49 protein-coding genes, 1 tRNA gene, 1 pseudogene and 1 CRISPR repeat array (2 of these 52 only partly in view) are annotated in these 57,671 nt (G+C 69.9%); of the genes and pseudogenes, 15 read left to right on the forward strand and 36 right to left on the reverse strand.

Features of this window, described 5'->3' with window-relative positions; translation table 11 throughout:
• The 4 genes in view from IF46_RS0109670 to IF46_RS0109685 are tightly spaced (at most 16 nt apart) and all read right to left on the reverse strand, a layout consistent with a single transcriptional unit that may run on beyond the window.
• Positions 1 to 271, reverse strand: partial view of a ParA family protein gene (locus IF46_RS0109670; RefSeq protein ID WP_232233991.1) — the 5' portion only. 521 nt of this gene lie to the left of the window's left edge; the window shows 271 of its 792 coding nt (coding positions 1–271); its start codon is at positions 269 to 271; its stop codon lies beyond the left edge, outside the window.
• 16 nt (positions 272 to 287) lie between these two features.
• Positions 288 to 968, reverse strand: a complete 681-nt coding sequence (locus IF46_RS0109675; RefSeq protein ID WP_051723798.1) for an SAF domain-containing protein — start codon at positions 966 to 968, stop codon at positions 288 to 290.
• Positions 965 to 1,849 carry a hypothetical protein gene (locus IF46_RS0109680; RefSeq protein WP_030487961.1) on the reverse strand — a complete coding sequence of 295 codons (885 nt, stop codon included), beginning with the start codon at positions 1,847 to 1,849 and terminating at the stop codon, positions 965 to 967. Before IF46_RS0109680 ends, IF46_RS0109675 begins: the two co-directional genes overlap by 4 nt.
• The gene (locus IF46_RS0109685; protein WP_157562838.1) at positions 1,843 to 2,394 is read right to left on the reverse strand and encodes a hypothetical protein; all 552 of its coding nucleotides are present in this window, start codon (positions 2,392 to 2,394) and stop codon (positions 1,843 to 1,845) included. The genes IF46_RS0109680 and IF46_RS0109685 overlap by 7 nt, the downstream gene beginning before the upstream one ends.
• Before the next feature lie 457 nt (positions 2,395 to 2,851).
• On the opposite strand from IF46_RS0109685, the gene IF46_RS0109690 reads away from it, so the two are divergent.
• The 5 genes and pseudogenes from IF46_RS0109690 (at position 2,852) to IF46_RS33725 (ending at position 7,990) form a co-directional block, all read left to right on the forward strand.
• Positions 2,852 to 3,379, forward strand: coding sequence for a hypothetical protein (locus tag IF46_RS0109690; protein WP_051723800.1), 528 nt, complete (start codon positions 2,852 to 2,854; stop codon positions 3,377 to 3,379).
• Positions 3,380 to 3,381: 2 nt separating this feature from the next.
• Entirely contained in the window at positions 3,382 to 3,954 is a 573-nt protein-coding gene (locus tag IF46_RS32420; RefSeq protein ID WP_232233992.1) for an ImmA/IrrE family metallo-endopeptidase, read from the forward strand.
• Positions 3,955 to 3,962: 8 nt separating this feature from the next.
• A complete protein-coding gene (locus tag IF46_RS0109700) occupies positions 3,963 to 5,174 on the forward strand; it encodes an MAB_1171c family putative transporter (protein ID WP_030487965.1) in 1,212 nt (403 codons plus the stop codon).
• A gap of 36 nt (positions 5,175 to 5,210) precedes the next feature.
• A pseudogene (locus IF46_RS34340) lies at positions 5,211 to 5,405 on the forward strand (DUF2236 domain-containing protein); the annotation flags it as partial.
• A gap of 275 nt (positions 5,406 to 5,680) precedes the next feature.
• Positions 5,681 to 7,990, forward strand: coding sequence for a restriction endonuclease (locus tag IF46_RS33725; protein WP_157562841.1), 2,310 nt, complete (start codon positions 5,681 to 5,683; stop codon positions 7,988 to 7,990).
• Between the two features lie 269 nt (positions 7,991 to 8,259).
• Here IF46_RS33725 and IF46_RS0109720 read toward each other — a convergent pair whose 3' ends face one another.
• A complete protein-coding gene (locus tag IF46_RS0109720; protein ID WP_051723801.1) occupies positions 8,260 to 9,276 on the reverse strand; it encodes a C40 family peptidase in 1,017 nt (338 codons plus the stop codon).
• 38 nt (positions 9,277 to 9,314) lie between these two features.
• The gene (locus IF46_RS0109725) at positions 9,315 to 9,893 is read right to left on the reverse strand and encodes a hypothetical protein (protein ID WP_157562844.1); all 579 of its coding nucleotides are present in this window, start codon (positions 9,891 to 9,893) and stop codon (positions 9,315 to 9,317) included.
• 277 nt (positions 9,894 to 10,170) lie between these two features.
• Here IF46_RS0109725 and IF46_RS35140 point away from each other — a divergent pair, with 277 nt between their 5' ends.
• The 7 genes from IF46_RS35140 to IF46_RS33730 are packed head-to-tail and all read left to right on the forward strand — an operon-like array spanning position 10,171 to position 18,500.
• A complete protein-coding gene (locus IF46_RS35140; RefSeq protein WP_232233993.1) occupies positions 10,171 to 10,356 on the forward strand; it encodes a hypothetical protein in 186 nt (61 codons plus the stop codon).
• Positions 10,357 to 10,359: 3 nt separating this feature from the next.
• Entirely contained in the window at positions 10,360 to 11,106 is a 747-nt protein-coding gene (locus tag IF46_RS0109735; RefSeq protein WP_157562847.1) for a hypothetical protein, read from the forward strand.
• Positions 11,107 to 11,110: 4 nt separating this feature from the next.
• On the forward strand, positions 11,111 to 12,550 hold the full coding sequence (locus IF46_RS0109740) for a hypothetical protein (protein WP_157562849.1): 1,440 nt from the start codon (positions 11,111 to 11,113) through the stop codon (positions 12,548 to 12,550).
• A complete protein-coding gene (locus IF46_RS0109745) occupies positions 12,547 to 14,037 on the forward strand; it encodes an SCO6880 family protein (RefSeq protein WP_030487971.1) in 1,491 nt (496 codons plus the stop codon). Before IF46_RS0109740 ends, IF46_RS0109745 begins: the two co-directional genes overlap by 4 nt.
• 21 nt (positions 14,038 to 14,058) lie before the next feature.
• The gene (locus IF46_RS0109750) at positions 14,059 to 15,504 is read left to right on the forward strand and encodes a hypothetical protein (protein WP_030487972.1); all 1,446 of its coding nucleotides are present in this window, start codon (positions 14,059 to 14,061) and stop codon (positions 15,502 to 15,504) included.
• On the forward strand, positions 15,501 to 17,336 hold the full coding sequence (locus IF46_RS0109755; RefSeq protein ID WP_084597850.1) for a type IV secretory system conjugative DNA transfer family protein: 1,836 nt from the start codon (positions 15,501 to 15,503) through the stop codon (positions 17,334 to 17,336). Before IF46_RS0109750 ends, IF46_RS0109755 begins: the two co-directional genes overlap by 4 nt.
• Positions 17,337 to 17,363: 27 nt before the next feature.
• A complete protein-coding gene (locus IF46_RS33730) occupies positions 17,364 to 18,500 on the forward strand; it encodes a toprim domain-containing protein (RefSeq protein WP_030487974.1) in 1,137 nt (378 codons plus the stop codon).
• A gap of 53 nt (positions 18,501 to 18,553) precedes the next feature.
• Here IF46_RS33730 and IF46_RS33735 read toward each other — a convergent pair whose 3' ends face one another.
• The 16 genes from IF46_RS33735 to ald form a co-directional block, all read right to left on the reverse strand.
• Positions 18,554 to 19,627 (reverse strand): GIY-YIG nuclease family protein, encoded by a 1,074-nt coding sequence (locus IF46_RS33735; protein ID WP_198041409.1) that lies wholly within the window; start codon positions 19,625 to 19,627, stop codon positions 18,554 to 18,556.
• Between the two features lie 567 nt (positions 19,628 to 20,194).
• Entirely contained in the window at positions 20,195 to 20,704 is a 510-nt protein-coding gene (locus IF46_RS0109770; protein WP_030487976.1) for a DUF4913 domain-containing protein, read from the reverse strand.
• Entirely contained in the window at positions 20,701 to 21,846 is a 1,146-nt protein-coding gene (locus IF46_RS0109775; protein ID WP_157562852.1) for a hypothetical protein, read from the reverse strand. Before IF46_RS0109775 ends, IF46_RS0109770 begins: the two co-directional genes overlap by 4 nt.
• A gap of 19 nt (positions 21,847 to 21,865) precedes the next feature.
• Positions 21,866 to 23,305, reverse strand: coding sequence for a mobilization relaxase component (locus tag IF46_RS0109780; RefSeq protein ID WP_030487978.1), 1,440 nt, complete (start codon positions 23,303 to 23,305; stop codon positions 21,866 to 21,868).
• Positions 23,302 to 23,718: a hypothetical protein gene (locus tag IF46_RS0109785; RefSeq protein ID WP_157562854.1), complete on the reverse strand. Its 417-nt coding sequence runs from the start codon at positions 23,716 to 23,718 to the stop codon at positions 23,302 to 23,304. The genes IF46_RS0109780 and IF46_RS0109785 overlap by 4 nt, the downstream gene beginning before the upstream one ends.
• Before the next feature lie 577 nt (positions 23,719 to 24,295).
• A CRISPR array of direct repeats spans positions 24,296 to 25,603; the repeat unit is 28 nt; unit sequence GTGCTCCCCGCGCACGCGGGGGTGATCC.
• A gap of 392 nt (positions 25,604 to 25,995) precedes the next feature.
• Positions 25,996 to 26,241, reverse strand: coding sequence for a helix-turn-helix domain-containing protein (locus IF46_RS0109790; RefSeq protein ID WP_051723808.1), 246 nt, complete (start codon positions 26,239 to 26,241; stop codon positions 25,996 to 25,998).
• A 241-nt stretch (positions 26,242 to 26,482) separates the two neighbouring features.
• Complete coding sequence (locus tag IF46_RS0109795) at positions 26,483 to 27,628, reverse strand: tyrosine-type recombinase/integrase (protein WP_030487981.1); 1,146 nt, start codon at positions 27,626 to 27,628, stop codon at positions 26,483 to 26,485.
• Between the two features lie 119 nt (positions 27,629 to 27,747).
• Positions 27,748 to 27,821 (reverse strand) — tRNA-Pro (locus tag IF46_RS0109800).
• 217 nt (positions 27,822 to 28,038) lie between these two features.
• Positions 28,039 to 29,445 carry a ribosome biogenesis GTPase Der gene (gene der / locus IF46_RS0109805; RefSeq protein ID WP_030487982.1) on the reverse strand — a complete coding sequence of 469 codons (1,407 nt, stop codon included), beginning with the start codon at positions 29,443 to 29,445 and terminating at the stop codon, positions 28,039 to 28,041.
• A 49-nt stretch (positions 29,446 to 29,494) separates the two neighbouring features.
• Positions 29,495 to 30,175: a (d)CMP kinase gene (gene cmk, locus IF46_RS0109810; protein WP_030487983.1), complete on the reverse strand. Its 681-nt coding sequence runs from the start codon at positions 30,173 to 30,175 to the stop codon at positions 29,495 to 29,497.
• Positions 30,176 to 30,370: 195 nt separating this feature from the next.
• Complete coding sequence (locus IF46_RS0109815; protein ID WP_030487984.1) at positions 30,371 to 31,141, reverse strand: pseudouridine synthase; 771 nt, start codon at positions 31,139 to 31,141, stop codon at positions 30,371 to 30,373.
• Positions 31,128 to 32,078, reverse strand: coding sequence for an SMC-Scp complex subunit ScpB (gene scpB / locus IF46_RS0109820; RefSeq protein ID WP_030487985.1), 951 nt, complete (start codon positions 32,076 to 32,078; stop codon positions 31,128 to 31,130). Before scpB ends, IF46_RS0109815 begins: the two co-directional genes overlap by 14 nt.
• Positions 32,071 to 32,952 carry a segregation and condensation protein A gene (locus IF46_RS0109825; RefSeq protein ID WP_036391631.1) on the reverse strand — a complete coding sequence of 294 codons (882 nt, stop codon included), beginning with the start codon at positions 32,950 to 32,952 and terminating at the stop codon, positions 32,071 to 32,073. Before IF46_RS0109825 ends, scpB begins: the two co-directional genes overlap by 8 nt.
• A gap of 41 nt (positions 32,953 to 32,993) precedes the next feature.
• On the reverse strand, positions 32,994 to 33,917 hold the full coding sequence (locus IF46_RS0109830) for a ParA family protein (protein WP_030487987.1): 924 nt from the start codon (positions 33,915 to 33,917) through the stop codon (positions 32,994 to 32,996).
• Between the two features lie 179 nt (positions 33,918 to 34,096).
• The gene (locus IF46_RS0109835) at positions 34,097 to 35,062 is read right to left on the reverse strand and encodes a site-specific tyrosine recombinase XerD (protein ID WP_030487988.1); all 966 of its coding nucleotides are present in this window, start codon (positions 35,060 to 35,062) and stop codon (positions 34,097 to 34,099) included.
• Positions 35,063 to 35,100: 38 nt separating this feature from the next.
• Positions 35,101 to 36,216: an alanine dehydrogenase gene (gene ald, locus IF46_RS0109840; protein WP_030487989.1), complete on the reverse strand. Its 1,116-nt coding sequence runs from the start codon at positions 36,214 to 36,216 to the stop codon at positions 35,101 to 35,103.
• A gap of 228 nt (positions 36,217 to 36,444) precedes the next feature.
• On the opposite strand from ald, the gene IF46_RS0109845 reads away from it, so the two are divergent.
• The gene (locus IF46_RS0109845; protein ID WP_030487990.1) at positions 36,445 to 36,786 is read left to right on the forward strand and encodes a TM2 domain-containing protein; all 342 of its coding nucleotides are present in this window, start codon (positions 36,445 to 36,447) and stop codon (positions 36,784 to 36,786) included.
• Positions 36,787 to 36,872: 86 nt separating this feature from the next.
• Here the strand turns inward: IF46_RS0109845 and IF46_RS0109850 are convergent, their stop codons facing one another.
• From IF46_RS0109850 to recN, 9 genes are all read right to left on the reverse strand, one after another.
• Positions 36,873 to 37,478 carry an NUDIX domain-containing protein gene (locus IF46_RS0109850; RefSeq protein WP_030487991.1) on the reverse strand — a complete coding sequence of 202 codons (606 nt, stop codon included), beginning with the start codon at positions 37,476 to 37,478 and terminating at the stop codon, positions 36,873 to 36,875.
• A 67-nt stretch (positions 37,479 to 37,545) separates the two neighbouring features.
• On the reverse strand, positions 37,546 to 39,297 hold the full coding sequence (locus tag IF46_RS0109855) for a CTP synthase (RefSeq protein ID WP_030487992.1): 1,752 nt from the start codon (positions 39,295 to 39,297) through the stop codon (positions 37,546 to 37,548).
• A gap of 163 nt (positions 39,298 to 39,460) precedes the next feature.
• Positions 39,461 to 41,878: a hypothetical protein gene (locus IF46_RS0109860; RefSeq protein WP_232233994.1), complete on the reverse strand. Its 2,418-nt coding sequence runs from the start codon at positions 41,876 to 41,878 to the stop codon at positions 39,461 to 39,463.
• Complete coding sequence (locus IF46_RS0109865; RefSeq protein ID WP_030487994.1) at positions 41,878 to 43,020, reverse strand: glycosyltransferase family 4 protein; 1,143 nt, start codon at positions 43,018 to 43,020, stop codon at positions 41,878 to 41,880. Before IF46_RS0109865 ends, IF46_RS0109860 begins: the two co-directional genes overlap by 1 nt.
• Positions 43,017 to 44,702: a murein biosynthesis integral membrane protein MurJ gene (gene murJ, locus IF46_RS0109870; RefSeq protein WP_030487995.1), complete on the reverse strand. Its 1,686-nt coding sequence runs from the start codon at positions 44,700 to 44,702 to the stop codon at positions 43,017 to 43,019. The genes IF46_RS0109865 and murJ overlap by 4 nt, the downstream gene beginning before the upstream one ends.
• Position 44,703: 1 nt before the next feature.
• Positions 44,704 to 45,570 (reverse strand): hypothetical protein, encoded by an 867-nt coding sequence (locus IF46_RS0109875; protein WP_030487996.1) that lies wholly within the window; start codon positions 45,568 to 45,570, stop codon positions 44,704 to 44,706.
• A gap of 82 nt (positions 45,571 to 45,652) precedes the next feature.
• Entirely contained in the window at positions 45,653 to 46,594 is a 942-nt protein-coding gene (locus tag IF46_RS0109880; RefSeq protein ID WP_030487997.1) for a copper transporter, read from the reverse strand.
• A gap of 27 nt (positions 46,595 to 46,621) precedes the next feature.
• Positions 46,622 to 47,800 carry a putative cytokinetic ring protein SteA gene (steA, locus tag IF46_RS0109885; protein ID WP_030487998.1) on the reverse strand — a complete coding sequence of 393 codons (1,179 nt, stop codon included), beginning with the start codon at positions 47,798 to 47,800 and terminating at the stop codon, positions 46,622 to 46,624.
• Between the two features lie 119 nt (positions 47,801 to 47,919).
• Positions 47,920 to 49,677, reverse strand: coding sequence for a DNA repair protein RecN (gene recN / locus IF46_RS0109890; RefSeq protein WP_030487999.1), 1,758 nt, complete (start codon positions 49,675 to 49,677; stop codon positions 47,920 to 47,922).
• Between the two features lie 89 nt (positions 49,678 to 49,766).
• On the opposite strand from recN, the gene IF46_RS0109895 reads away from it, so the two are divergent.
• Entirely contained in the window at positions 49,767 to 50,786 is a 1,020-nt protein-coding gene (locus tag IF46_RS0109895; RefSeq protein ID WP_030488000.1) for a helix-turn-helix domain-containing protein, read from the forward strand.
• Positions 50,787 to 50,865: 79 nt separating this feature from the next.
• Here IF46_RS0109895 and IF46_RS0109900 read toward each other — a convergent pair whose 3' ends face one another.
• From IF46_RS0109900 to IF46_RS0109920, 5 genes are all read right to left on the reverse strand, one after another.
• Positions 50,866 to 54,591 (reverse strand): S8 family serine peptidase, encoded by a 3,726-nt coding sequence (locus tag IF46_RS0109900; protein WP_030488001.1) that lies wholly within the window; start codon positions 54,589 to 54,591, stop codon positions 50,866 to 50,868.
• A 158-nt stretch (positions 54,592 to 54,749) separates the two neighbouring features.
• Positions 54,750 to 55,634 carry an NAD kinase gene (locus IF46_RS0109905; RefSeq protein ID WP_030488002.1) on the reverse strand — a complete coding sequence of 295 codons (885 nt, stop codon included), beginning with the start codon at positions 55,632 to 55,634 and terminating at the stop codon, positions 54,750 to 54,752.
• 109 nt (positions 55,635 to 55,743) lie between these two features.
• A complete protein-coding gene (locus IF46_RS0109910; protein ID WP_030488003.1) occupies positions 55,744 to 56,604 on the reverse strand; it encodes a TlyA family RNA methyltransferase in 861 nt (286 codons plus the stop codon).
• A gap of 38 nt (positions 56,605 to 56,642) precedes the next feature.
• Positions 56,643 to 56,921 carry a hypothetical protein gene (locus tag IF46_RS0109915; RefSeq protein ID WP_051723810.1) on the reverse strand — a complete coding sequence of 93 codons (279 nt, stop codon included), beginning with the start codon at positions 56,919 to 56,921 and terminating at the stop codon, positions 56,643 to 56,645.
• Positions 56,918 to 57,493: a phasin family protein gene (locus IF46_RS0109920; RefSeq protein ID WP_030488005.1), complete on the reverse strand. Its 576-nt coding sequence runs from the start codon at positions 57,491 to 57,493 to the stop codon at positions 56,918 to 56,920. The genes IF46_RS0109915 and IF46_RS0109920 overlap by 4 nt, the downstream gene beginning before the upstream one ends.
• A 111-nt stretch (positions 57,494 to 57,604) precedes the next feature.
• On the opposite strand from IF46_RS0109920, the gene IF46_RS0109925 reads away from it, so the two are divergent.
• Positions 57,605 to 57,671, forward strand: partial view of an SCP2 sterol-binding domain-containing protein gene (locus IF46_RS0109925; RefSeq protein ID WP_030488006.1) — the beginning only. 272 nt of this gene lie beyond the right edge of the window; the window shows 67 of its 339 coding nt (coding positions 1–67); the start codon lies at positions 57,605 to 57,607; its stop codon lies beyond the right edge, outside the window.

The following is a 57,671-nucleotide window of genomic DNA, read 5'->3' on the forward strand; positions in this document are numbered from 1 at the left end:
CGTTGATGCCCGGCAGGACGAGACGCTGACCCGGATCCTTGGCGTCGAGATCGACGAGCTGGTGGGGGAAGGTATCGGCGAGCTGGTCGCGGAGGGCCGCTGCGGCCAGCTGCAAGAGACCGATGGGTGGGATCTCGAGTCTGGACAGGTAGCCGCTCAGGACGCTGCCGCCAGCCGGATCGCACTCGGCCAACACGGTGCGTCCATGCCAGGACAGGGCGCACGCCAATGCGCTGGTGGTGACGCCGGGCGAGCCCTTCGCTGAAACCATCGCGATGATGGCCACATCAGCTCCCCGTGGTCAGTGCGACGACGATACGGCCGGCGGCCGCACGGGAAGCGATAAGTGGTCCATCTCGATCGGGGACAGCGACGTTGAGGAGCGTGGTTCCTTCCTTGACCCCGGCACGCACGTCCACCACGGTGGCCTCGATGCTGATCGGCGCAGCCGTCGTCTGCTGCTGGTTTGAGACCGGACCGTCGTCCGTGGTGACGACGAGCAGCACCCGAGCGCCGGGCTTGACCCTCTCGGCGGGCATGCGCTCCTGGGGCAGGCTGAGTCCCACCAACTGCTCACCCTGACCTGGTACGGCCGTCTCGGTGAGCTGTGCCCTGGTCAGCAGGGTGCCGGGTACCAGCCCAACCGCCGCGAACTTGCCGATGACCTCGTCAGCGGCACCGGCCCTGATCGGCTTGAGGGCCGGGTCGACGGTGATGCGTACCGTGCTGAGATCCGACCGATCGATGGTTGAGCCAACCTCGACCGTGCTGCTCACCGCCAGGTACTCGGCGGTGGTGCCGACCTTGCGCAGAACGGCAGCGGCGATCAGCCCACCGGCAGCGACAAGCGCTACGGCCAACCAGACGAGTGCCGGCCGCCAGCGGCGTTGCGGTGCGACGCGGGGAACGGCGTAGGGAGCAGCAACCGGCGAGGCAGTGCGGGCGGCTTTCATCGGTGCGCTGGTCATGACGTGATCACCTGCAGTTCGTCGATGTCGATCGTGGTGGTGGAGGACAGATCGACGGTCTGGGAGCCGGTGGTACCGCCCGCACCGCTCCACGTGACCAGCCACGATGTGGTGGCCGTGACGGTGTATCGGCCTCCGGCCTGAGTGCTGCTCGGCTGGGAGTAGCCGTGATATCCACAGTCCGGCGACTTCTTGTTGCCGTATGAGGGCCGATAGGGGGTGCCCGGCGTGGTGCAGATGACCGAGTTGCCGTCGCCCATGCTCCAGACGATCTTCTGTGCCCTGGCGGTGGCGGTGACCGACCGTCCCGGCACTGCCGCTGTCCGCGTGATTGGGCCCCAGGTGCTGGGACTCACCGTGTTCCAGAGCCAGATGGGCAGTCCGACCAGGCCGGCACCGTTGGTCTGCGGGGCGATTCCAATGTTCGGACCGTCGAGGTTCATCTGAGCGATGGCTCGTTGAGCGAGCTCCTGGTACGAAGGCAGAATTCCAGCGGGCGGATCCGCCGACCAGGTCGCCGGCGTCTGCGAGGCGACGCCCCCAAAGACGCCGCACGTACGGATGCTCCAGTAGCCGTCCGTCCGGCCGCCCGGCGGTGGAGGGACTCGGCTGACGTAGCACGACCCGTCCCACACCCCGAGTCCATCGACCACGCACGGCACGGTCTGGCCCTCGTAGGTGCAGCCTTGGCCGGCGCCACCACCGCCATCGTTGTCCCCGCCGCCGTTTCCGCCGCCCCCGGTGCCGGGGTTCTCGACGACCCAGTAGCAGTTGCCCAACGCATCGCAGTGCTCGTAGTCGGCGTACGCCACGCGCGGTGCCATGAGACTGCCGCCGCCGATCGCCAGGATCGCAGCCACAAGTGCTCTGCGGATCAACATGGCCTCTCCCTCTGGGCGCTGACCTCTCGGATACGCCACTGGCCGTCGTCGAACAGCTCCGCCTTCGCGATCACCACGTACCTCGTCGCCTGACCCGTAGTACGCACGGATTTGCCAGTCTTCTTGGAGACCACATCCCACTTGCCGGTGTCAAAGCAGTCCTCGACCTCGGCGGTGAAGGGCCGCTGAGCAGCGTCGACCTTGTTCAATGTCGGGGCGGAGATCGGCTGCCCTCTGGTGACAAGTCCCTGCTGAAACTTGATCAGCAGGTCTTGGCGCACTGTCAGCAACGCGGGGTCTGCTACGAACTTGTCGAGCTTGGCGTTGTAGTCGCCCTTGTTAGAGGCGGCCACGTAGGTCCGCACGTAGTTCTGGTAGGCCGCCAACGCGCCCACTCCAGCTTCGGCATTCTCGCCGTTCGCTCCTGAGGATGTTTGCGCCGAGGACGGCGTCGACGTGGGGCTGGGCCGGACCGGATCTTCGCCCTCCCCGCAGCCGGTCAATCCGACGATGAGGGCCGCCGTGACCGCGATATGGCGACTCACTTCTACCCCTCGGGCACTGCTAGCGATTGCGATCAAGGTGATGCCTCCTCCGACTAATGTGGCGAGTACAGCCGTTCGCCACTGTCGCTGCACCGCTAGTAGATAGCGGTTCCCCGCCGGAAGCGTCCCAGCGTTTCCCTCGGATCAGTGACGGCCGGCAGAGGTGCTCACCTCCGCAAACGACCCAACGCACCAGCCGATGCCGCAGGAGGGATCCCCCCCGTTGTGCTCCTTCCGGAGCTGATTCCTTCCACTGCCGCCTCCCCCCGGTTCGGGTGGTCGGACCTCAATCCCGTCCGCCACGCAACAGGTGTTGAGCGGATCGCGTTCCCACTCAACGCACGTTGCTCCAAACAGGAGCGAGGATACGCTCACGTTCCGTACGCGTGTCAACACCTGTTTCGTAGGCCCATTCACATGCGACACTGTTGTTTAGGTCGCTGGAGGGTGAAGAATCATGGCTGATGATCGGCACGCAGAGCAGGAGCTGCCGCCCCTCGACACGCTTGCAGCAAGGCTGGAGCATCTGTTCGACAAGATCCGCCCCACCCCCGACGAGCTCGGTGAATCCGACGAGCCAGGGCGCAAATACACCAACAAGGAGATCGCAGACAAGATCAACGAAGCAGCGGCCGACACGGGCGTGACGATCAGCGCCGCCTACATCGGAGAGTTGCGCCGCGGTGTGGCCAGCGATCCCCGCACCTCCCACGTCCGCGCCCTGGCTGCCGCCTTCGGAGTGAACTCGGGCTACTTCGTCGACGACGCGGCAGCACGACGAATAGCGGACCAGCTCACGCTGCTCGACGAGCTGCGCCGGATGGATGTCAAGCAGGTGGCGCTGCGCCAGGTGCTCGCCGACAACGGGCTCTCCGCAACAGACACGCAGCTCATCGAGCAGATGGTGGCCCGATTGCGAGCCGTCGCGGAGGACGCCGGCGCTGGCGCTGTCGCGACCAGCCCTGCACCTGAAGATCGCAGGTAGTCGTGCAGATCCTGCGATGGCAGTACACCGACGAGCGGGGGAACGCTGACGTGAAGTTGTACCGACTACGCAAGCGCTGCGAGCGGATCGTTGCCGAGCTTGAGGTGCCGGAGCCCTTCGACATCCGGAAGCTGTGCGACGCCCTCGGCAAGCGGCGCGGTCGGCCCATCCACCTGGTGCCGATCAAGCTGCCGGCACACACCGTCTGCGGGATGTGCGTGCCGACCGGCGACTTCGACGCCATCTTCTTCGAGCAGGACACCTCACCGCTGCACCAGATGCTGATCATCGGCCACGAATTGGGCCACCTGCTCGCCGGCCACCAGGCGACCGAAGTCCTCGACGCGGACGCCTCCCGGCTGCTGCTACCGGATCTCGACCCGCAGCTTGTCCAGCGCAGTCTCGGTCGCAGCAACTACGCCGCAGCCGAAGAACGCGAAGCCGAAATGATCGGCTCGCTACTGCTCCGGAAGCTCCGTGGAGGGCACAGCGACGCGGACGAAGAACCGCTGGAAGGTCAGGACGCGGAGCTGTATGACCGGCTGCGGCGCTCGCTCGAACACCCTCACTGGTAGCGGCGACGATGGACACAGCCCTCTACGCCTTCTGCGCGATCGCAGGTTGGATCGCGCTCGGATACGTGGTGCGACTCCAGCGCCAGCACCCCAGCCACGCCCGCCGGGCCATCTGCATCGGTCTCGGAGCGTTCGCCGCCGGGATCACGGTCGCCATCCCACCCATCGCGACCGCGATCGACCAGGCGTCGGGGCTACCCAACCTGGCAAAGGTCCTAGCCCACGCCGGTGCCCTGACCATCTACGCAAACGCCGAAATCATGCTCCTCCACTTCGCGCTCCCGCCGGCGGCAGCCACCGCCCGGGCCCGCAAGTGGATCTGGGTCACCGCGTGCGCGTTCCTCGTCATGGTCGGCCTGTTCGCCTACACCCTCACCTACGACGACCCGGTGCTCCTGACGGTCGAGTACGCCACCGACCCCGTCGTCGTCGCCTACCTGCTGATCTTCCTGCTGCTCGGCCTCTTCGCCTACTGCATCGACATCACCCGGCTGTGCTGGAGCTACGCGAAAATCTGCGGGCGACCCTGGCTGCGCCGTGGCCTGCGCATCACCGCAGTCGGCGCCGCCTTCGCGCTGCTCTACAGCACCAACAAGATCGGGTATCTCGTCGCCTACTGGGCCGGCTACCAACCCGCCGGCGAGCGACAGATCGCGGCGGTCCTGGTGACCATCGCCGCTCTACTGATGACCATCGGCCTCACCATGCCGGCATGGGGCCCCACCCTCAAGATCAGCCGACGATGGGAGGACTACCACTCCTATCGACACCTCGAACCACTCTGGTGGGACCTCGTCGCAGCCTTCCCCGAACTCGAACTCGACCCCACCCTGCGCCGACCACTGACGGCCGCCCGCGACACCGACTACGCGCTGACCCGCCGAGTGGCCGAGATCCGCGACGGCCGCCTGGCTCTTCGCCCCTACATGGATGCCAGTGTGACGGCGCTAGCCAAGCAGTTCGCCGAGCAGGGTGGACTAACCGCCGAGGATCGACAAGCAGTTGTCGAGGCTGCACAACTGACCTGCGCGCTGCGGCGACATAGCGCCGGCCTGGTGGCCCTGGACCCGCAACCCGCCGATGAGCTGCATCGCCCTGAGGGCGGCTACGCAGGTGAGGTCGCGTGGCTGACGCTCGTCACCGACGCCTACGCCGGTTCACCGGTGGTGGCTGAGACAGCCGCCGCGACTCGAGCGCTCACCGCTGAGGGTGCTCCGTAGCACGCGCCACGAGGATGCGCAGCGATAAGAGGCGGCCACCGAACGATGCGGCGCTACGAGTTTCCGTGGGACCTGAAGCTCGAGCTCAACCTCGCCTTCAACCGATCCTTCTCCATCCCCGCCACCGCCCGGGTGCACACCGCCACGGGCGAGCTGACCGAACGCACCTAGAAGCGGATCGACGACACCGGCCTGCTGATGAACGAGATGGTGGTCAACGGCTTCGAACAGTCTCCTGCCGTCGTCGCCTCAACCGCGCCGCGCGCGTCTCCCGCCGCGGGGCGACGCGTCAGGCGGTCGCGGTGGATGACTGGCCCGCAACCAGCGAGAATTGACATAAGGCGTTGAGGCGTCAATACCTGGTGGCAGCCGAGGGGTACAGCAGCTCGTAGAGTGCGCTCGCGCCTGCGACCGCACCGATCGCAGCAGCAGAGGATGCCGCTACTTAGGGCACAACCGCTAGTCTTGCTCAACCACATCAGCAGTGCGAATGCAGGGGGTTGTTCTTGGACTCGTTCGATATGAGCAGGATCACTGACGCAGACTTTGAGGCGCTGTGCCGGGATCTATTCGGCGAGATCCTTGGAGTCACTTTTGAGATTTTTGCCCGAGGAAAAGACCAAGGCGTCGACCTCCGCTACATCACCCCTTCGAATGAGACTTGGATAGTGCAGTGCAAGCACTGGGATCAGACCAAACGATCAAATTTGGTTAACTACATGAAACGGCACGAGCGCCCAAAAGTCGATCTCCTCAGCCCTGATCGCTACATCTTGGCTACGTCCGTAGACCTCAACCCGAAAGCCAAGAGTGATCTGTTTGACGCCCTGTCTCCGCACATAGGCACAACGGGAGATATTTGGGGCGCTCGCGAGATCGAGGCAGAACTTCGTCAACGCGAACACATTGTACGCCGACACATTCGTTTATGGCTCAACAGCACTGCCGTTTTGAATGCAATGCTGACAAACAGCATTGTCACCAGATCGCGAATGCTGCTCGAAGACACTAAAACAACTCTGCTGACATACGTTCCGAACCTAAGCCTCTCTCGAGCTGCCGAGATTCTCGACAGCGAGCACGTATGTGTTATTGCGGGCGCACCGGGAGTCGGAAAAACAACCCTGGCTCAAGTCATTGCAGCAGCGCACGTAGGCGACGGATACGAGCTGATCGAGATTTCCGAGGACGTCGAGGAGGCATTTGCGGCCTGGCGCGATGGCGACGCGCAGATCTTTTACTACGACGACTTTCTTGGTGCCACAGCCCTTGATGACAAGCTTCGCAAAAACGAGGATATTCGGCTGACCAGCCTTATGCGGCAGATCAAAAAGGATCCAACAAAAAGGCTCGTACTTACCAGCCGTGAGTACATTCTTGCGCAGGCTGAGCAACGGTACGAGGTGCTGGCCAGGGAAGACTTCAACTTATTGACATGCGTGCTCGATCTCACGGATTACCAGCTCGAAACACGCGCCCAACTTCTGTACAACCATGTCTATTTTGCGCCCGTGTCCGACCTCGCGAAAGCGGCGTTCGCTGACCCGTTAATACATCTACCATTGCTTAATCACCCAAACTTCAATCCTCGCCTAATCTCTATTGCGCTCACTCTTGCGGCTGGGAGGATGGCAGCGGAAGACGTCCCGACCCAAGTCCTGAATACGTTGAATAGGCCAGAACAGCTCTGGCGGCATATCGTCGAGAACCAGCTGAACGCGGCGCAAGTAGCCGTCATCGAGGCCCTCTTCTCACTCCCGACGGCTAATCGTGAGTCGCTGCGAATCGCTTGGCGTGCGTTGCAAAGTTATCGGGGGATTCAACAACGGGACGATGAACTGAGACGAGCGTTGCAGATTCTGGATGGCACCCTAATCCGAATTGACGACAGCCCTTTCGGCGCCCGGATATCGTTCGCAAACCCCTCGATCCGGGATTTCATGGTCGAATATCTGACCGAGCGGCCCGATTCATTGCTTGAATTGCTGCAAAGCATAAGTTATCACGAGCAGGTCGAAGTTCTATGGGCATCCGTGCCGTGCCTGCGTGATGCGGGAGCCGTGCCGGGTGAGGTGCGAACTGTGCTCGAGGAATCCCTGCCTGGCTACTGGCTTTCGAGACCGCTAAATGGAACGCTAACGGAAGCGTATCCACGCCGACTGCTAGCCTCAATTGAGATAGCCGAGGCAATTTCAAGCGAGGAACTATCGGCGCAGATTGCGCACGCCCTTAAATACGAAGTGTACGATCTGGTCCATGAAACTGCCGACCTCGACGTCGTCGTTGCCATAGCCGAGCGAGTACGCCACTCTGGACATGAACTGCTGTCCGACCTCGAGGTCGATTTCGCTGGCGCAATCACTGAGCGAATCATGGGGAGCCTTGTAGATTGGGACGCAGCTCGGCAGGCAAGGCGCATCGCCGAGTCACTCGACCTTGACCTCGACGCAAATGATGTTGACCGCATTGACCGAGCCATCAAGGAAGGAGCCATTCAGCTGGTCGAACGCTGGCACGCGGGCGACAGCTCGCTAGCATTACGCGACGACCTCACAGAAGTTCTGGAGATCGCGGACGTTCAGTACGAGGAGTCACCAGCAGACCGGGACGACTTTCCCAGCTGGCTGAATCCGGCGCAGGCTATGCAAAACTTCATCCATCTAGCCGGGGAGCACTCCGTTTACTGGAATCGCGATGTTGGTCCCGAGCGCTCCGACGCTGATGCGAATAGAGCGGTGGCTCGCATCTTCGCCGGACTAGCAGCCTTCGCGACAACCGAAGAGCAAGACGAAGAGCCTAAGGAGCCAAGAGGCTAAGTGGCTTGTCGATGGATACTCCCCGAGCGTGCACAGAATCTGAGAGTGACTCAGACAACACCATCTGTTCTCAGACTATACAGTTGACGAATACCGCTCAGCGGGAATGGTGCTGGCACGCGTCATCGAACTCTGCGACTCGCCGTCCCAGGGGCAGGCCGGATCGGTGCAGTGTTTTTTAGTCGGCTTGCCAGGCCCCAGGTTTGCGTGGAGTCGGCATCGACGGTGTCATATTGATCATGCGCCACCATGATTCGAACCCAGAGATGTCATGACGGCAGTGGCCTACGAATAGCGGCAACCTGCCGGCTCCAGTTGCTGACCAGGACGACCTGTACGACGTCGCCCGTTCTGGGCGCCTGAACGAGGTACTGGCGGCCGTCGCCGTCGGTACCGATGTACATGCCGACGTGGCGGGGCCGAGACATCGTGCCGTCGGAGCCAGGGATGAAGATCAGGTCGCCCGGCCGCATCGCCGCTAGCGAGGGGACGACGACGCCGGTGTGGACCTGGTCGGCGGTCACCCGAGGGATTCGCACACCGCCTTCGGCCCAGGCGGCCATCATCAGCCCGGAACAGTCGTAGCTGTCCGGTCCTTCGGCACCCCAGACGTAGGGCTTGCCCAGTTGCGCGAGGGCGAAAGAGACGACTGCCCGTAGCTGCGGGTCAGACGGCAGAACGAATCCGTCGGGCAGTCCAGCGTCGTCCAGGGAGGGCAGTCCGTCCCCGCCGTCGCTGGTGCAGACGATGTTCATGCCATCGCTGATCAGAGCGACCAGCTGCTGGGCCTCGGGCTGCCACTTTGCGTACGCGTCGGGGAACGCCGACCGCTGCACGGCCTGCGCGGCCTGGGTGAGCGGCATGGTCTGCCAGCCATCCACCTTGACCAGGCGCTCGTAGAACTTCCGGGCGGCATAGCGAGGGTCGAGGATCTGTTCGGGGGTACCCCAGCCTTGACTGGGTCGCTGCTGGAACAGTCCGAGCGAGTCATGGTCGTTGTCCTCGCCGAGGTGACCGAGGTTGCGTAGTGTGGACTCCTGCATGGCTGTAGCCACGGCGATTTCCCAGCCGTAGCGCGGCATGTGCAGCTCGGCGCCGACGGTGACGATGGTGGCCGCGTTGCTGACTTGCTCGGAGCTCCAGGAGCCCTGATCGGGCCAGTCCGTAGGTGCGGCTGTAGTGCCGGGCGAGACGCTGGACGGGCTTATGGTGCAGCCCATCGCCGGGCTCGCTCCGAGCAGCGCGAGGGCAACGAACACGATCAGCGCAAGCGGCGCGAGGACCACGACAGCAAGCCCGCCTGAAAGTACCGGCCACGGCCTGCTCATCGCAGACCTGTCTGGCGGATCTCGTACTCGGTAACTCGCCAGCCGGATCCGTCAGGGCCTCCGCGGCGCAGGGTGCAGTCGACCAGGCTGCGCTCAGTCCAGCCGCGCCAGCCGTCTTCACCGAGGGGCGTCGCGGTCACCCGGACCGCGCGCCGGGCGGCGATCGCCGTATCAAATGGCTGAAGCCCGTCGACGAAGGGCTCCACGGCGGCGTCGACGTACGCCCGGTGTTCGGCCCAGGTCGCCCAGCGGCCGTCCCGCCTCGCCGCAGGGCTCTGTCCCGCCAGTGTTCCGCTGGCGTAGCGGATGGCGCGGTCGTAGGCATCGCCCGGTCCGGCGTCCCGCCGGGTATCGGCGCTGTAAAGAGCCGCGGCGAATCGGCTGCACACCTCGCCGGGGTCGGCGTACGCGAACCCGGCCTGCGATGGCGGCGGCACCGGGGCAGCGACGTCAGCCGGGGCGGACAGGGCCCTGGTTGTGCTCGGCGCGGCCGGCGCCGGCTGCCTGCCGACGGCGCAACCGGTAACGGACAAAGCCAGGGTGAGTACCGCCGCTGTTCGAGTTCGCGCGTTCATGGCCACGACGGTGCCGACGCGCCAACGCCGTTACCGCTGCCAGTCGCGGCTGGCAGCGGCGGTAACGACGGCAGCAAGGCCAGCGTCAACTCTGCCGTCAGCCCTACCCAGCGAAGGTCCAGGGCAGATGCCCAACCGAGGGCATCGTGACCTCCGGGAGACTGCAGTGTTTGCTCACTACCTCGCTGGGGCTTTGCTCGATGCCCTGGCCGCCCCGACTCCCCTACCGACGCCCCCACCGGGCCTCGATGTCGCAGGGGACCTATTCATCGGTTGGATGAAGTGGATCCTCATCGTCGCCGGTGTCGGCGGCCTGCTCGTCTGCGGGATCATGATGGCCGTTGGGCGCCGGAACCGGTCGGCGTTCGCTGCGGACGGCGCGGCTGGCATCCCATGGGTGCTGGCCGGGCTCACATGCGGCGCGGTCGCGGCCGTGGTCGTCGGCGCAGTCTTGCCGGGCTGAGTCATGACTTACGACGTCATCACTCGCGCCCGCCGCACCACGCGCCGTCGGCTAACCGCCCTCTGTTTGATCGCTGCAGCAATGCTCAGTGCCACGGCCGTAGCAGTGGTGTTTGACGCAGGCGCGGATCGCCCCGCCCCCTCAACGGTGGGTCCGGTACTGGTTCGCCCCGAGAACACCGGTGATGGGCAGGCGAACCTGCCAGATGACTTGGATTGGGTTGACGTCGCGGGAGTTTCGGTGCCCGTGTCGGAACGGTCCGGTCCCCGGATCTCCAGCGAGGGGCAGGCTCGCGGGTTTACACGCGACCGTGGCGGTGCCGTGCTGGCCGCTGTGCACATCGTCGTGCGCGTCAACCCGCAGGTTGGGCCGGATGTGTTCGACCCGACGTTGCGTACTCAGGTCGTCGGTGCTGACGCGCTCGCGATGCGGGCCCAAGTCGCGCAGGCGTACGACGAGTTGCGCGGCCAGACGGGCGTAGCGGACGGGCAGCCCGTCGGACGCCTGAACGCCACCCTGCTCGGCTACAGGATCCTCAGCTACACCGACGACGAGGTCGCCCTGCGCCTGCTTACCGAGGCACCGAGCGGCTCGGGTAGCTCGCTGATGGTCAGCACCGAGGTACGCGTTCGCTGGACGGGTTCGGACTGGGCACTGCTGGCGCCCGCCGGCGGGACGTTCGACCAGGCCGTGACCGTCGTTCTGGATCCGTACACCGCCATGTTCCTTCCCTTCAGCGCAGGTGGGTGACCTCATGCCTTTCTGCAACCCCTTCATGCCCGCGAGCTGCACCGGGGCCATTGTCGGTGGAATCAATACCGGCGTCGAGGCCCGCGACTCAATGGTCACCGCGCTCCTCGACGGGCTGGCCAATGCAACGAAGGACGCCATCCAGTGGGTCGCCGGCCTGCTGACCAGTTGGACGCTCATCCCGTCGAACAGCCTGTGCCCGACCAGCGGGTCTGACCCGGGTCAGTGGGCAACCGACTGGGTGGCCCAATGCAACGAGGCCGTCGGGCCCGCACAGCAGCTGCGTGGGTTCATGCTGCCGATCACGATCCTGGTCCTGGTCGGTGGGTTGGTGTGGCAGGGCATCACCATCGTCATCAGCCGCAAGGGTGCGCCGCTTCTGCAGGCGGTCCGCGGAGTCTGGAACACCGCTCTCTGGGGCAGCGTCGGCGTTGCCGGCACCCACCTGGTCCTTAAGGCCGGGGACAGCTACTCGATGTGGCTGCTGAACGAGGCGATCTTCAAGGAGTCCAACAAACCACCCAACAAGGCCATGAGCGCTGCGCTCGGGGCGCTGCTGCTTCCCAGCACCGAGGTGGCCCCGTTCGTGATGATCCTGGTCGGCGTCGTCGTCATCCTCGCGGCCGTGGTGCAGACCATCCTGATGGTCTTCCGTGAAGGCGCCGTGGTCATCCTGGCCGGACTGCTGCACCTGGCGGCGGCCGGCTCCATCACCCGAGGCACCAGCCAGTGGCTACACAAGACCCTCGGCTGGTCCCTCGCACTCGCGCTGTACAAGCCAGCAGCGGTGACGGTGTACGCCACCTCGTTCGTCATGATGCGCGGCAACGGACGGGACTGGCTGATGGGCCTTGGCATGCTGGCCCTGTCCGTGATCGCCCTACCCGCGCTGATGAAGTTCTTCACCGTCTTCACCGGCGGCGTCGCCTCCGGGGGTGCAGGCCTCGGCATGGCCGGCGCCGGAGCGGCAGCAGGCCTGCACGCCGCGTCCTCGATACGCGGAGCGGCCGGCGGTCACAGTGCTGGCGACCACGCCCGCTACATGGACTCGCGGGGACCTGGTAACGACGGCGGCAAGGGCCCCACCGGGGCCATGCCGGCTCCGTCCGCGCCCTCGCCCACGAGCGGATCCGGTGGAGGCACGGCCGGTAGCGCACCGACGGTGATCAGCGGTAACGCCACCGCTGGCGGCATGCCGGGTCCGGTAACACCCACGACCACCGTGCCCGCCGGTAGTGGCGCTACCGCGTCCGCCGGTGGTAGCGCCGCGGCCTCGGGTGGCGCGGCTGCTGGGGGTGGCATGGCAGCAGCCGGAGCCGCGACCGGGCCGGCAGCACCGGTTGTCATCGGCACCGTCCTGGCCGCGCAGGCCGGGGCCACGGCAGCGAAGGCAGGCGCGAACACGGCCAGCTCCACGATGCGGGACGGGAGTACGCCGTCATGAGCAGCGACCAGGCGCAGGTCCGTACCTACGGCGGCTGGCGGCGGGCGCGGGGCATGGGCTTGTTCGGCCTCGGACCGACGCAGACCTTCGTCGTCCTCGCGGCGATCACTGTGCTGATCGTCTCCGGATCGATGGGACTGCGGGCGCTGGCCGTAGCCGCAGGTCCCTGTGTGCTGCTCGTGGTGCTACTGGTGCTGCGGTGGGACGGGGTGCCGCTGTCAGCCGGAATCGCACAGCGAGTGCGATGGCTGATCGGCACCAGCCGCGGCTACACCTCGTACCGCTCCGGGCTGATGGTCGCCGGTGAGCACGCCTGGCAGCTCCCGGGTGTGCTCGCCCCGACCACCCTGCTGACCGTCGAGGACGAGGGCAGCGGCGGGTATGGAGTGGTCTTCAACCGCCGGTCGGGCACCATGACGGTGACGCTGCGCTGCGCGGCCACCTCGACCTGGCTGGCCGATCCGGACGCGAGCGCGGCGTGGGTGGCCAACTGGGGTGGCTGGTTGGCGAACCTGGGCTACCTGCCGATCGTCGACCACGTCACTGTCACCGTGGACACCGCCCCGGATCCCGGATCCCGGTTGGCCGACCACGTCAGCCGACGGATCGTCTCGCACGGGCCGGCTTCGGCCCGACGGGTCCTGCAACGGCTGGTGGAGGTGTCCCCCGCAGCCGCCGCCGACGTGGAGACCCGGGTGTCTGTGACCTTCAAGCCCGGTGCCTCCCCAAGCAAGCCTAAGAGCGAAGACGAGGCGCTGGAGGAGATCAGCCGGACCTTGCCGGGTCTGCAGGACTCGCTGGGCAGCTGCGGACTGACCGTCCTCGGCCGAGCCAGCGCGGAGGCGATCTCGGCCATCGTGCGGACGGCGTTCGATCCAGCTAGCCGTGGTGACGTGGCCCGGCTGGCGGCGACTCCCGGCCTGGATCTGACCCGGTGGTTGGACTGGGACACCGCCGGGCCGGTGATGGCCGAGGAGCACCTCGACCGGTACGTGCACGACTCCGGCACATCGGTGTCCTGGGCATGGCATGAGGCACCACGCCAACACGTGCACTCCGATGTGCTCGCCCGGCTGCTGGCACCCGGCCCGTACCCGAAGCGGGTTTCGCTGCTCTACCGGCCCTTCCCCGCCGGTGAAGCCGCGCGGATCGTGGAGAGCGAGGTCAATGCCGCGGCGTTCCGGGCGGCCTACAACCGGGCACAGAAACGCGACGAGTCCGCCCGCGACCACGCCGACCGGGAACGGGCCCTACAGACCGCGCGGGAAGAAGCGACCGGGTCCGGGGTGGGCCTGATGTCGCTGTTCGTCACCACCACTGTCGTCTGCCCCGACGACCTCGGCCGGGCCATCGCCGACGTCGAGTCCCGCGCCGACGTAGCCAAGATCCGGCTACGGCAGCTGCGCGCCAGCCAAGCCGCCGGCTTCGCCACCACCCTGCCCTGCGGCGTATGCCCGCCGCAGCTGGCCCGCCACTGGCCCCGCTGACTTCAGAAGCAGGAGCAATCAATGACGAGCACCACCGCCGCAGACGCGGTCGCGCCGGCGCCAGCATGGGGTGTACGCACACCCGGCGCCGGCCGAGCCAGCCACGTCTCCCCCGGAATGGAGTACCAGGGCACCACCGTCCAGCTGTGCGGGCTGTTCCCCTTCGTCGCCGGATCCGGGGCACCCACGATCGGCGTGCCGATCGGAAGGCACATGCTCTGGGGTGAGGTCGTCTGCCTCGACCCCCTCGAATGGCTCCGCGAAGGCCTCATCACCAACCCCGGCGTGTTCGTCCTCGGCCAACCCGGCGTCGGCAAGTCCACCGTGGTCAAGCGGCTCATCACCGGCATGACCGGGTTCGGCACCAGCGCCCTGATCCTCGGCGACACCAAGCCCGACTACACCCGACTCGTCGAGCATCTCGGCGGGCAGGTCATCCGCGTGGGCCGCGGCCTCGACCGGCTCAACCCACTGGACTCCGGCCCGCTAGGCAGTGCACTCGCCCGAATGGGCACAGCCGACGCTCGGCAGCTGCGGCTGGAGATCCGGGGCCGGCGCATGTCGCTGCTGCTGGCGCTGTGCGCCCTCGTACGAGGGCAGGCGCTGAACAACACCGAGGAGATCATCCTCGGACGGGCGATCGACGTACTCGCCGAGCGCCTTGACCACGACCCCACCGTGCCGGACGTGCTGAGCCTGGTCGAAGCCGGCGCCGACGAGCTCCTAGCCGCGGCCCGGGCCCGCACCGACGGCGAGTACCGCCGCCGCGTCGACCAGCTGGTACCCACCTTGGCGCTGCTGTGCGAGGGCAGCCTGCGCGGCGTGTTCGACGGTCCAACGACCAAGGCCCTGGACCTGGATGCGCCAGCGGTCAGCGTCGACATCTCCCAGGTCGCCGCCGCCGGAGACCAACTGGTGGCCGCCGCGATGCTCTGCACCTGGGCGTACGGCTTCGGCATGGTCGACGCCGCAGCCGTGCTGGCCGACCAGGGCCTCGCACCGCGCCGGCAATACCTCGGCGTGATGGACGAGCTGTGGCGAGCCCTGCGCGGGGCATCCGGGCTGGTCGAGCACGCCGACGCGCTCACCCGGCTCAACCGCCAGAGAGGAATGGCCAGCGTGATGGTCACCCACTCCCTCGCCGACCTCGACGCCCTACCGACCCCGGAGGACCGGGCCAAGGCGCAGGGCTTCATCGAACGGTCCGCCATCAAGATCCTGGCCGGGCTGCCGCCCCGCGAACTGAACCGGGTCAATGAGGTGATCAAGCTGTCCGGGCCCGAACGCGAGCTGGTGGCATCCTGGGCCGCACCGGAAGCATGGTTCGCCGGCTCTGTGCACCCAGGCCGGGGCAAGTACCTGATCAAGACCGGTGAACGGAACGGGCTGCCGGTATCGCTCACCCTGGTCGGCGACGAGTGGGAGCTCTACGACACCGACGCCGCGATCCGACAGGTGCAGCCATGAACACCCGTGCCGTCGAGCCGCGCGGCACTGCCGGCGGCCCACTAACCCCGTTCTTGGTGCTCGGGCTGGTGTGGGCGGTGTTCGCCCTGATGTGGTTGTCCTGGCTGGCCGGACGAATCGCCGCTGCCGTGACCGGGCGGCCCGCCACTGGTTCCGGCTTCGGATCGACCTACCTCGAACATCTGCTGCGTACTGAATGGCCGGCGTTGTGGCCCGGGGTGTCCCCCACCGTCGTCGGTCTGGTCTACGCGGTGCTGCTGCTGGTGCTGGTCGGCCTGGTCACCCTGGCGGCGGTGTGGTGGCAGGGGCGCAAGCCCGACGCCGAGAATCCGCTGCCGGCGCTGGCCGGCCCGGCCGAGGTGCGGGCGATGACGCTATCCGCGGTGGCCGCCAAGGCTCGGCGCCTGCGGCGCGGCCTGGCGGATGCGGCGGTGAAGGAAATCTCGGCCGAGTCCGCTGGGATCGTGCTCGGTGAGCATCGGCGGCGGCGCGGTTCAGGCCCTCGGCTCTACTCCTCCTGGGAGGACGTGATCCTCGCGGTGATGGCTCCCCGCGCCGGCAAGACAACCGCGCTGGCCGTGCAATCCGTCCTTGGCGCGCCGGGGGCGGCCCTTGCCACCAGCAACAAGCCCGATCTGTGGGCGACGACGGCAGCCGTTCGCTCCGAGCGTGGCAGCGTGTGGGTGTTCGACCCGCAGTCCATCGCCCACGTGCCGCAAGGCTGGTGGTGGAACCCGCTGGCTGCCGTGGAGGACGTCGAGGACGCCCACCGGCTGGCCAACCACTTCGTCCAACAGGTCCGAAACTCGCAGGGCAGCGACGACTTCTGGATCCAGGGCGCATTGGACCTGCTCACGTCACTGATCCTGGCTGCCGCGCTGGAGGGCCGCACGCTGACGTCGGTGCAGGCATGGCTGTCGGACTCCACCTCGCGGGAGCCTGCCACGATCCTCAAGAGCCACGGGTTTGGTGCCTCCGCACGGGCAATGTCCGGCCGGCAGGCCGGCGCACCAGAGACCCGCGAAGGGCTCTACGAGACTGCCCGGACGGCCGCGGCGTGCCTTGCCAATCCGACCATCATGGCCTGGGTCACCCCACCGGACCGACCACTGCCGGCACTGGACGTCGAGGCGTTCGTCGAGAGCTCCGACACGCTGTACCTGCTGTCGAAAGACGGGGCGGGAGCGGCCGCACCGCTCGTTGCCGGCCTCACCGACCAGGTGCTGCGCGCTGCGGTGACGCTCGCCGAGGCCCAAGGCGGCCGGCTTGATCTGCCGCTGGCCGCCTGCCTGGACGAGGCCGCGAACATCTGCAAAATCGCGGACCTGCCGGAGCTTTACAGCCACTTTGGCAGCCGGGGCATCATCCCGCTGACCATCCTGCAGTCGTACCGGCAAGGGACCAGGGTGTGGGGTGAGCGGGGCATGGACGCACTGTGGTCAGCCGCCACGGTGAAGCTGGTCGGAGCCGGCATCGACGACGCCCGGTTCGCCGAGGACCTGTCCCGGCTCGTTGGCGAGCATGACGTCACCGTTGCCTCCCACACCCGTGACGCGAAGGGCCACACCTCGTACCAGACATCGGTGCGGCGGCAGCGCATCCTTGATCCGGCGCGAATCCGGGCATTGCCAAAGGGCTCTGCGCTGCTGTTCGCGACCGGCGTCAAGGTGGCGATGCTCAACCTGCTGCCCTGGTACGACGAGCCGAGCGCCGAGCGGCTGACCGCTGCCGTCGCCGCCTCCACCGCCGAAATGGCCCGCCACGCGCAGCGCACCCGCGCTGCTCGCCGGGACCGGATGGCGCAACGCCCCTGGCGAGGACGGGCCGGCTGAAGCTAGCTTGGATATCGGAGGTAGGCCATGGGCGCACCTCGGCTCAACCAACCGACATCCCCGGTACGCGGCACCGGGCTCGAACCCGCGCGGCTGCTGGCGGCCGTCGAAGCTGCGGTGAACTACTACCGTGCCCAGCTCAAAGACGCCGACGGCCCTCGTGCCTATCTCGCCGAACGCGGACTCGGTGTTGTTGTTCAGCGGGAGTGGCCGTGGCGGGTCGGGTACGCCCCACCCGGCTGGAGTTCGCTGACGCGCCACCTGCTTGCAGGTGGCTTTGCGGCGGAGGAGTTGGTCGGCGCAGGCTTGTCGACCCGCACCCGAGGGGAGCCGGACCGACTCATCGATGTGTTCCGGGACCGGATCGTATTCCCGGTGCGCGACCCGGTCGGGCATGGTGTGGCGTTCCTCGGACGCGCCAGCCCTGGTGCCGGGGATGGTGTACCGAAATACATCAACAGCCCCGAGACAGCGATCTACAACAAGGGGCGATTGTTGTTCGGTGTTGCGGAGCAGCAGGATCGACTCAACGACCGGTGGATGCCGGTCCTGGTCGAAGGGCCGGCTGACGTCCTCGCGGTGTGGCTGTCCTACTCCCGGTCGCGCCGGTCAGGAGCGGTGGCTCTCGCGCCGTGCGGCACCATGCTGACCCACGACCAGGCCGCGATCCTGCGGAAGCTGCCTGGCGCCGCACGGGGCATCGTGGCGGCATTCGACGCGGACCCGGCCGGCCGCGGCGCAGTGGACCGGGCCTGGCAGCTGCTCCGGCAGCAACGCCTGCCCGGTCCGCTGCTGGCGGCTGAGTTCAACGCCGGCGCTGACCCCGCCGACCTGCTGCGCCGGCCGAACGGCCAGGCTCAGCTGCGGGCCGCCCTGCAACGGCGAGCGCGGCCCATGCTCGACACGGTGGTCGACCACCGCCTCGCCCGGCTCATCGAGCGGCATCCCCGGCTGTTGGAGGACATCGACGGCAGGTGCGCAGCGGTACGCGTCTTGGCGCCGCTGCTGTTTGAGTCTGCAGGTCCGGATGAAGCGATCCGGGTAGCCCAACGGATCGCCGCGCAAACCGGGGCCGGGGTCGACACCGTCGTGATCGCCGCGCTTGCACAATTGGATTCGCGCTATCCACCTCGGACTGCGTATATACCGGCTTCTAACCGATGAGAGGTTCTTGAACTGGGTATGCCTTGGCTGCCGGCGAAGGCGGCAGGGCGCTCTTACGGCATAAACCAGAAATGTTGCTCGAAAGGAATTCCATTAGGTGCTATGCCGGCAACCCGAATGCGGGGGCCATCCGTGGTCCACGTAGGAGGACTGTACCGGTATCCGATGTCGACGCTTTCATCGAAATCCAGTTCTTCGATATTTGGGACGGTTACGACGGCGTAGCTGGCCCGCGAATCGACGGCATAGTCATCATCGTCGGTTATCGCCTCGATACTAAGCTCTCGTATGGGGGCGGAATTCCGGTGGGCGCTTACCAAGAATCTTCCCCTGTGCTCCTGCAGGGACACGATATCGAGCTTAGTGGTTGGCATGCTGAAGCGACTTCGAATCGAAGATTCGATAGAATCTATTGTTGGCTCCACCTCGGCCTCAATTGCGCTACTAATCACATCAATAATGGCGCGGTTGTCAAACTGCCGTTGTTCATGAAGGTCTGCAATTAGTTGGGCGCCACGCTGCGAAAACACCGGCGTCGTCACGATAAGGCTGTAGGAGCCAAGTTCGAAGAGAAGCTTGGCTGCTTGCGAGGAATCAGCTGCCAGCTCGAAATATGGAGTTCCACCAGAGGTAACGAAGTCCAGGTCTCGACGCAGCACGATGTTATCGGCAGCGCCGTTATCGGCAGCGCCTGTGAGCAAACAAGTAAGGGTTGTGGGTGCCTCACCACCTCCTTCGATACTCACCGCAGTTAGCGCCGGATCCAAGAGGGGGCCGTATCGCAGCCGAAGTCCTGCAAGTACGTCAGCTGGGCCCTGCGGCGCTGGTTTGGCGAGGGCGATTCCCGCCTCTTCAAGCAACGCGCTGATCGCCCGTGTTGGTGAAACGTAGAAGAATTCGCGGTCATCATCGTACCGAAATTCCTGAAACCGAGTGTGCAATCGATTCTCGACGCCAAGTGCGTCATCAACGACCTGCGAAAAGAGAACGTGGAACTTGCCCGGAACGCCGGTGGTTCTCAGTTCATTCGCGCGCTTCTCTGCGGCGCGGGTCGTTAAGCCAATCTTGACAAGCCCTTCCCGCAAGCTGCAGTTGTGAAGGATGTAGACTTCGCCACGCTCTCCCATGCGCTCATTGTGGCACAAGCTCGTTGACGGCAGGGTCCGGCCTGGCCAGGGCCGGATGTCCGGCACGGCGAGCTTTTGCGTTGGAGGTACGACTGAACAAGAGTCATTCGCGTTCGCTTTTCCGCATTGCGTGCATCTGCCGCAGGAGATGAAGACGCGAAAACGCCGCCGGCAGTGCATGAGATACTGCAACCATAACGCCGGTTCGTCCGCCCAATCAAAGACCGCTAACCTCGGCGGACTCCATGAGCTACTGCAGGCGATTCTCGGCGGTCACGACTGCACGGAGCAGGACAGCGAAGTCAGGTCATCAGCTCCGAGCTACTACACCTACTGGGCGCTCGAGGTGGCCCTCAAGGCCACCCCGTAACGGCCGCCGTTCCGGAGTCCCACACGCTCGGCGGCGGTCGCCCTCACACCTGGGCGGCGGTCGACTGCGGCGGCCCGTCGTGCGTGAACACCAGGGCGCCGGGCACCGCCTGAACGGATGGGTGGGGACCTTGAAACTCGCTCGCGAAGGCATCGCGAAGCTCCGGCGCGCGTGTCGCTGCCACGCGCCAAGCGACCTCAGTCCCACCAGCTCCACCAGTCCTTTGGAGCGTGCTGGGCAGGGACATCTGCCGACGTGCGATGCCTGCTCTCTCCGAGATCACCGCTCGCGGCGCAATCGCGGAACGGACCGTCGTCGCCATACAAGATGGGCAACTGATGGTCGAGCTCTCGTAGCCAGGGCAGCATGCCGGTCATCTGCAGGCGGGCTTGTTCCCAGCCGTACCACAGGGCCGTCAGCCGTGTGACCGCCTCGTCGTGGCGCCACCATTGCTCACACCAGTGCCACCGGGTCAGGCCTACCTCGCCGACTGGGCGCGGGAAGGTCGGCAGCAGGTAGGTGTTCACCCACTGCTCGACCGTTGAGTACAGCGGCGGCTGATCGTCCCCGTCGCCACTGTGGGCACGTTCAACTCGGGCCTGCTGCAGGTCGACAACCTGCGCCGCCAGTCTCGCCACCTCGGCAGAGAGCTCATCGAGTTGGGTAGCTGCGTCAGTGCGGGTCCGTTGCGACGTGGTGGCCGTCATCGTGTCCTGCCTCGCATCGGCACCGCGGTAATCGCCGTCGCAGGTTGCTTCCCGGTGACTGAGGGGTTGACCTGGACTACGCGAAGTTTTGGGAAGGCCTGTACCCAAGGCGGCGTCGCGAGCGTGTCAGCGTGGTGGAAGGCAGCCGCGGAGGCAACGAGACGATCGGAGTTGTCGTCGTGGAGCATTCCTGCGGACTGCCCGGCAGCGTGCTCGTTAGCCGGGGTACAGGGATTGTCGACCGTCCCGCCGTCGCTGGCTCCTTCGCCGTGCTCGACAGCCGCTCGGCTCTGCAGATCGCGGGCCAAGGCCTCCTCCACGTGGCCCTGCGCGAGGCGGATCGCCTCGACCGGCCGTCCTTCGGCATCGCCGGCCCTGACCGCCTGGTTCATCTCTGCGGCGAGGTCGCGGAGCAGTTGCACCGGTTCGCCGGCGGGGAGCTTCCCCGTGGCGCGCCACTGGCGCTGTAATTGGTCGAGGGCCTCCGGCCGGACGTACTCGGCCAGCTTCATCGCCTCCTGCCTCACCGCAGTGTCGAAGTCGTCGACCAGCGCACGGCCACCGGGTGGCAAAGCTGCTGGGCCGTCCGGGGCGATCCCCCGCCGGTTGGGCGTGCCGCCGTGTGCGCGAGCTCCGCCGTGCTGACGGCGACCTGAGCGCGCGTCGCGCTCCCACACCTCCCGGGCAGCAGTACGCATGGCCTCAGGGATCGGTGCTCCAGCCTGACGGTGGCGGTCGTAGGCGGCCATCAGGTCCGGGCGAACTTGCCGCAGCCGTTGCTCGGCGAACTCGGCCGCCCGCTGGGCTACCGGGTCGCTACTGGCGTGGATCGTCGCAGTACGCCAGACGGCGGCGGCCTCGGCGAAGGTGGCCTTGTTGACCAGCCAATCGCCGTCCAGCGAAGCCGCCATCCGCTCCCGGTCCGCCCGTACCTTCGCTGCCAGCCTGCCGGCTTCACGACGGGCCCCCACGGCGGCCTGTTCGCGGTGGGCCTCACGTTCCCGTTCGGCGGCCTTATTCTGGATGCCCACGGCGGCCCACCGAGCGCCGGCCTCGCCGACGGTCGCCATTGTCGCCAGCCCTTGCAGGAACTGTTGGCGGGTCTCGGCCATCGGGTCCTCGTGTTGCTGCGGATGCGCCACGTGCACCTCCCTTGCCTGCTCAGCGGCCGCGCACGGTACGCCGACCGCCTCCCACTGTCGGTACGGGTGTTGACGTGGCAGTTAGCGGCAGCGTTACCGTCCGTTGCCGGCCGCCCGCTACCAGCCGCAGTGCGGCGGCTGCGGATCGGGCCGCTTCGGCCTGGTGCAAGCGTTGCTGGGCATTTCGTAACTGTTCGAGGGTGTCGGCGAGCCGTGCTAGGTCCATCACCAGCGCGAGGGCAGCGATCACGTCGTCCTCGCCAGAGACGCGGCCCATGAGCGCTACCAGGCGCGACATGGCCCGCATCTCCTGCGAGCGACTGGTGGATTTCCGGATCTGGCCGTAGAGCTCCCGGGCTGCCCGGTCGAAGACCTCGGCTGCCCGGTGCAGCGGCCCGCGCCGGTCACCCTCCACCGCAGAGGCCAGGCTGGTGAGAAGGTCGGCTGCGGCGACCGCGGTGGCCTGCGCCCGTCCGGGCGCAGCATGGGCGTCACGGCGGATATCGTCGGCGGCCGCGGTGACTACCTTGGCGGCCTGGCGCATCGCGTCGACCCGTTCGGCCCGGCCGACCGTCGGCGTAGGCGACAGCGGCGTGGGGGTGCCCCACCGCAGCCTCAGCTTCGGCAGGGTCATGTCAGGCGCCAACCGGCCCCCGCCGAAGTACACGGGCTGCCCGCCGGCGGTGCGTGCGCCGGGGAGGGCCACCGCGTACCCGGTGATCTGCCGGGGATCGGTGCTGCTGCGCCGCAGCCGGACCAGAATCCCTGCCTCGCGTAGCCGGGCGAAGAACTCCTCCTGCGAACCGGCCGCAGCCACGGCCGTGCGTACCCGGCGGCGCAACTCGTCCCGAGGCGTGTGAGCGCGGCCGGCGCGGCGGGCCTTGCTGACCTCAGCGGGGTGAGGGCTGCGGTGGGCGGTGCGGTCAGCCGGCGGAACCCGGCGGTGCAGGTTGTAGCGGCGGGCCACGTTGTAGGTCGCTTTCACGCAGCGCGGGTAGTCGTGGCGCAGCCAATTGGTACGGCCGTCCTCGCGCACCAGCGTGGCGACGATGTGTACATGGTCGTCGGCGTGACGCATGGCGATCCACCGCAGGCCTGGGTCGGTGGCGGTGGTGGCGACGCCGACTTCAGTGAGCATCTGCACCGCCATGTTCGCCCAGGTCGTATCACTGACGGTGCGGTGCCTATCCTCGGGGGCGAGCCGCATGCTGGCGTGCCAGACGAACTTGGTCGGCGGGCGGTAGCCGGCGCGGACTGGCTGCTCGAGCATCGCGGTCAGCCCGCGGAGGTCCAGCCTGCCGCTGGCGGTGACCTTCGGTTCCAGATGAGTGAGGGGGCCTGCGCCGTCCCAGGCAGCCACCAGGTGCGGGTTGGTGTGCTCTTCTGCCTTGCCTGGGCCCCACAGATAGCGCAGCAGCCCGCCGACCCGCGAGCCCCGCCGGTGTACCCGCGTGATCACCTCAGCGTCCTATCGATCCGGGAGATCACGTCATCGAGCCGGGCCACCGCCGCCGCGCAGAGCCGGACGGCCTCGGCGGCCCAGTCGGGCAGCTGACCAGTGGCGTTGAACGCCGCAGCAGCCTGATTGACGTTATTGCCGAACATCACCACGGCGCGGCGAGCCGCGAACAACTCGTGCTGCAGGTCGCGCAGATCGCCGGTCGTACCACCGGGTGCCTGAGCAGCGGACGCGGCGGCGACCGCGGCCTTGGCCGCGTAGCCGGTCGTGGTCAGCTGCGCGATCGCCGCGGCTGCGTCGATGGCGGCCTTTTCTTCGTCTGACAGCCTGAGCAACACGGCGTGTGGGCGACCCGGCCGATTGTGGGCACGATGGCGAGCCTTGCGGTGCGGGGCAGGCTGCTCACTGTCCATCGACGCCACTGTGCGCTTCGGGCGTTGCCGTCGACGTCAGCGCCAGCGGCTACCAGGGTCGACCTGGCCGACGCAGCGGGTGCCGCCCGCTCCCCATTGCCGATCTGCGACCGCGCCCGGTCGCAGGTTGATAAGCAATGGCCATATCTTGCTCCTGTCAGTCGCTCCCGTGCTTCCGCGCAATGGTGGTTCCGTTCTTTGAGGGCCCGTCAGGCAAAGGGATGCCCCCTACCTGGTGACCGTCACCCGGCACCGGACTGACGTCAGCCTGCGACGGATATGTCCTGGAGATGGGCGATGCCCGAAGCGACGTCGGCTCATTGCAGGCGGCGCATCCGTGGCCGCGCAGGAGCTTCCAGCACTTCATCTGGCTGGTAGACCTCGGCGTGCACCGTGCGGTGCTGCTTATCCGCTGGTCGCTTCACTTGAGCTTCATCAACTACCCTGTAGCAAAGTTCTCTTGCTTCCTCCTACATAGCCACTACGCGAACCTGAACGAAGACCAAGTGGGACGATCTTGCGAAACCTAGTGAATGAAAACCACGAAGTCGATCTCTAACGCCGCAGGTCAAGAAGTGTGCTCCCCGCGCACGCGGGGGTGATCCGGGCGAGGCGGTCGCCTTAGCCAACAAGCTGTTGTGCTCCCCGCGCACGCGGGGGTGATCCTTGGGGCCCACCGGGCGGACCGTGCACGAGCGTGCTCCCCGCGCACGCGGGGGTGATCCCGGGCTGGCTGTGGCACATCGGGCAGCCGCAGTGTGCTCCCCGCGCACGCGGGGGTGATCCGGTCATGGACTCGTCGTGGAAGCTTCGCACCGAGTGCTCCCCGCGCACGCGGGGGTGATCCGCAGATTCCGGCGTCGGACCCGGAGCCGCACCTGTGCTCCCCGCGCACGCGGGGGTGATCCGACCCGGGGCCTGCTGGCCGCGATCACGTCGAAGTGCTCCCCGCGCACGCGGGGGTGATCCCCGATTCCTAAACCGTGTGTCGCAGGTTCGAATGTGCTCCCCGCGCACGCGGGGGTGATCCCTCCGACGCCCCGATGGCGTCGGCGAACCCACCGTGCTCCCCGCGCACGCGGGGGTGATCCGGGCGGCCAGCGGTCCTCGGGCAGGTCGCAGGTGTGCTCCCCGCGCACGCGGGGGTGATCCGCCTGCCCGACTAAAGTCCTACAATGCGATGTCGTGCTCCCCGCGCACGCGGGGGTGATCCCAGGGGTGCGGTCCAGCCGGTGGCGACGGACGCGTGCTCCCCGCGCACGCGGGGGTGATCCCGCTTCCGCCCACTCGTGGCACCTGGCGGCAGTGTGCTCCCCGCGCACGCGGGGGTGATCCGTCCGTGGTCGACAAGCTGATCGGCTTGGTCCCGTGCTCCCCGCGCACGCGGGGGTGATCCGTCGCGGGTCGCCGATCGTGCGGTGCGCAGACCGTGCTCCCCGCGCACGCGGGGGTGATCCCCGGCTGTGCCCCGGAAAGGGATCACCCACGACGTGCTCCCCGCGCACGCGGGGGTGATCCGGTCAGCCGGCACTGCCGGTCGGGATCACCGCGGTGCTCCCCGCGCACGCGGGGGTGATCCCACCAGGCAGCGCCCCGACGGACCGACCACCACGTGCTCCCCGCGCACGCGGGGGTGATCCTGTGATCGTCACCCACTGGGCCTCCGGGCGGACGTGCTCCCCGCGCACGCGGGGGTGATCCCTGCCCGCCGACCTGCGGAATCGTGTAGACGATGTGCTCCCCGCGCACGCGGGGGTGATCCGCTCGGCATGCTGCTGCTCGGCGTGGTGATCCCGTGCTCCCCGCGCACGCGGGGGTGATCCCAGTCAGCGGTCGCTGGCGCAGTCGTACGACCAGTGCTCCCCGCGCACGCGGGGGTGATCCTCGACGCAGCACGCAACGCCCACATGTGCGGACGTGCTCCCCGCGCACGCGGGGTGATCCTGGCTGGATTCGCGGAGGGCCGCGCTACGTACGGTGCTCCCCGCGCATGCGGGGGTGATCCCCGGAACGCGTGCACGTCCTCGCCACCGAACGAGTGCTCCGCGCGCACGCGGGGGTGATCCCTTGAAGACGCACGTGTAGCCAATCGTTTACCTGCCAAAGATGTTCGTCCGCGAGTTCAGATCACCCGCGTAGGGAGCGTCGATCGGCTTGCTAGCGGAAGCGGGAGGATGACTCCGCCTTGTTCCCCGCGCTGAGTCGTCGATCGGTCGACGAGTCGGCACGGGGATGGCCGGTTGCAGTGAAGCCCAATCGGGCTTGCTCGCAAAGTGGCTACTCGACGGCGAGCAGCTTGAGGATCGCTGGCACAGGCACCAGGTACCGCCGGCCAATACGCAGAAGGCGCACTGGGAACTCGTTGGTTTTAGCCAGCTTGTAGGCCTTGGTCCGTCCGATGCCCAAGATCGCCGCAGCGGTCTCCACATCGGTGGTAACACCAAGGTCCCGTACCGCGTCGACCGTCCACACCTGGTCCTGCACCCGGCCCGGCTTGTATCCCTCGCTTGTGGTGGTTGACATGGTCGGCGCCCTCCCCTGAGGTCGTAAGAACACCGGTATCGGCGTCAGCCCTCACGATGCAATCAGCTGGTTGCCTAGGGCGTTGCCAGTTAACGCATCCCCGACAGGTAACGGCGTCAGCCGCAGTAACCAGCTGCGGCTTAAGCCCTGCCGACAACCGAGACGCCGGTTTGCCGCCGCGCAGGAAAGACTCGGGCAAGGAAGCAAGACGGCCAAGCGTGAGCCGGCGTATCCGGCACAGCTACGCCCTGGGCGACCAGCTGGCAGCGTCCCCGAGCACCGCTTCCATCAGCTCCGCGGCCTTCCGTTCGCTCTCTGGCAACACGTGGGTGTAGACCTCTCGCGTCGTACGGCTGTCGGCGTGACCAAGCCGCCGCTGCATAACGTGCTCGGGCACACCAGCGTCCGCACCGGTGGTAGCGGAGGTGTGCCGCGCATCGTGGAGAGAGATGACCGGAACATCGGCTTCGGCGCACGCCTTCGCCCACTGGTCGGTGAAGTACTTCGGGTAGTACGGCTCCCCGTCCTCTCGACAGAACAGGTAGCCGCCATCGTGGTACAAGACTCCGGCATCGACCTTCTCCGCGTCCTGGCGCGTCCGGTGAGCATCCAGCTCCGCTACCAGGGCTGGCCCGAGCGCTACCGCCCGCTTGCTCTTGCCCTTGGGTGACTTCTCGACCACGCCGTTGCTGGTCGTGGTGCGCTGCCAATGCAGCAGCAAGACACCGCGATCGAGATCCACACGCGGCCACTTAAGACCAGCCAACTCCCCTCGCCGAGTGCCGACGACGATCGCCAGCACCCAGGCCGCACGCAATCGGTGATCGGCGTGGTACTTGAGGAACTTCGCCGACTGCGCGGGCGTCCAGACGCCCTTGCGCCCCATCGTCTCCCGCTCGACCTGCCGAGGTTGCCGCACACCCTCAACGTTGACCCCGAGGTCGCTCAACGCCTTCATCATGACCCGGTGCACGATCCGGACGGTGGTCGACGACAGCGGGCCACCGTTCTTGCCGCCGCCCCTCAACAGCTTCTTGTACAGCTCGTGGATCACTCGCTTGTCGAGTGCGTAAAGCTGCCGCGCACCGATGTGCGGGACCACGTAGCAGCGCATGATGTCCCGGTAGTTGCTGAGCGTCGTCTCCTGGACATCCAGTTCGCGCTCGTTGAGCCAGCTCTCCAGCTCGGCGGCGACGGTGCCGTCGGCCCCGAGGTCTGCTCCGCCGTAGGCGGCTCGTGCGTCCTGCTCTGCCTTGAGGGCAGCGGCCTGATTGGGAAACCCCTGCCGCTTGTGCTGGCGGCGCCGCCCGTTCGCGTCGGGCGGGAGGTCGATGATGAAGAACCAGCGGGTCTGGTTGTTGGCGAGGCGGTAGCTGTAGACAGCCATGAGGCTGCACCTCCGCAGTAACGGGATCGAGGGATGCAACCCACGTTAAGCGATCTCCGTTACCGCCAGCGTTACCGCAAGATCACACAAGATCTTCTATATCCGCTGGTGAATACCAGTCGGGACGGCCGGATTCGAACCGACGACCCCTTGACCCCCAGTCAAGTGCGCTACCAAGCTGCGCTACGTCCCGCCCCCGCGCGGTTTCCCCCGCGGCAGCCGGTACAGCTTAGCGCAGCGGCTTCGGGCCGTCCGCACAGGCCCCACCGACGTTGCGACGTAGCCGAACCACCGCACAACGAACCACCACACAACCCCTAAAGCGTCCTAGGAGGGTGGGGTTGGGTAGGCAAATGCCGGATGGGCTCGGTCGCCCATCCGGCATTTGGCAGAACTGGAACTGGAACTGGTCAGCCGTGCGCCTTGCCTCGGCCGCCGGGGCCGAGCTTCTTGCGCGGGCGGACCGAGATCTCGATGGGGCTGCCCTCGTACCCGAATTCCTCGCGGAGCTTGCGCTCGACGAAGCGCTGGTAGCCGGCGTCGAGCGGGCCGGTGGTGAAGAGCACGAACCGTGGCGGCGCCACACCGGCCTGCGTCGCGAACAGGATGCGCGGCGCGCGTCCACCCCGCACCGGGTGGGGGGTGGCCTGCACCAGCGCGGTCAGCCACTGGTTGAGGTGCGCGGTCGGCACGCGGGTTTCCCAGCTGGCCAGCGCCTTGTTCAGGGCGGGGGCCAGCTTGTCCACGGCACGGCCGGTCATCGCCGACAGGTTCAGCCGGATCGCCCAGGGGATGCGGCGCAACTCCCGGTCGATCTCCTTGTCCAGGTAGTACCGACGGTCGGCGTCGACCAGGTCCCACTTGTTGAACGCGATGACCATGGCCCGGCCGGCTTCGGTCACCATCGACAGGATCCGCTGGTCCTGCTCGCTGATCGGCTCGCTGGAGTCCAGCAGCACCACGGCCACCTCGGCGGCCTCGATCGCACCGGCGGTACGCAGGCTGGCGTAGTACTCGGTGCCGCTGGCCTTGCCGACCCGCTTCCGCAAGCCTGCCGTGTCGACGAGCTGCCAGGTCTGCCCACCGATCTCGACCAGGCTGTCCACCGGGTCCACTGTGGTGCCCGCCACCGCGTCGACGACCGCCCGCTCCTCACCGGAGAACCGGTTGAGCAGGCTGGACTTGCCCACGTTCGGCCGCCCGACCAGCGCCACCCGGCGCGGTCCACGCGGCCGGTTCTCCACGATCGCCGGTGCCTCCGGCAGCGCGGCGAGGATGGCGTCGAGCAGGTCGCCGGAGCCGCGTCCGTGCAGGGCGGACACCGGGAACGGCTCACCGAGGCCGAGCGACCACAGCGACGTGGCCTCCATCTCGATGGAGGTGTTGTCGGCCTTGTTCGCCACCAGGATCACCGGCTTGGCGCTGCGCCGCAGCATCTTCACGGCGGCCTCGTCCACGTCGGTGGAGCCCACCATCGAGTCGACCACGAAGAGCACCACGTCGGCGGTGACGACCGCCATCTCGGCCTGCGCCGCGATGGCCGCGGCCCGGTCCTTGGCGTCGGGCTCCCAGCCGCCGGTGTCCACAACGGTGAACGCCCGGCCGTTCCACTGTGCGTCGTACGGCACCCGGTCCCGGGTCACACCGGGGACGTCCTCGACGACCGCCTGGCGGCGGCCGATGATCCGGTTGACAAGCGTCGACTTGCCCACGTTCGGGCGGCCGACCACGGCCACCACCGGCTGCGGGCCGCGCGGTTCCTCAACGGCGACGTCGGGCTCACGCAGCTCGACCCATCCACCGACATCGCTACTCATGCCGCTCCTCCGCTTCGCCCCGGACCGTCAAGAGACACAACCGCGCTACTCATGCCACGCCCCGCTCGGTGAGCAGGTCGCGCATCCGCGCCACGACCTCGTCGATGCCCAGCTCGGTGGTGTCGAGCACCACCGCGTCGGGCGCCTGGGCCAGTGGGTTGACCTTGCGGGTCGAGTCGAGCCGGTCCCGCCGTGCCAGGTCGGCAGCGGTGGCCGCCACGTCGGCGGCGTCCTCGGCGCTGCGCCGGGCGGCACGGGCCGCCTCGGAGGCGGTGAGGAAGACCTTCAGGTCCGCGTCCGGCGCCACGACCGAGCCGATGTCCCGACCCTCGACCACCATCCGACCAGCATTGGCGATCATCTCGCGCTGCCGGCTGACGAGCAGCTCGCGGACCGCCGGCACCGCGGCGACGGCGGAGACCGAGCCGGTCACCTCAGCGCCACGGATCTCCGCGTCCACTGCCACACCGTCGACGGTCACGCCGTACCCCTGGGGGTCGGTGCCAATGCGCAGGTCGACCTCGCCGGCGACCTTCGCCACCGACGCGGCGTCGGTGAGGTCCACGCCGGAGCGCAGCACGGCCCACGTGATCGCCCGGTACATCGCCCCGGTGTCCAGGTAGCGCGCACCGATGCCGGCGGCGAGCCGCCGCGACACGGTGGACTTCCCTGAACCGGACGGCCCGTCCACAGCGACCACACATCGCCCGAACCGTACGTTTTCCTGCACCGTGTCCTCCTCAGCCCGTACCTCACGGATCGCCCGGTGAGCTGGCGCCGCAAGCGGTTGTCAATCGTCATCAATCATGCCCGGGTCCTCTGCTGGACCCGCGCGCGACGCCGCCGGAGGCGACTCACGCCACCCGGGCGACCGCGTCTCGGCCGTCGGTGGAGCCTACCGGCTGCCGTACCCCGAACTCGGGGGTCAGTCACTCACCGCCTGGAACAGAGCGGCGACCTCGGCGTTGGTCAACCGCCGCAGCCGCCCGGTGCGGAGTTCACCCAGCCGGATGGGCCCGATCGAGGTACGGATCAGCCGGGTGACCGGGTGACCGACCTCATCCATCAGCCGCCGGACGATGTGCTTGCGCCCCTCGTGCAGGCTCAGCTCCACCTGGGCGGATTTGCCGAGGGTGTCCACCACCTTGAACGAGTCGACCTTGACCGGCCCGTCCTCCAGCTCGACACCGGCCAACAGCCGCTTGCTCAGGTTGCGCGGGATCGGCCCGACCACCTCGGCGAGGTAGGTCTTCAGCACCTGGTACGAGGGGTGCATGAGCTTGTGCGCGAGGGTGCCGTCGTTGGTGAGCAGCAGCAGGCCCTCGCTGTCCGCGTCGAGCCGCCCGACGTGGTAGACCCGCTGCTCCAGCCGGGCGCCGATGAAGTCGGACAGCTCGTTGCGTCCCTTTTCGTCCGCCATGGTGGTGACCACCCCGCGTGGCTTGTTCATCGCCACGTAGACCAGGCGGACGTCGACCTGGAGGCGCTCCCCGTCCACGTGGATCACGGCGGTGGCCGGGTCGACCTTGTCGCCGAGCTTGGCGACCCGCCCGTCCACGGTGACCCGGCGACGGAAGATCAGGTCCTCGCAGGCACGCCGGGAACCCACGCCGGCGGCGGCGAGCACCTTCTGCAGGCGCTCAGCCCCCTCGAAGACAGGGGCGTCGGGTTTGGGGGAACGGTTATCGGGTCGCATCAGCAAGCTCTTCTACGTCGTCGGGCAGGAAGGGTGCGAGGGGCGGCAGCTCGTCGACGGTGTTCAGCCCGAGCTTCTCCAGGAACAACGTGGTGGTCCGGTAGAGGAACGCCCCGCTGTCCTGTTCAGTGCCGCACTCCTCGACGAGGCCACGGGTGACCAGCGTACGGATGACACCGTCGCAGTTCACACCCCGGATGGCTGAGATTCGCGAACGGGTCACCGGCTGCTTGTAGGCAACCACGGCGAGCGTCTCCAGCGCCGCCTGGGTCAGCCGCACGGACTGCCCGTCCAACACGAACCGCTCAACGTACGTAGCGTATTCCGGCCGGGTGTACAGCCGCCACCCGCCGGCCGCCCGGCGCAGCTCGAACCCGTGCCCGGCCGCGGTGTAGCCGGCGGCGATCTCGTCGAGCATCGGCCCGACCCGCTCGGCGGGCTGCTCCAGCACCTGAGCCAGCACCAGCTCGCTGACCGGCTCGTCGACGACCAGCAGGATCGCCTCCAACGCGCCGCGCAGCTCAGCGTCGGACAGCTCGGGCGCAGGCTCCGGCGCGGCGGTCGCCCGCCGTCGCCCCGCCACCTGCCGCCGGGGTACGTCACCAACGTCACCCGACTCCCCCGCCGTGCCCGACTCGCCCGGCGTGCCTGACCCGCCCGGCGTGCCCGACTCCTGCGGGTCGCCCGCCCCCGCGCCGGACGCGTTCGCACCAGGCTCGGCGGAGATCTTGGAAGGTTCCGGCCCCTGGAGGGGCACTTCCCCTCCAAGATCTTCCTGATCCGACGGTGGCGCCATGGCCGACTCGACCGGCGATGGGGTCGACTCGGCCCGCGGGACGTCGGTGTTCTCGGCAGCGGGCGGGCGGGGGCGGTCCCACGGGGGGACCCAGGCGGCAGCCTGGTCGGCCAGCGAGTCCCGGCGTTCCTCGTCACTCATCCCGCGCATCCTCCGTCGTTCCCGTCCCATCCGACTCACCGGCGTACTCGTCGACGTGCAGCTCGGTGTCGCCGTCGGTCGGGCCGGTCCAGCGCACGGTCAACTCCTCCAGAGCCTGCTCCTGCACGAAGGAAACAAGACCCTCCCGGTACAGCTCCAGCAGCGCGAGGAACCGGGCCACCACCTCCAGGGTGGCCTCGCAGTCGGCGCAGAGCAGCGAGAACGTGGCCGTGCCGGCCCGGCGCAGCCGGGCGGCGAGGATGGCCGCGTGTTCTCGGACACTGACCCGGACCATGTGCACGTGGGCGATGGAGACCTCCGGCACCGGCTTCGGGGTCATCGCCTTCACGGCCAGCTTCAGCAGCCGCTGGGGGCCGATGCCGAGCACCAGGTCGGGCAGCGCCTCGGCGTAGCGGGGCTCCAGGCTGACCGCTCGCGGATACCGTCGACCGCCGACGGCCTCCAGCTCGGCGATGTGCGCCGCCGCCTCCTTGTACGCCTTGTACTGCAACAGCCGGGCGAAGAGCAGGTCCCGTGCCTCCAGCAGGGCGAGGTCCGCCTCGTCCTCCACCTCGGCGGAGGGCAGCAGCCGGGCCGCCTTCAGGTCGAGCAGCGTCGCGGCGATGAGCAGGAACTCGCTGGCCTCGTCCAGGTCCCAGTCGTCGCCCATCGCCCGGATGTAGGCGATGAACTCGTCGGTGACCGTGTGCAGGGCCACCTCGGTGACGTCGAGTTTGTGCTTGCCGATCAACTGCAGCAGCAGGTCGAACGGGCCGGTGAAGTTCGCCAGCCGGACGGTGAACCCGGCCGGTTGCACACCGTCGACCACGGCCGCAGCAGCGGTCTCGGGCGGGTCGAGGGGTGGCGCGGTCACCGGACGACCGTAGTCCACGAGGCGGGCACCGGGCGTTCCGGCTACCGCTCCGACTGGGCGGCGATCACCTCGCGGGCCAGCTGACGGTAGTTACGTGCCCCGGAGGAGGCCGGGTCCATCGTCGTGATGGGGGCACCGGCCACGGTGGACTCGGGGAACTTCACCGTCTTGGTGATGACCGTCTGGTAGACCTTGTCGCCGAACGCCTCCACCACCCGCTGCAGGACCTGCCGGCAGTGCGTGGTGCGGCTGTCGTACATGGTGGCGAGGATGCCTTCGAGCTCCAGGTCGAAGTTGAGCCGCTCGCGCACCTTGTCGATGGTGTCCAGCAGCAGGGCCACACCGCGCAGGCTGAAGAACTCGCATTCGAGCGGGATGAGCACACCGTGCGCGACGGTCAGCGCGTTGATCGCCAACAGACCGAGTGACGGCTGGCAGTCGATCAGGATGTAGTCGTACTCCTTGCGGACCGTGCGCAGGACCCGGGCCAGGGCCATCTCCCGGGCGACCTCGTTGACGAGCTGGATCTCGGCGGCGGAGAGGTCGATGTTGGCCGGCAGCAGGTGCAGCCCCGCCACGTCGGTCTTGATGACGACGTCCTCGGCGATGATGTCGTCCTGCATGAGCAGGTTGTAGATGGACAGGTCGAGGTTGTGCGGGTTGACGCCCAGCCCCACCGAGAGGGCGCCCTGCGGGTCGAAGTCGACGAGCAGCACCTTGCGACCATATTCCGCGAGCGCGGCACCCAGGTTGATGGTGGTCGTGGTCTTGCCGACGCCACCCTTCTGGTTGGCCATCGCGATGATCCGCGCGGGACCGTGCCGGTCGGTGGGCATCGGCTCGGGAATGGGCTTACGCATCGTGTAGGCAGCCGGGTCCGCAGGACCCAGGTCCGCGCCGAGCGTGGCCTGCTGCTCGCGGAGCTCCGACGTCCAGGTCTCGGCACGGTCACCGTTGCCAGCCATGTGCTCGTTGCCCCCTCCCGACGACCCACCCGGCGTCGGAGCCGTCCGACATCCTTCGCGGCGCCGCTGCGCACCCCGGTCGTGTCGCTCCAGGAGGTCCGCGCCGATGCCGACTGTACGCCACCGACCAGCAGGGGGTTAGGCACCGGCCCGGCGTGTCGGAGCCGACCGGCGTCGGTTCAGCCCCGAGCGCGCGGGTGGGTGGTGGCGTACACCTCGCGCAGCCGCTCAACGGTGACCAGCGTGTAGACCTGAGTAGTGGTCACCGACGCGTGGCCGAGCAGCTCCTGGACCACCCGAACGTCGGCGCCGCCGTCGAGCAGATGGGTGGCGTAGGAGTGGCGCAGGGTGTGCGGGGACACGGCGGCGGGCCCGTCGACGGGCAGCCCGGCCCGCTCGGCGGCGCGGCGCAGGATGCCCCAGGCGCCCTGGCGCGACAGCGCGCCGCCGCGGGCGTTGAGGAACACCGCCGGGGTGCCCCGACCGGCGGCGGCCAGCCCGGGGCGGGCCCGGACCAGGTAGGCGCGCACCGCGTCGACGGCGTACCCGCCGATCGGCACCAGCCGCACCCGGCCGCCCTTGCCGCGCAGCAGCGCCGTGCCCTCGTCGGTGTCGAGGTCGTCCACGGCGGCGCCGACCGTCTCGGAGATGCGCGCGCCGGTGCCGTACAGAAACTCCAGCAGCGCCCGGTCGCGCAGCGCGAGAGGCGCGTCGTCGCCGGTCGCGGTGATCGGGCCGGCGGTTTCCAGCAACCGGACCACATCGTCGACCGGCAACGCCCGGGGCAGCCGGCGCGGCGGCGTCGGTGGGCGGACGTCGCGGCTCGGGTCGGCGCCGGTCAGGCCCTCCCGCAGCGCGAAGCGGTGCAGGCCGCGTACCGCGCTGGCCGCGCGGGCGGCGGAGGAGACCGCCAGCGGCGGGTGCGCGTCGTCGCCCGCGCGCAGTCGCGCCAGGTGCGACTCGACGAGGCCGGCGCCGACCGACGCGAGGTCGCCGACGCCGGCGTCGGCCAGGGTCGTGAGATAACGGTCCAGATCCCGGCGGTACGAGGCGAGCGTGTTCGCCGAGAGGCCACGTTCGACGGTCAGGTGGTCGAGGTAGCCGCGCACGGCACGGCGCAGCGCCGGCGTGGGCGGTGTGCCCACGCCGGCGGAGTCCGTGCCGCTGGTCAGCCCGCCACCGCTCAGGCCAGCGCGTCGGCCAGCGGGAGCACGTCCATGCCGTGCGCCTCGGCGACCGGGCCGTAGGTGACCTGACCGGCGTGGGTGTTGAGGCCCAGCGCCAGCGCCGGGTCGTTACGCAGCGCCTCGCGCCAGCCCTGGTTGGCCAACTCGAGCGCGTACGGCAGGGTGACGTTGGTCAGCGCGTACGTGCTGGTGTTCGGCACCGCACCGGGCATGTTCGCAACGCAGTAGAAGATCGACTCGTGCACCTTGTAGACCGGGTCGGCGTGCGTGGTGGGGCGCGAGTCCTCGAAGCAGCCGCCCTGGTCGATGGCGATGTCGACGAGCACACTGCCCGGCTTCATCCGGGAGACCAGCTCGTTGGAGATCAGCGTCGGGGCCTTCGCGCCGGGCACCAGCACCGCGCCGATGACCAGGTCGGCGTCGAGCACGGCCCGCTCGACCTCGTACGCGTTGGACGCGACGGTCTGCAGGTGGCCCCGGTAGATCGCGTCGGCCTGCCGCAGCCGGGCGACGTTCTTGTCCAGCAGCAGCACCTCGGACTGCAGGCCCAGCGCGATCGCGGCGGCGTTCATGCCGGAGACGCCGGCGCCGATGACCACGGTCTTGGCCGCGTACACGCCGGAGACACCGCCGGGCAGCACACCGCGCCCGCCGCCGGTCCGCATCATGTAGAAGGCGCCCACCTGCGGGGCGAGCCGGCCGGCCACCTCGGACATCGGGGCGAGCAGCGGCAGTGACCGGTCGGGCAGCTCGACGGTCTCGTACGCGATGCCGGTGACGCCGCGGTCGATCAGCGCGTCGGTGCACTCCTTGGAGGCGGCCAGGTGCAGGTAGGTGAAGAGCACCTGCCCCTCGCGCATCCGGTGGTACTCCTCGGCGATCGGCTCCTTGACCTTGAGCACCAGCTCGGCGGTCTCCCACACCTCGTCGGCCGTGGCGAGGATCTTCGCGCCGGCGGCGGCGAACTCCTCGTCGGTGATGCTGGAGCCAACCCCAGCGCCGGACTCGACGAAGACCTGGTGGCCGCTGCGGGTGAACTCGTTGACGCCCGCTGGCGTGATCGCCACGCGGTACTCGTGGTTCTTGACCTCGCGTGGGATTCCGACCTTCACGATGCAGACACCTCTCTTCGGGGCCGCTCTCCCCCGACTGCTCGGTGCCACGACGGCTCCTTTGCCATCGCGGTCCACCGGTCCCGCCGGCGGCAGTCTAGGCGCGTCCGAGTGCGCCGTAGGCCAGCACAGTGGCATCCGCTGCGCGGCTGTCCTGACGATCTGTCAGGGCACCCGCCCGGAATCGGCGGCGGATGATCACCTCAGCCGTCAGGACAGTGTTCGGCCATTATCGTCCCATCTGCCGGGTACCGGTGCGGACAGCAGACGAGTCGATCACTAATGTCTCGGCCCATGACCACTCCTCCTTACCAGCCCGGGTACCCCCAGCCGGGGTACCCGCAGGGCGTTTCCGACAAGAGCAAGGTCGTCGCGGGCCTCCTCGGCATCCTGCTGGGCACCTTCGGTGCCGGTCGGTTCTACACCGGACACACCAAGATCGCCGTTCTCCAGCTCGTCGTGAGCCTGGTGACCTGCGGCTTCGGCTCCCTCTGGGGCCTCATCGACGGCATTCTCATCCTGGTCAACGGTGGCACGGACGCACAGGGCCGTCCGCTGCGCGACTCCTAGACAGACCGACAGCGCAAGGGGCCCCGCGGCTGACCGCAGGGCCCCTTTCGTGCGTACGGGATCGCCGGCTGGACCGGCGACGGCGCTCAGCGCGGCAACGGCGCGTCCGCCCGGCGCAGAGACGTGAACCCGGTGTCCCGGGCGCGGGCCGTGGCCAGCAGCCCGGCCACCGCGGAGGCGTTGGTGATCTCCCCGGCCAGGACCATGGCGACCGCCTCGTCCAGATCGATCCGCACGACCTGGAGGTCGGCCTCCTCGTCGTGGCGCTCGTGCCGCTCGTCGGCCGGCACATCGGCGAGGTCCCGGGCCAGGAACACCCGGACGATCTCGTTGGTGAACCCCGGCGAGCTGTGCAGGTCGACGAGCACGTCGACCCGCCCGGCGGTGAGGTCGGCCTCCTCGGCCAGCTCCCGCAACGCCGCCACCGGCAACTCCTCGCCGGAGACGTCCATCAGACCGGCCGGCAACTCCCACAGGTGCCGCCCGACCGGGTGCCGGTACTGCCGGATCAGCACCACCTGACCGGCGTCGTCGAGCGCCACCACGGCCACCGCCCCGACGTGCCGGACGAGGTCACGCAGCCCGGTCCCACCGCCGGGCATGGTCACCTCCTCGGTGACCACGTCGAAGATCCGCCCCCGGTACCGCTCCTGTCGGGAACGCACCTCGTAACGGTGCTCCAGCTCGCTCACGCCATCGCCTCGCTGCGCTCGACGACGGCGCGAGACGCCACGCTGCTGAGCCTGCTGGTTCGCTCGCTCACGAGGTGGATGCGGCCTTCGTCGCGGCGCCGTTGCGGGCGGCCTTGCGCGTCGTCGGGGCCTCCGTCGCCACGTCCAGGTCGACCGGCAGCTGATCGGCCTGCGAGTACGCCACCGCGGCCTTGACGAACGAGGCGAACAGCGGGTGCGGGCGGGTCGGGCGGCTCTTCAACTCGGGGTGCGCCTGCGTGGCCACGAAGAACGGGTGCAGGCTCCGGTCCAGCTCGATGAACTCGACCAACCGCCCGTCCGGCGAGGTGCCGGAGAAGCGCAGACCCGCCTTGGTCAACGCGTCCCGGTAGGCGTTGTTCACCTCGTACCGGTGCCGGTGCCGCTCGCTGATCTCGGTGCTGCCGTACGCCTCGGCGACGATCGAGCCCTCGGTCAGCTTCGCCGGGTACGCGCCCAGGCGCATGGTGCCGCCCAGATCGCCCTTGCCGGCGACGATGTCCTCCTGGTCGGCCATCGTGGCGATGACCGGGTGCGCGGCCTGCTCGTCGAACTCCACCGAGTTGGCGCCGTCCAGGCCGGCCAGGTGCCGGGCCACCTCGATGGTCATGCACTGCAGGCCGAGGCAGAGGCCGAGCAGCGGAATACCGGTCTCGCGGGCGTACCGGGTGGTGCCGATCTTGCCCTCGATGCCACGGACGCCGAAACCGCCGGGGATGAGGATGCCGTCCACACCGGCCAACGCCGCAGCGGCGCCGGCAGGAGTGACGCACTCGTCGCTGGGCACCCAGCGCAGCTGCACCCGGGCCCGGTGGCCGAAGCCCGCCGCCCGGATCGCCTCACTGACCGACAGGTACGCGTCGGGCAGGTCGACGTACTTGCCGACCACCGCGACGGTGACCGTGTGCCGGGGCCGGTGCACCCGCTCCAGCAGGTCGTCCCAGCTGGTCCAGTCCACGTCCCGGAAGGAGAGGCCGAGCCGACGCACCACGTACGCGTCGAGGCCCTCGCGGTGCAGCACCTTCGGGATGTCGTAGATGCTCGGGGCGTCCGGGGCGGCGACGACCGCCTCGGCGTCCACGTCGCAGTAGAGCGACAGCTTCTCCTTGAGCTTCACCGGGATCTCCCGGTCGCAGCGCAGCACGATGGCGTCCGGCTGGATACCGATGTTGCGCAGCTGCGCCACCGAGTGCTGGGTCGGCTTGGTCTTCAGCTCACCCGACGGCGCCAGGTACGGCACCAGCGAGACGTGCAGGTAGAAGCAGTTGTCGCGGCCAAGGTCGTGGCGGACCTGACGGATCGCCTCCAAAAACGGCAGCGACTCGATGTCGCCGACCGTGCCACCGACCTCGGTGATCACCACGTCGGGGAGCTGGCCGTCCTCGTCCGGGTCGGCCATCGCCAGGATCCGCGACTTGATCTCGTTGGTGATGTGCGGGATGACCTGGACGGTGTCCCCCAGGTACTCGCCGCGCCGCTCCTTGGCGATCACGTCCGAGTAGATCTGGCCGGTGGTGACGTTCGCCTTGCCGGACAGCGCCCGGTCGAGGAACCGCTCGTAGTGCCCGACGTCGAGGTCGGTCTCGGCGCCGTCCTCGGTGACGAAGACCTCACCGTGCTGGAACGGATTCATCGTCCCCGGGTCGACGTTCAGGTAGGGGTCGAGCTTCTGCATCACCACGCGCAACCCGCGCGCGGTCAACAGGTTGCCGAGGCTGGAGGCGGTGAGGCCCTTACCCAGCGAGGAGGCGACGCCCCCGGTGACGAAAATGTGCCTGGTCGTCCGTGCTGATGGGGCCAAGGCCTGCTCCCGTGTCGTCTGTCGCGGTCATGCAGACCGCCGTGCTTGATCAGCAGAGTGATCACGCGATCCACGGGACTCGACGGTAACACCTCCCGGGCGGGTACTCGCAGGCCGCACCCCGGCTGCGACACCTCCGGGCCACCCGAACGAGGCCCGGCGCTCAGGACGCGGCAACCTCTGTCGATGACCGGTCGACCTGCCGGGGCGGCACAGGGACCGTCGGCGCGGTGTCCGGCGTCGATCCGCTCGCGGTCGGCTCGACCTGCTCGTCGGTGCCCGCCGAGGGGTCGCCGGGGGTGTGCGCGGCCGAGGGTGGCGCGACCTTCGCCGGTGCGCTCGCCGGCGGGCCGCTGATCGGACGCGGGTGGACCGCACCCAGCGGCCCACCGCCACCGGTCGGACCGTCACCCCCACCGACCGGGCCGACCCCGCCAGGCCCCGAGTCGCCGTCGACGCCGTTGGCCCGGGAGAGGCCCGGTAACGGGCGCGTCCGGTCGGCGGCATGCCCGAGCACCCGAAGCGACGCCAGGGCCGCCATCGGCACCACCAGGGCGGCGGCAGCGCCCATCACGTCCAGTGCCGCGCCGTCGAGCACCCCACCGAGCACCGCGGCGACCACGGTGCCGGCCATCGCGGCCCGGACCGCCGGGTAGATGCCGAACAGCCGCATCAGCCCGCCCCACGGCTGCAACAGCGCAAACCACACCAGCAACCCGCCGGCCAGCGCCAGCACGGTCAACGGACTGTTGACCAACGTCTCGAAATTCTCGGTGCTGGACCGGTGCACGGTGAGCCCGCCGGTGCCGTCACCGAGCGCGGAGAGGAACCGGCCCAGGCTGCCCCGCTCGGCCGGCGGACGGCGCAGGTCCACCACGGCGAACCCGATGCCGACCGCCAGTGCGGCCATGGTGGCCCAAGCCAGCCGGCTGATCGTCAACCAGCCACCGGCGCTGATCGCGGCCGCGACGCTCACCCCGGCGGTGAGCGCGATCGCGCCGACCGGGTCGGCGCCCAGGTACGGGCTGCCAACCACCACCACGGCAAGGCCACCCACCGCCACCAACACCGCCGGCCGCCAGCCACGGTGCACCCGTTGGGCGAACCAGCCACCACTGAGCAACGCGCCGGCCAGGAACACGCCCAGCCCCACCGTGCTCAGCCCGGCGTACCGGCCCCCCTGCAACGCGGAGTAGCCGACCACGCTGTTGAGCTGGAGGCGGGCCCCGGTGAGCACGTCCAGCCCGACCACGAGCGTGGTGAGGCCTGCCACCGCGCCGAGGGGGCCGAGGGTGCCCGCGTACCCGGGGGCGAACCGCACCGCCGCGGTGCCGGCGGCAACCAGCAGCCCGGTCACCCCCGCGAAGATCCACCCGGGGTGCTCGCCGTGCCACCAGGGCACCGCGTCGGCCAGCAGCGCCGCCGGCACCGTCAACGCCGCGGCGACCAGCAGTAGCTCCATCACCGCCACGATCCGCCCGGAGACGGGCGTCGGGCCGGTCGGGCCGGCGTGCGGACGGGCCCGGCGCAGCAACGGCAGGATCGCCACCGCCAGCAGCACCTGCACGCCGGCGAGCAGCGCGAAGAACACACCGGAGACGCTGCGCTGGGCGGCCGCCTCCCGGTCGGCGTTCGCCGGGGCGTTGATCGCCTCGACCAGGTCGGCCGGACGGCCCCCGGTGCTGATCGCCGGACGGCCGAGGAAGAGCTGCTCCGGCATCGGCCGGCCCAGCGCGGCGAGGGCGGTCGGCGCGAGGTCGACAAGTTGCAGGTACCCGTCCCGGCCCGTGCTCGCCGAGGTGAGCCAACCCCGCTCCCAGCCCGGCCCGTCGGCGACCGCCACGTGCAACCGCGACGGCCCGGTGGTGTCGGAGATCCCCGCGACCAGCACCAGCGACCGCGGTGGCCGCGCGGCCAGCACCCGGGCCAGCTGGGCGTCCGCCGCCCGGGCCTGCTCGGCGCGGGTCGCCGGGTCGGTCCCCTCGACCGTGCCGAGGTCGACGATGCTCAGCACACACGAGCCGAGCAGCAACCGTGGGTCGGCCGGCAGCGCCGGGGCGTACCGGTCGACGCGGCCGAACGGTCGGGCGGCGGCCACGGCCGCACCCGGGCCCACCGCCACCGAGCAACGCACCGACTCCGACAACGACCCGGGCACGGTGCCCCAGGGCAGCCGCTGCTGGTTGTACTGGACCACGCTCTCCTGGTCGGGCAGGTTCGCGCCGATGCCGTCCGGTTGCTCCACGGCCACCCCCGCCGCCGGGCAACCGTCGGCCGCGCGGCTGCCGTTCCACGCGGCGAAGCTGCCCGCGCCCAGGGTCAACCAGCCGTCCACCGGGCAGGTGGGCTGGTGCGCGGAGCGCACCGACAGGGAGCCGATCGACCCGTCCTGGGCCATCCGCCACAGCGTCGGGGTGCTCTGCGCATCCACGTCCTCCCAGCGCAGCCCGGCGATCCCGGCGAGCACCACGAAGTCGGCGGTGCGTTGCGGGGTGCCCTGGGGTGGGCGGGCGGCGAGCGCGGTGACGCCCAACGCCACCACGAGCAGGGTCAACAGGGCGGGGGCGATTCGGCGCAGCATCACCGGTGTCCCGTTCTTCCAGCGGCGGGATTCTCGGCCAGCTCGGCGTAGAGGGCGACCAGCGTGGCGACGGTGTCCGACTCGGTGGGCCACGTCGCCGCCCGTTCGGCGCCACGCCGGCCCAGCTCGGCCCGCGCCGCCGGGTCGTCAAGCAACGCCCGGACCGCCGCGTCGACCGCGTCCACGTCACCGGCGGGGACCAGCGTGGCGGCATCGCCGACCAGCTCCGGGAGACCGCCGACCTCGGTCGCCACCAGCGGTACGCCGGCGCGCAGCGCCTCCTGGGCGAAGAGTTGCCGGGCCTCCCAGTCGCTTGTCACCACCGCGAGGTCGGCGCCGGCGAGCAGGTCGGCCACGTCGGTGCGGTGCCCCAGCAGGGTCACCGGGGCCCGGGCCGCCGACGTCCGCGCCGCCAACGGCAGGTACGCCGGCCCACTGCCGGCGATCACCACGACCGGCGGCGGGGTACGCGTACGCCAGCGGGCCGCCGCGTCGATCAGCACGTCGTAGCGCTTCTGCGGGTGTAGGCGACCGACCGAGACGATCAACGGTTGGTCCGGGCGGACGCCGAACTCGGCGCGTACCGCCGCCGGGCGTCGACGCGGCGCGGGCAGCGTCGGCGCGGCGACCGGGGCGAGCCGGGCGTCGGTGGCGCCCACCTCGGCGGCCCGGCGCACCAGGTCCGTGGACGCGCCGAGAGCCACCCGGACGCCGCGGGCCACCACCCGTTCGACGAGCCGGGACACCCCGCCTCGCAGCCCACCCGCGAGCACCGCGTTGTGCCAGGTGACGATCAGCGGGGCGGTGGGACGGGCCAGCACGGCCACCAACCCGGCCCGCAGGCCGTGTGCGTGCACCACATCCACCCCGGCGGTGGTGAGCACCCGGCGCAGCGCGAGCACCGCCCGCGCGTCGGCCGGCGTCGGGCTGGCCGGGATCTCCACCGGCTCGAACCGCGCACCGACACCGACGAAGTCGAACTGCTCCTGCGTGGCGGCGGGTCCGCAGACCAGCACGTTGGTGCCACCCGCGACCAGGCCACGAGCCACCGATCGGACGTGCTGACCGACCCCGCCGGTGCTGGACGCGAGCACCAACGCGAGCGTGCCCGACCAGCCGGCAGGCAGAGCTGGCTCAGTCATCGCGTCGCCGTCTCCTTCCCGTCGCCCCGCTCCGCAGCGCCCGCGCCAGGTGTCGGCGCACCGCCGGACGGCCCCCGCCGGCCCAGACGCCGCAGCACACCGGCGAGCAGTGGCTGTACGTCCCGCCGGTCGACGAACCAGACCACGGCGAGGAACACAACCCCAACCAGAACCCCGGACAGCATGCCCTGACCGAACGCCGCCGCCATCGTCGGGGTGCCGCCACCCGGCGCGTCGAGCCAGCGGGTGAGGCCCAGCCCGGCGAGCGCGGCGAGCACACCGGCGAGACCGCCGGCCGCCCCGGCCCGTGCCGCGCCGGCCAGCGCGGAACGGCCGGCGCTGCGCAGCACCGCCAAGAGCAACAGTGCACCGAGCACCAGCATCCCCACCGAGTTCGCGGACGTCACCGCGAGCACCCGATCCCGCAACGGCAGCAGCGCCGTCAACGGCAGCGCCACGACCGGGACGACCAGCCAGCCGAGGGTGATCGCCACGGTCGCCGATCGGGTGTCGCCGCGCGCGTAGAGCGCCCGGGACAGGATCGCGAACAGGCCGTAGCCGAGCAGACCCGGCGCGAACCCGCTGATGGCCGCCGCGGTGGACGTCGGATTGTCCGGGTAGAAGAGGGCAGCGATCGGCTGCGCGGTACCGATCAACGCCGCGACGCCCAGGCAACTGAAGAGCAGCACGCCCCGTACCGCGCCGGAGAGGGTCCGCCGATAGTCGTCCTCGTCTCCGGCGGCGCTGGCGGTGGCCAGGGTGGGGTAGGACGCCACCGCCAGCGGCACGGCGAGGACCGCCCACGGCAACAGGTAGATCGCCTGGGCCAGGTTGAACACCTGCGGGGAGCCGGTGGGGCCGCCGGAGACCCGGTTCAGGACCACCAGGAGCGCGACCTGCTGCGCGGCGACCGTGACCGCGCCGGCCGTGGCGAGCCCGCCGATCCGCGCCCGCGCGTCAGCGGTGAAGGCGTATCCGAACCGGGGCCGTAGCCGCAGCCGCCGCAGCGGGATCAGCAGTGAGAGCGACAGCACGACCACGCCCAGGGTGGTGCCGCCGGAGAGGAGCAGTTCGCCGGTGCGGCCGACCTGGGCGACGGACACACCCCGCCCCTGAGCCGCGCCGAAGACCACGTAGACGACGACCACGGTGAGGCTGGACAGCAGCGGAGCGATGACCGGCCAGGCGAAGCGTCGGTGTGCCTGGAGAACGCCGGTGAGCACGATGCCGATCCCGTAGAGCGGCAGCTGCGGGGCGAACACGCGCAGCATCCGGGCGCCAGCGGCGAGTTCCGCCGCCGATCGTCCCTCGCTGATCAGCGAGATGATCGGGTCGGCGAACAGGGCGACGAGCACGGCGAGGGGCACCAGCAGACTCACCGTCCAGGTGAGCAGGGCGCCGGTAGTCGCCGCCACCGCCCGTCGGTCCTCTGCCGCGACCGCCCCGGCCAGCAGCGGCACGACCAGGCTGGCCAACGCCCCGCCCGCGACGATCTCGAAGACGATGTTCGGCACCGTGTTCGCGATGACGTACATGCCGCCGAGATCGCTCTGCTCGACCACCCAGGTGAACACGGCGGTGCGGCCGAAGCCGGCGAGTCGGCTGGCCACGGTGAGGACGGCGATGAGCGCGGCTGCCCCGGCCAGCCGGCCGGCGCCGGCGAGGGGTGCCGGTCTGGTCACGTCAGTCGGCGCGTCGGCCCAGTGCGTCGAGCTCGCGCAGCCCCGGGGTCCGCTGGATCACCGCGGTGAAGCTGACCTTCTCGCTGGCGGCGGTGAGCCCGGCGAGGACGGCGAGCAGACCGGCCCGGCCGAGCGGGCCGGTACGGGCGGCGAGGGCGACGCCGAGCAGCGCCCCGAGCGCGTTCGCGCCGCTGTCGCCGAGCATCACGTCTTCGGCCAGGTCGTCGCGGAGCAGGCCGGCGGCGGCACCGGCCGCGCCTGCGGCGATCCCGCCCTGCGGGCCGCCGGTCAGTGGCGCGGCGAGCAGCAGCCCGGACTTGATGGCCCGGCCCGGCCGTAGGTCGAGCAGGTTGAGCAGGTTGGCCGTGCCGGCGATCACACCGGCGCCGAGCAGCACGTCGACGCCCCGGCCGAACGCGCCGTGCCGCTGTCGGCGGGGGTGCGCGGCGACCCGGGGGTCGGCGGCGAGCAGCGCGGCGGCGCCCAGCCCGGCGGCACCCACCCCGACGACCTTGACCAGACCGGCGGTGATCCGTCCTTCGCGCAGCGCGGCGAGGTGCCCGGCGAAGCCCTTGGCTGCCTTCTGCGCCGGGCGCGCGCCGACCACGTCGTCGTACAGCCCGACGCTGCCCGCACCGAGACCGGCGACCAGGGCGGCCCCACCGGCGGCGCCGCCGGTGGCACCGAACGCGCTGGCGGCAGCGGCACCGGCGGCGAGCGCCGGCCCGGCGGCCAGGCTCACCGTGCGGCCACGGAAGTTGGTGCGCTCCAAGGCGGGCCCAGCCGGCGAGGTACGCGCCTCGCGCAGCGCGTACCGGGCGGCCGCGGCACCCGCACCGGCGATCAACAGCCGGCCCAGCGCGCTCACGCCGTCACCACGCCGCACTGCCTCATGGTGCGCTCGCTCACGCGCTGCCTCGTCGACTCGGACACGGGGGTACGTCGTTCGCTCACTGGGGCAGTCTAGGCAGCAGGGACGCGGCGTTGTCGCCGACGCCGTACTGCCCGGCCTTCCTCTCGGTGAGTTGCTGCACCAGGGCGAGGCTGGTGACCAGCTGCCCCTGCCCGGTGTTGGCGTTGTCGACCGTGGAGATGGTCTGGGCGAGCACCGGGTCGCCGCGGACCACGGACACCAGGTTGGCGCCGACGGAGCCGTTGCCGGCCACCACGATCGCCCCGGTGCGGTCGAACTGCTCGGCGATCTTCACGACCGACTCGTCGCGCTTCTCCGAGTCCTTGTCGACGTACGGCTGGCCGCTGACCACGACGACAGCCTCCGCCGAGCCGGTGACCTTGTTGTTGTCGGTGGTCAGGTAGCCGGCGTTGTTGTATGCGGCGAGCACCGCCCGCCGGTCGGCGTCGCTGACCGGCGCGACGCCCTGGGCCCGGTCCAGCAGGACGCTGGCCAGCAACGCACTGGAGGTCTCCACACCGTGCCCGTTGCCCGGCAGGCCGGTGGTCTGCGCGGTGGGGCGGGCGGCGGTCACGGCCAACTCCAACAGGTTGGTGTTGTTGTCCGGGTTGATGAACTTGTCCTGCAGGTCGACGCGGCCGGTGATGGTGGCCCCGGCGAGCTGGAGCTTCTTGAGCACACCCTCGGTGTGGTCGCGCCCGTTGGGCAGGCTGAGCACCACGACCCGGCGGCCGGTGAGGGTGCCGGGCAGGACGACCTGCGACATCTCCTCGGCGAACTCCTCCTCCAGCCCGAGCTGCTTCTCCATGTTGCTGACCGTCTGGCGCCAGTGCTGGTTGTCCTTGCGCAGCCCGGTGACCTGGCCCTCAAGTGAGTCGGCGACCGGGCCGTTGAGGGCGGCTGTGCCGACCACCAGGCCGATCGCCAGTGCCAGGAAGACCGCGGTGAGGGACACCACGTGGTAGCGGAAGTTGATCACGCTTGCAGCCTCTTGATCGGTCGGGAACTAGAAGAGCCGGTACAGCTGGAACACGAAATTGTCCCACCACTCGGCGACCACGCCCAGGTACGCCTTTCCGACGGTGGACACGGCCACCGCGGACGCCATCGCCGCGATCGCCGACAGCACCAGCAACAGCAACGACGAGCCGGAGATACTCTGCCGGTAGAGCCGGCTCACACCCTTGGCGTCGACCAGCTTGCCGCCGACCTTGAGCCGGGTCAGGAACGTCGAGGCCATCCCACCGCGACCCTTGTCGAGGAACTCGACCAGAGTGGCGTGGGTGCCGACCGCGACCAGCAGCGAGGCGCCCTTCTCGTCGGCGAGCAGCATGGCCAGATCCTCGCTGGTCGCCGCAGCCGGGAAGGTGATCGCCGGCACACCGAGGCCGTTGACCCGGGGCAGGCCGGGCGCACGCCCGTCCGGGTACGCGTGCACGATCACCTCGGCGCCGCAGCGCAGCACGTCGTCGGTGACCGAATCCATGTCCCCGATGATCATGTCGGGGGTGTAGCCGGCCTCGACCAGCGCGTCCGCGCCGCCGTCGACGCCGATGAGGACCGGCTTGAACTCCCGGATGTACGGGCGCAGCACGTCCAGGTCGGCCTTGTAGTCGTAGCCGCGCACCACGATCAGGCAGTGCCGACCCTGTATCTGGGTCTCGATGTCCGGCACCCCGACACCGTCGAGCAGCAGGTCGCGCTCCTGGCGCAGGTAGTCCATCGTGTTGGCGGCGAACGCCTCCAACTGCACCGACAGACCCTCCCGGGCGTCGGCCATCGCCTTGGCGACCGTCTCGGCATCCTGCAGGCTGCCGTGGGCCACCGGCTCGTCCCCGGCGAAGACCGTGTTGCCCTCGATCCGGACCTGGTCGCCCTCGCGGATCCGCTCGAAGACGCCCTCGCCCAGATCGTCGAGGAGCGGAATGCCGGCGGCGATCAACACCTCCGGGCCGAGGTTCGGATAACGGCCGGAGACCGAGGGCTTGGCGTTGAGCACCGCCGCGACCCCGACGGCGACGAGCGAGTCGGCCGCCACCCGATCCAGGTCGACGTGGTCGATGACCGCGATGTCACCGGGGCGCAGCCGACCGACCAGGCGTTTCGTCCGGCGATCAAGGCGCGCGGTGCCGAGGACTCTGCCGGGGTCGGAGTTCCGGTTCCGGCGCAACGTGGGTAGACGCATCGTGACCATCCTGGCATGTGAGGCAGGCTTTTCTGTCGCGACATGCCTGAGCAGGGCCGCCTACCCAGGGAAGCACACGTCGGCACAAGCCGGTGTGCTTGCGCTCACAATACGCGGCGTCACAACCGCCTTTCCTTGGCGGCCACGGCCAAAAGCTCCTCGGCGTGGGCGATACCCAGATCCGAGTCGGGCAAACCCGCGAGCATGCGCGCCAACTCCCGAGCCCGCTCCGTGTCCTCCACCACCCGCACCCCACTTGTCGTCACCGCACCGCCGGTGTCCTTCGCCACCACGAGGTGCCGGTCGGCGAACGCGGCCACCTGCGGCAGGTGTGTGACGACCAGCACCTGGTGGCTGCGGGCCAGCCGGGCCAGCCGGCGGCCGATCTCCACCGCCGCCTGACCACCGACCCCCGCGTCGACCTCGTCGAAGACCAACGTGGGTGGGCCGCCCGAACCCGCGAACACGACCTCGATGGCGAGCATCACCCGGGACAGCTCACCGCCGGATGCGCCGCGCTGCAACGGCAACGACGGCGCACCCGGGTGGGCCAGCAACCGCAGCTCCACCTCGTCACCGCCGTCCGGTGTGACGCCCACCTCGACGCCGTTGACCGCCAGCGTCGGCTCGGCACGCCCGGCCGGCCGGGGCAGCACCGCCACCTCGATCCGCGCGTGCGGCATGGCCAGACCGGCCAGCTCGACGGTGACCTGGTCGGCGAAGCGGACCGCCGCCTCCTGCCGGGAGGTGGAGACCCGCCCGGCGAGGTCGGCCACCTCGACGGCGAGCCGCTGCCCCTCCCGCTCCAACTCGTCGAGCAGATCGTCGGAGGTATCCAGGTCGGACAGTCGGGTGCGCGCCCGATCGGCCCAGGCGATCACCCCGTCGACGTCGTCGGCGTACTTGCGGGTCAACGCGCGCAGCGCCGCCCGCCGCTCGTAGACGTGCTGCAACCGGGCCGGGTCCGCATCCAGCGTCGCCAGGTACGCCGACAGCTCTGCGGACACGTCGGTGACCAGCGTGGCCGCCTCCTCCAGGCGGGCCGCCAGCTCACCCAGCGCCGGATCGGTGCCGGCCTGCGCCTCCAGGGTCCGCCGGGCCGTGCCGAGCAGCGCCGCCGCGTCCGGTGTCTCCTCGGCGGCCTCCGCGCCACCGGCCACGCACTGCTGGGCGATCTGCGCGGCCGTCCGCAGGCCCTCGGCGTGCTCCAGCCGCTGCGCCTCGGTCTTCAGCTCGTCGTCCTCACCGGGCTGCGGATCGACCCGGGTGATCTCGTCGAGGCCCAGCCGCAGCAGGTCGGCCTCCTGGTTGCGCTCGCGGGCGTTGCGCCGCCGGTCCGCCAGGTCGTCGACCACCCGACGCCACCCCGCGTACGCCTCGCGCAGCGCGTCGAGCAGCTTCTCGTGCGCGGGGCCGGCGAACCGGTCCAGGGCAGCCCGCTGCTCGGCCGGGCGCAGCAGCCGCAGCTGGTCGGACTGACCGTGCACGGCGACCGCCTGCTCACCGACCTCACCGAGCATCGACACCGGCATGCTCCGGCCGCCGACGTGGGCGCGCGAGCGCCCCTCCACCGTCACGGTGCGGCTCAGCAGCACCGAGCCGTCCTCGTCGGGTTCGCCACCGGCCTCGGTGATGCGCGCGTGCACAGCGTCGCCGACCCGCCCGTGCAGGCGCAGCCGCCCCTCCACCACCGCCCGGCCGGGTTGGGCCCGGACCCGCCCGGCGTCGGCCCGGCCGCCGAAGAGCAGACCGAGGCCGGTGACCACCATCGTCTTTCCCGCACCGGTCTCGCCGGTGATGACGTTCATGCCGCCGGTCAGCGGCAGCGTGGTGTCCTCGATGACGCCCAGTCCGGTGATGCGCAGCTCTTCCAGCACAGCCACCGACAGTAGACGCGAGGGCCGACAGTTGACCAGCCGACGGGCCCGGGTGCGGCCGGTGCCCGGCCGACGTACAGTTCTGCCCCGTGCTGGACGTGATCGGCCTGACCTCGGCTGAGGAGGAGCTCTACCGCTGCCTGCTCCAGCTCACCACGGCCCGCGTCGACGAGTTGGTCCGTCGTCTGCACCGGCCCCGTGAGCAGGTCGTCGCCCAGATCGAGGCGCTGCGCGGCAAGGGCCTGGTGCAGCGCAACGACAACGACCCGGACGCCCCGCTGCGTCCGACCGCCCCGGACGTCGCCCTCGGCGGGGCGTTGCTGCGTCGTCAGGAGGACCTGGAGGCGGCACGGCGACGGGTCACCCAACTGGCCGAGGAGTACCGCTCCGGGCTGCGCCGACACCACGTCGACCACCTCGTCGAGGTGATCACCGGGGCCCGGGTGCTCCGAAACCGTCTGCGCGATCTGCAGAATGCGGCGCGTACCGAGGTGCTCTGGTTCTGCCGGGCCAACCCCCTCGCCATGGCCGGGCCGGAGAACGTCGAGGAGTTCGACGCGCTGGCCCGTGGGGTGAGCTACCGGGCCATCTACGAGCGTGACCTGCTGCTGGAACCGGGTGCGTTGGCCGACCTGGCCAAGGGCGTCGCCGCCGGCGAGCAGGCCCGGGTGCTGGACCGACTACCGGTCCGACTGGCCATCGTGGACGCTCGCACGGCCATCTGCCCGCTGGTGCCCGACCGCGACGGTGGCGAACCGAGCGCCGCCGTGATCGGCCGCAGTCAACTGCTCGACGCGCTGCTCGCTCTCTTCGAGAGTCACTGGCGGGTGGCCACCCGGCTACGGCTCGACGACCCCCTCGCCGTCGCGACGCCCGAGAGTCGGCGACCGGAGCCCGCGGACCATCCCGGCGACGGTTACCAACCGGACGCCGACGAGGCACGGCTGCTGTCGCTGTTCGTAGCGGGCGTACCGGACAAGTCCATCGCCTCCCAGCTCGGGGTGAGCCGGCGCACCGTGCAACGGCGCATCGCCGACCTGATGGCCGCCGCCGGCGTGGACACCCGGCCCGGGTTGGCGTTCCAGGTCGCCCGACGCGGCTGGCTCTGACGCCGAAGGGTCCGCCGTCGGTCGACGGCGGACCCCTATCCGAGTGGGCGGGACGGCCAGGCCGCCCCGCCCGCACTGATCAGCGCAGCCCGTACGCCGCAAGCACCGTCTGATCGACGCTGTTCCCGGCCCGGTCGGTGGCCTGCACCCGCAGCGACACCGTTCCACGACCAGCCGGCACCGTCGCGGTGTACCGGGTACCCGACCCCGAGGTCCGCGCGGTACGCCAGGTGACGCCCCCGTCGAAGGAGACCTGCACCCGCACGCTGGTGCCCTTCGGAGCCGCCACCCCGGCCGGCTGCCGCAGGGTCAGCCCCAGCTGGTGCGGCCGGTTGCCGCGGACCGTGCCGAGCAGGTCGGCCGGCACCTTGTAGTCCACCTGCAGCAGCGACAACGGCACCGCGGCGTCGCCCGCCGGGCGGGCCGAGGTGAACTCCCAGGCCGTGTCGGTCCGGGTGCCGTAGCGCCACTCGGCCGAGGACCGCTGCGTCGTCACGTCCAGGCGGTAGCGGGCGGCCTCGGCGGTCGTGGGCACCGACGCCCAGCCGTTCGAGAGGTCGGCGATCTGCTGCCCGTTACGGCTGACCCGCGCCGCGACGGTGTCCGACTCCTCGCTCTCGCCGGCCACGCTGTAGTGCCCCTGCGCGTCGACGAACTCGGGCACCCGCAGATCCAGGTTGTTCCCGGTCCGGGTGGGCACCGGCACCTCACTGGCCGGGACGGCCGGGCGGATCACCGGCGCGTGCCAGGTCTCGGTCACCCGGTCGTCGGCGGCGTAACGCCGGGGCGCCTGGGTCAGGCCAGCGGTCAACTGCCCGAACGGCATGAACGTGGGCTTGTGCAGCACCCGCTGCTGCCACCAGTCCTCCCCGGCGCTGACGAACTCGCGCCGGGTGGTGCCGGTACGCACCAGCCGCTGCTCATCGTTCCAGGAGGTCTCCTGCCACGGACGCCACCCGAGCCGCTGCTCGTTGGCCCATTCGCTGCCCACGTTCCCGTAGTGGGCGGTCACCTCGGCGGTGTTCTGCTCGGTGACCCGGTGCACGATCCGCTCCGGGACCCGGCCCTTCGAGACCTGCCACACGTCGTACAGGTAGGGGCTCTCCACGGTCAGCTTCAGGTCCAGCGTCGTCCGGCCGCCCTTGCGGACCGCCGCGATGAGCTTCTGCCCGTCGTCGTACGCCACGGCCATCGCGGGGATGGGCAGCCGGTCACCCAACGGGGTCCAGGACGTCCACGCGCTCTGGTCGGCGGGTCGGACGATCAGCGCCACCTTCGCGCCAGCGGCGGCCGCCGCCGCGATCTGCTCCTCCTCCGAGGCGTCCGGGCTGGTGACCAGCAGCGCCGCGGCGCCACGCACGCGGGTCAGCTCGGCGGGCGTGCCGGTGCCGGCCCAGACCAGCGGCAGCTTGCGCCGGTCGGTCGGCGCCGGCGAGTAGCCCATCAGGTTGATGTCCAACGGATCGGACACCCCGCTGATCTTCGCGTCCACCATCGGCGCGACCAACTGCCAGCGCGACGCGAACTCGAACTCGCCCTTGCGTACCGCGCGGGTCGGCGTGACGTTGACCTGCTGGATGGTGCTGAAGGTCATGACACCGTGGTCGACCTGCCGGCCGTTGCCGAAGATCCGGTGCTCGTAGAAGCTGATCGTCGACCGCTGCTCGGAGGGCTTCGGCGTCTCGATGCGCACCGGGGTGCCCTTGCGGGGGTCGAGCACGACGGTGAGATCCCGGTCGACCAGCAGCTCCGGGTCGGTGACCAGGGTGATCTGCTCGTCCAGGGGGGCACCGTGCTCGATCAACGCCTGCACCAGGTAGGGGCCCTCCTCGACCTGCACCTGCACCTCGCCGCCGACCCAGCCGAGCCAGTCGGACTCGGGCTGCTCACCGAAGAGGGTGAGCGTCGACGCGACACCCGGCTGACCCTTCAGGTCCAACGCCCGCACGGTCACCGTGTGCAGCGGGCCGCTGAGGGTGAGCGCAACCGCGGTACGCACCGCGACGCCGTCCGCGCCGGTGGCGACCAGCCACCCGCTGTGCACACCCCGGTCCAGCTTCGCCGGGTCGGCCCGCAGCGGCACGGCGACACTGCCGCCGGCCGGCACGGTCACCTCGACACCACCGACCGCGACCCCGTCGGTCTCGGCCGCGTGGGTGTCCAGGTTGCGCAGCTCCAGGGCCAACCGCAGGGTCCGCGGGGCGGTGCCGCCGTTGGTGTACGTCACGGTCCGCTCGACCACCGCGCCACCGGTGCTGAGCCGGCCGAAGTCGGCGGTGGCAGATCCGTACACCCGCTGGCCGAGCGCCCGGGCCACGTCGACCCGGCCGGCGCCCTGCTCGAAGACGGTCAGCGTCGGGTTCGCCTTCGTGGTGCTGACCAACGCGTCCTTCAGTTTCGCGGCGGGCCAGTCGGGGTGCTCCTGCGCGAGGATCGCCGCCGCTCCGGCCACGTGCGGGGTGGCCATCGAGGTGCCGGACGAGGTCGTGTAGGCCTCGTCCACCGGCTTACCCATGCTGGTGCCGGCGGCGCGGGCGGCGACGATGCCGACGCCTGGCGCGGTGATCTCGGGCTTGAGGCCGTTGTCGCCGAGGCGCGGGCCCCGGCTGGAGAACTCCGCCAGGTTGTCGGCCCGGTCCACCGCGCCCACGGTGAGTGCCGCCGCGGCCGCGCCCGGCCTCCCGACGGTACGCGCCTCGCCCGCGTTGCCGGCGGCGACCACGAACAACGCACCGGTCTCCGCGGTCAGGTCGTTGAGCGCCTGGCTCATCGGGTCGGTGCCGTCGCTCGGGTCGCCGCCGAGGCTCATGCTGACCACCTTCGCGCCGGAGTGGGCGGCCCACTCCATACCCGCGATGATGGCCGAGTTGCTGCCGGAGCCGGCATCGTCGAGCACCTTGCCGACCAGCAACCGCGCGCCCGGGGCGACGCCCTTGCGTAGCCCTTCGGACGCCGCGCCGCTGCCGGCGATGGTGGAGGCCACGTGCGTGCCGTGGCCGTGCCCGTCGCGGGCGCTGCCACCACCGGTGAAGTCCTGCGCCTCGACGATCCGATCAGCCAGGTCGGGGTGGGTGGCGTCGACACCGGTGTCGAGCACCGCCACCTTGACGCCGGCACCGTCGCGCCCGGCGGCCCAAGCGGTCGGGGCACCGATCTGCGGCACGCTGTGCTCCAGCGTCGGGCGGACCTTCCCGTCCAGCCAGACCCGGGCCACACCGGCGCCGAGCCGGGCCGGCGAGCCGGCGGTGCCGCGCTGTCCGGGCGTACCGCGCAGCGACGTCCACAGGCCACCGAGGTCGCCCTTGCCGACCCGCAACGCGGCACCGTTGATGCTCTCCAGCGGACGCGCGTCGGTGACGCCCGCCAGCGGCTTCACTCGTCCGGCCGCCGGCTCCTGGTAACGGACGATCAGCGGCAACGCGCCCTGCGCGGCATCGCCGAACCCGTCGGCGGCCAACTCCTGCACGTCGAACAGGTCGGGGTCGAGCACACCCGCGGAGAGGTACGGCACGACGTCGCTGGGCAGCACCCGCAACCCGCCGTCGGCCTCGACGGTCTGAAAGGTGATCCGGTTGCGGCCCGGCCCGGGGTGGACGGTGGCGGCGACCCGACCGGGTGCCGCCTGCACCAGGTCGACCTGGTCGCCGGTGATCAGAGTGATGCGGACGGGTGCGGCGTTCTGCGCGGGGGCACCCGAAGTGGGGCCGGTGGGCCGGGCAGGCGGGTCGGCGGACGCCGGTGCGGCGACGCCGACCACCAACGCGCCGACCGCGCCGACGGCGAGCCAGCGTGGGGACCAGTGCATGGGTTGTGCTCCTCTACTCCTGTAGGCCCGCCACCCGTGGGTAAGGGCCGATCGGAGTTTGCGACGGAGCACGTCACCAGGTCACTAGCCATCCGCCGCCGCAGCGGCGACATGTCGCCAGGTGGACAAATCACATCTACCGACGGTGTACGAAACCGTCACCGGCGGCTGCCACGCCACCCGTGCACGGGAAGGTCGAACTTGGCCACCAGCCGGTCGGTGAACGGGCGAGGCCGCAGCCGCACGACGCGCACCGGCAGGGCACCCCGACGCACCGTCACCCGCGCACCGGGCGGCAGATCGTAGACGCGCCGCCCGTCGCAGGAGAGCACAGCCAGGGTGGTGAACGGGTCGACGGTGATCACGAAGGTGGACGTCGGGGCGGTGACCAACGGGCGGCTGAACAACGCGTGCGCGCTGATCGGCACCAGCAGCAGCGCCTCCACCTCGGGCCAGACCACCGGGCCACCACCGGAGAACGCGTACGCCGTGGAGCCGGTGGGCGTGGCGCAGACGACACCGTCGCAGCCGTAACGCGACAGCGGTCGGCCGTCCACGTCGACGAGCAGTTCGAGCATCTGCGCCCGCTCGCCCTTTTCGATGCTGATCTCGTTGAGCGCCCAGGACTCGATTGTCGGGCCACCGTCGAACTCGGCCGTGACATCCAGGGTCAGCCGCTCGTCGACCGTGTAGTTGCGGCCAACGACGTCCCGCACCGCGGTGTCCAGGTCGTCGATCTCCGCCTCCGCCAGGAAGCCCACCTTGCCGAGGTTGATGCCGAGCAGCGGCACCTTCGCCGGCCGGGCCAGCTCGGCGGCGCGCAGGAAGGTGCCGTCCCCACCGAGCGCGAAGACGATCTCGGCACCCTCCGCGGCCTGCGGGCCGGTGATCGGCACCACGCCGGGCAGGTCGAGGTCGTCGGCCTCATCGGCCACCACCCGCACCTCGAAACCCGCGTCGATCAGGTCGGCGGCGACCGACCGGGCGTGCTCCGTGCTACGTCGACGACCAGTGTGGGTCACCAGCAGCGCGGTCCGGCTCATCGGGCCACCCACCCACACCGGACCGGGCGGCGTCGCGCCACCGGCACCGTCGCCTCGGCACCGCCGCGTGTCACCGCGCGGCCCGTTGCGGCGTCCTCGCTGCGCGCGTTCACCCTGCGACCTCCTCCGCCGCCACGTCCGGCACGTCGCCGGCCGTCGTCGAGCCATCCGGCCCGGCCGCCACCACGGCCCGCACCCGCTGCGGGTCGGCCGGTGGTGCGCCCCGGCGCAACCATACGAAGAACTCCACGTTGCCGCTCGGCCCGGGCAGCGGGCTGGCCGCCACGTCGGCCAACCCGAGGCCGAGCTGCGCGGCCGCCGCGGCCACGTCCAGCACCGCTTCGGTGCGCAGCTCCGGATCGCGGACCACGCCCCCGGCGCCAACCCGCTCCTTGCCGACCTCGAACTGCGGCTTGACCATCAACGCCAGATCACCGTCGTCGCGGGTGCAGCCGGCCAGCGCCGGCAACACCAGCCGCAGCGAGATGAACGACAGGTCGGCCACCGTGAGATCGACCGGGCCACCGATCGCGTCCGCATCGAGGGTACGGACGTTGGTGCGCTCCAGAACGCGCACCCGCTCGTTGGTCCGCAACGGCCAGGCGAGCTGCCCGTAGCCGACGTCCACGGCCACCACCTCGGCCGCGTCGGCGCGCAGCAGCACGTCGGTGAACCCACCGGTCGACGCACCCGCGTCCAGGCAACGCCGCCCGGCGACGTGCAGCCCACCGGGGGCGAACGCGGCCAGCGCGCCAGCGAGCTTGTGCCCGCCCCGGGAGACGTACTCCTCGGTCGGGTTCGCGCCGGTCACCAGGAGCGGATCGGCGGGGTCGACCATCGCGGCCGCCTTACGGGCGACCACACCGCGCAGTTGGACCCGGCCGGCCTCCACCAACGCGGCGGCCTGCTCGCGGGAGCGGGCCAGACCGCGGCGGACGAGTTCGGCGTCCAGCCGGTTACGACGTGCCATGGATGGTTCTCCGGTCTGCTCAGGCCTGGTCGTCGCACTCAGGTCTGGTCGATGGTGGCGAGGGTTTCCCGCAGCGTCTCGTAGGCCGCCTCGTACTGGGCGATCTGGTCGGCGGGAGCGAGCGTCGCCGCGTTGGCCATGGCCTGCACGGCGGCGTCCACCGCCGGGTGCCGCGCCTCATCGTCCCCGAGGGCCGGTGGCGGCCCGGGGCGGGCACCCACCCCGGGACCAGGCCGGGGCGGGAACGAGCCGCCGGCCGGTGGTGGACCGGGCCGGGCCGGGAAGGAGCCGCCAGCCGGCCGGCCGGGCTGGCTCATTCGGCGTCGTCCGGCCGCTGCTTGCGGACCGCCTTCTTGGCGGGCATCGCCGCTGGCGTCGGGACGTCCTCATCGTCAGTCCGGCTGACCGCCGTCGGCGCCTTCTTCGCGACCGCCTTCTTGGCCACGGCCTTCTTCGCCACGGCCTTCTTGGCGACCGGGGCACCCGCCGCGGCGTCGGACGGCACGAGGGCGGTGCCGGGCTGCGCGGCGAGGGTCGGGTCGGGTTGCGCAATGGGGCGCCCGGTCGGCGCGTGGGCCGGCTCGGCGGACCGCGCCTCCCGGAGCTGCCGTTCCAGGTCGTGCACCCGTCGGGTCAGCTCGGCCACCTCGTCGGCGGTGGCCAGGCCGACCGCGCCGAGAGCCCGGTCGACCTCGAAACGGACCAGCTTGGTCAGAGCCTCCCGGTTGGCGGCGCCGGTGGTGACCAACTCCTCGCCGAGGGCCTGAAGTTGAGCGGCGGTCGCGCCGCCGGAGCCGACGAGGCGACGTGCCACGTCCTGGGCCTTCTTCCGAGGCGCCTCCGCGAGGCCCATGGCCAGCTCGAGGTAGGCGCGCCACGCGTCCTGCATGCCTGAGTCCTTCCACGGGGCGGGGTGTGCAGGTGTCACGCTACCGGGCACCCCCGACTGGCTCGTGCGGTACGGTGCCGAGGACGGCGTGGCGATCAGCGAGGGGGAGATGTGGCCAGCGTGGACGAGTGCCGGCAGGCGTTGCAGGAGCTGGCCGCCCGGTTGGATCGCAACGCCG

Origin of the sequence: Micromonospora chokoriensis, from assembly GCF_000718555.1 — a bacterium.
Taxonomy (GTDB): domain Bacteria; phylum Actinomycetota; class Actinomycetes; order Mycobacteriales; family Micromonosporaceae; genus Micromonospora; species Micromonospora chokoriensis_B.

Coding starts and splice junctions, on each gene's coding strand:
- IF46_RS0109675 (WP_051723798.1), bottom strand. CDS start 968: ATGACCAGCGCACCGATGAAAGCCGCCCGCACTGCCTCGCCGGTTGCT.
- IF46_RS0109680 (WP_030487961.1), bottom strand. CDS start 1,849: ATGTTGATCCGCAGAGCACTTGTGGCTGCGATCCTGGCGATCGGCGGC.
- IF46_RS0109690 (WP_051723800.1), top strand. CDS start 2,852: ATGGCTGATGATCGGCACGCAGAGCAGGAGCTGCCGCCCCTCGACACG.
- IF46_RS0109700 (WP_030487965.1), top strand. CDS start 3,963: ATGGACACAGCCCTCTACGCCTTCTGCGCGATCGCAGGTTGGATCGCG.
- IF46_RS0109725 (WP_157562844.1), bottom strand. CDS start 9,893: ATGAACGCGCGAACTCGAACAGCGGCGGTACTCACCCTGGCTTTGTCC.
- IF46_RS35140 (WP_232233993.1), top strand. CDS start 10,171: ATGAAGTGGATCCTCATCGTCGCCGGTGTCGGCGGCCTGCTCGTCTGC.
- IF46_RS0109735 (WP_157562847.1), top strand. CDS start 10,360: ATGACTTACGACGTCATCACTCGCGCCCGCCGCACCACGCGCCGTCGG.
- IF46_RS0109740 (WP_157562849.1), top strand. CDS start 11,111: ATGCCTTTCTGCAACCCCTTCATGCCCGCGAGCTGCACCGGGGCCATT.
- IF46_RS0109745 (WP_030487971.1), top strand. CDS start 12,547: ATGAGCAGCGACCAGGCGCAGGTCCGTACCTACGGCGGCTGGCGGCGG.
- IF46_RS0109750 (WP_030487972.1), top strand. CDS start 14,059: ATGACGAGCACCACCGCCGCAGACGCGGTCGCGCCGGCGCCAGCATGG.
- IF46_RS0109755 (WP_084597850.1), top strand. CDS start 15,501: ATGAACACCCGTGCCGTCGAGCCGCGCGGCACTGCCGGCGGCCCACTA.
- IF46_RS33730 (WP_030487974.1), top strand. CDS start 17,364: ATGGGCGCACCTCGGCTCAACCAACCGACATCCCCGGTACGCGGCACC.
- IF46_RS33735 (WP_198041409.1), bottom strand. CDS start 19,627: ATGGGAGAGCGTGGCGAAGTCTACATCCTTCACAACTGCAGCTTGCGG.
- IF46_RS0109770 (WP_030487976.1), bottom strand. CDS start 20,704: ATGACGGCCACCACGTCGCAACGGACCCGCACTGACGCAGCTACCCAA.
- IF46_RS0109785 (WP_157562854.1), bottom strand. CDS start 23,718: ATGGACAGTGAGCAGCCTGCCCCGCACCGCAAGGCTCGCCATCGTGCC.
- IF46_RS0109790 (WP_051723808.1), bottom strand. CDS start 26,241: ATGTCAACCACCACAAGCGAGGGATACAAGCCGGGCCGGGTGCAGGAC.
- IF46_RS0109795 (WP_030487981.1), bottom strand. CDS start 27,628: ATGGCTGTCTACAGCTACCGCCTCGCCAACAACCAGACCCGCTGGTTC.
- der (WP_030487982.1), bottom strand. CDS start 29,445: ATGAGTAGCGATGTCGGTGGATGGGTCGAGCTGCGTGAGCCCGACGTC.
- IF46_RS0109815 (WP_030487984.1), bottom strand. CDS start 31,141: ATGCGACCCGATAACCGTTCCCCCAAACCCGACGCCCCTGTCTTCGAG.
- scpB (WP_030487985.1), bottom strand. CDS start 32,078: ATGAGTGACGAGGAACGCCGGGACTCGCTGGCCGACCAGGCTGCCGCC.
- IF46_RS0109830 (WP_030487987.1), bottom strand. CDS start 33,917: ATGGCTGGCAACGGTGACCGTGCCGAGACCTGGACGTCGGAGCTCCGC.
- IF46_RS0109860 (WP_232233994.1), bottom strand. CDS start 41,878: ATGCTGCGCCGAATCGCCCCCGCCCTGTTGACCCTGCTCGTGGTGGCG.
- IF46_RS0109865 (WP_030487994.1), bottom strand. CDS start 43,020: ATGACTGAGCCAGCTCTGCCTGCCGGCTGGTCGGGCACGCTCGCGTTG.
- steA (WP_030487998.1), bottom strand. CDS start 47,800: ATGCGTCTACCCACGTTGCGCCGGAACCGGAACTCCGACCCCGGCAGA.
- IF46_RS0109900 (WP_030488001.1), bottom strand. CDS start 54,591: ATGCACTGGTCCCCACGCTGGCTCGCCGTCGGCGCGGTCGGCGCGTTG.
- IF46_RS0109905 (WP_030488002.1), bottom strand. CDS start 55,634: ATGAGCCGGACCGCGCTGCTGGTGACCCACACTGGTCGTCGACGTAGC.
- IF46_RS0109910 (WP_030488003.1), bottom strand. CDS start 56,604: ATGGCACGTCGTAACCGGCTGGACGCCGAACTCGTCCGCCGCGGTCTG.
- IF46_RS0109915 (WP_051723810.1), bottom strand. CDS start 56,921: ATGAGCCAGCCCGGCCGGCCGGCTGGCGGCTCCTTCCCGGCCCGGCCC.
- IF46_RS0109920 (WP_030488005.1), bottom strand. CDS start 57,493: ATGCAGGACGCGTGGCGCGCCTACCTCGAGCTGGCCATGGGCCTCGCG.